Raw genomic sequence first — 54,797 nt, forward strand, 5'->3', positions numbered from 1 at the left:
ATGACCAGCGCCCAGCAGGCCTCCAGGCGAGCGAGATCGGCCTCGGCCCAGGCGATATAGCGGCCCGACAAATTGGCCAGGGCGGCTTCGGCGCGGGCCATGGCCTCGGGGTCAAGGTCAAGAAAATCGTCGGCGGCGGGCAAGGCCTTAAACCGCCAAGGCGGCTTCCCGCCCGGCGAGATGTCGGCGGGCCTGGGCGATCAGCGTCGTGGCGCGGTCCATCAGTTCCAGCGCGGATAGCGGCTTGGCCACCACCTCGTCGATGCCGGCTTCCAGTGCCTCTTCCAGCACGGCGTGATGGTGGTCCTTGGCCAGGGCCAGGACGGGCGTGTGGGAGGCGCCGATTTCGCCCCGGCGCAGGCGGTGGACGAACAGCATCCCCTCGGTGTGATCCGCCGACCAGTCCATCACCACCAGATGCGGGTTATGGACACCAATCAGCGGCGCGGCGGCGGTGGTGGAGCGGGCCTCGACAATGTCGGTCACCCTCAGGGCGCTCAGAATCGTGGTGATCAACCGCCGCATATGGGCGTTGGCATCGATCACCATGACGCAGATACGCCCGCCGTCCATTCTTCGCCCTCCCCCTTCCGGCGTTTATCCGGTGAATACCCTATCATTCCGGCCGTGAGAGTCGAAATGGGCCAATGGTATTACGCGCTAAACCCTCAGCCACAGCCCGCCCGGTCGGCGGGCCAGCTCCATCCCCGCCGCCCGGGCCAGGGCTTCGACCCGGCCGCCCAGGCGCAGCCCGAAGCGGCGGGCGAGATGGTCGCCCACTCCCGCCACCGGCGCCCAGCCGTCAGAGGCCAGTTCCTCGGCCACCAGCCGCAGCAATTGCGGGTGGGAGGGATCGCCCTGGCGCTCGGCCGCCACCCCCTCCGCCCGGGCCAGGGCGATGTCGGCATCGAAGCCCTTGTCGTTGGAAGCGATGACGATGAAGCCGGGCCTTGGCGCCCGCTCCGTCAATTGGCGAATCCGTGCCGCCATGATCTGGTCGGCGGCCTGGGGCGGGGCGTCGTCAGGGACCAGGACCTCCGCATTCGCCGTCAGCCCCGCCTTGACCAGCGCTCGCCGCCAGGGCTCCACCAGCAGGTCACGACCGAACAGCTCGATGCGGCCGAAATCCCGCCAGCGGCGCACGGTCTGGCGCTGGGCCGGTGATGACAGGTTCTCGCAGTCGATCAGGACAACACTCGTCATGGGTGTGACGCCTTATTCATGCATTCTTTTACGCGTCTTTTTGCAAGCTATAGTATATTGATGGATGCCGCTTGTCTCCTTATCTTGACCGCCATTCGGATCAGCGTCCATCAGGAGAGCCAGGCATGACGAGGACCCTTCGCGATGTGGTGGGCAGCAGGGACCTGATCAGCGTGCGGCCCGGCGATTCGGTCCGCCAGGCGGCGCGGGTCATGTTCGAGAACGATGTGGGCGCCGTGGTGGTGATGGAGGGCGACACCCTGCTGGGCATCTTCACCGAGCGCGACGCGCTGCGCTTCTTCGCCGCCACCCGACGCAATCCCTATATCGTCGACGTCGACGCGGTGATGACGCCGGTGCCGGTCACCATGGCGGCCGACATGTCCGCCGATGAAGCCCGCGCCGTGATGCTGGCCCGGGGCTTCCGCCATCTGCCGGTGGTGGATGGGGAAAGGGTGGTGGGGGTGGTGTCGCTCCGTGGCCTGGATTTCCACGGCTCGTGGCCGGAATGAGGGAAAATACGGCAATGACTCTGCTTCACCTTGGCGCCGCGCTCATATACCCTGTGTCCAACGGGGTGGCGGCGTCACGTCCGACGTGATATGCAGGCGTCCCAGGCATTGCCGGTGGAGTAGGAATGTTCAAGCGCAAATCCCTTGAAGCACAGGTCGGTGACGTCTTCGTCAAGACGCATGACACCAAGGGGAACTTCTGGGTGGTCGAGAAGCTGTTCGAACATGTGGACGGCATCATGCACGCCCGGCTGTTCAATCAGAAGCAGCCCAAGACCATGATCACCGTCTCCGCCTCGACCCTGACCGACGCCGATTTCTTCCAGCGCGCGCCGGCCGCTCCCCATCACGACTGATCCCGCCCGGGATCAGGACGGGACCAGGGCCCGGATCGGCGCGTCGGTAATCACCGTCGGCGGCTGGAACGGATTGCCTTGCACCAGCACGATGGCGGCGGTGGGCGCGGCGGCGGCTGCGAAGATGGCCACCGCCAGGATTTCCGCCCGCGCCTGATCCACATGTACCATGGCGATGGAAATCATGGTGAGAAAGCCCAGCCCCGCCATACCCAGCCATTTCAGCGGATTGACATGGGTGCGGCTGAGCGCGATGCGCATGCTCCGGGCGACCCGCACCTGGGTGACCTGGGTCAGCATCAGGGCATGGGTGGCCGGTTGGCTGGTCAGGGAAATCTCCTCGCCCGAGAGCAGGGCCAGCAGGGCGTCCAGCCTATCGGCCGCCTCCTGGCTGCTGAGCCTGCGGGCCAGCAGCGGCCATTCCTCCTCCACGGTGATGCGGGCGTAATCGGCCACCGCCGCTTCCACCGCCCGGCGCGAGGCTTGGGGCAGCGGTGCCGCCAGGGCCTTGATGCTGCGCAGCGCGTCGCCTTCCTGATGCACCGCGTTCAACGCGCGGTCATGGGCGTTCCAGGTATCATTGGCGAGAAAGGCGAGGGTGAGGGCGAACAACACGCCGACCACGCCGAGGAAGGGCGGCGACATGCCGCGATAGGTCCTGATCTCCTCGGCCCAGGGCGAGCGCAGCGTCACCCATAGCAGGAACCACGCCGCCGCCACCGTGCCCAGCAGCGCCACGACGGCATAGAAATAATGGTCGTAGGCGCCGAAATCCATGACCCGCCCTTCCCGTGAAGCAAGGGCCGCATTTCAGCCTATCTGACCGCCTTGCGCCAGCGCCACTTTGGAACCGCTGGACTTTTCCAACTGGCCGCAGATGAACTTCCCCGCCGCCACCAGCCTGTCCAGGTCGACGCCGGTCCTGATGCCCAGACCGTTGAGCATGTAGAGCACGTCCTCGGAGGCGACATTGCCTGACGCCCCCTTGGCATAGGGGCAGCCGCCGAGGCCCGCCACCGAGGCATCCACCACGGCGACGCCCAGGTCCAGCACCGCCAGGATATTGGCCAGGGCTTGGCCGTAGGTGTCGTGGAAATGGGCGGCCAGCATGGAAACCGGCAGGCGGGCGGTCACCGCCTCGACCATGGCGCGGGCCTTGGCGGGGGTGCCGGTGCCGATGGTGTCGCCCAGCGAGACTTCATAGCAGCCCATGGCGGCAAGACGGGCCGCCACCTCGGCCACCGCCGCCGGGGCGATCTCGCCTTCATAGGGGCAGCCCAGCACGCAGGAGACATAGCCCCGCACCCGGATTCCGGCCGCCTTGGCCCGCTCCATGACGGGGGCGAAGCGGTCCAGGCTTTCGGCGATGGAGCAGTTGATGTTCTTGCGCGAGAAGCTTTCCGAGGCGGCGGCGAACACCGCCACCTCTTCGGCGCGGGCGGCGATGGCGGATTCCAGTCCCTGGAGGTTGGGGGTCAGCACCGGATAGGACGTGCCGGGCCGCCGGGTGATGCCCGCCATCACCTCGGGCGTGGTCGCCATTTGCGGCACCCATTTGGGGCTGACGAAGCTGCCCGATTCGATGACGGACAGCCCGCTCTCCGACAGCATGTCGATCAAGGCGATCTTGACCTCGGCCGGAACCAGTCGTGCCTCGTTCTGCAAGCCGTCGCGGGGGCCGACCTCCACCAGCTTGACCGATTGGGGGAACTTCATGCTCGTCTCCGTCATCGCGGGGGTCGCCCCCACATCGCGGGGTTCGCCCCCACCCCGACCCTCCCCCAGCCGAGCTGGGGGGAGGTCGGGAGGGGGGCTACGGGGCGCTGGCCTCGAAGTCCAGCAGATCGGCGCCCTCGGCCACCGCGTCGCCGACGCCGTAATGCACCGCCGTGACGGCGCCGTCGCCCGGCGCCTTGATGGTGTGCTCCATCTTCATGGCCTCCACCACGATCAGCGGCTGGCCGCCGGTCACCACGTCGCCGGGCTTCACCAGAACCTGCACCACCGTGCCCGGCATGGGCGCCGCCAGCCGTCCGTCGCCCGCGTCGCGGTCGGCGGCCTTGGCCGAGGGGTCGTCCAGCTTGATGCGCCAGGTCTGGCCGTCATGCAGCACGGTGATGTCGAAGCCGGCGCGCACCACCGTGGCCGAGCGTCGCTCGCCGCCGATCTCGGCGGTCAGGGTACGGCCCGCCAGGGTGGCGCGCCGCGCCGACAGCGATCCGCCGGGCAGGTCCAACTGCCAGCCGGCCTTGGCGAAATGCACCGTGACCGGGCAGGACTCGTCGCCGTCCAGGAAGCGGAAGTCGTGGTGGTTATCGTCGTTGAGCCGCCAGCCATTGGTCTGGTGCCAGGGCGAGAAGGGATCGCCCGAGCGCCGGGCCGCCTCGCGGCCTTCCTCGTCACGCCACAGCAGCAGGGCCAGGGCGGCGAAGGCGAGGCCGAGATCGGGCACCCTGGCGGCGGCGGGCAGCAGGTCGGCGCGATAGCGCTCGATGAAGCCGGTGTCGATCTCCTGGGCGGCGAAGGCGGGATGGGCGGCGATGGCGCCCAGGAAGCCCACATTGGTAGTGACCCCGGCCACGTGATAGTCGGCCAGGGCACGGCGCAGGCGGCGCAGCGCAGCGTCGCGGTCCACGTCCCACACGATCAGCTTGGCGATCATGGGGTCGTAGAACATGGTGACCTCGTCGCCGGAGCGCACGCCGGTATCCACCCGCACATGGCGGTTTTCGGCGGGCGGCTCCAGATGGACCAGCCGCCCGATGGCGGGCAGGAAATCCTTGGCCGGGTCCTCGGCATACAACCGGGCCTCGAAGGCGTGGCCGTGGCGGGTGATCTGGTCCTGGGCCAGGGGCAGCGGACGGCCCGAGGCCACCAGCAATTGCCACTCCACCAGATCAAGGCCAGTGATCATCTCGGTAACCGGATGCTCCACCTGGAGGCGGGTGTTCATCTCGATGAAGAAGAAGCGGCCGTCCTGGTAGAGGAATTCCACCGTGCCCGCGCCCACATAATCGACCGCCCGGGCGGCGGCCACCGCCGCCTCGCCCATGGCGCGGCGGATATGCTCGTCCAGAGCCGGGGCGGGGGCCTCCTCGATCACCTTCTGGTGGCGGCGCTGGATGGAGCAGTCGCGCTCGAACAGATAGACGGCGTTGCCCTGGGTGTCGGCGAAGACCTGGATTTCCACATGGCGCGGACGGCCGAGATAGCGTTCCAGCAGCAGGGAATCGTCGCCGAACGCCGCCTTGGCCTCGCGCTTGGCCGAACTGATGGCGTCGGCCAGCCCGGCTTCCTCGGCCACCACCCGCATGCCCTTCCCGCCGCCCCCGGCGCTGGCCTTGACCAGCACGGGATAGCCGATGCGGGCGGCCTCAAGGGTCAGCTCGGCCACGCCCTGGCCGGTGCCGTGATAGCCGGGTACCAGCGGCACGCCTGCCGCCTCCATCAGCCGCTTGGACTCCGATTTCGAGCCCATGGCACGGATGGCGCCCACCGGCGGGCCGATAAAGGTGATGCCCGCTTTCGCGCAGGCTTCGGCGAAACCGGCATTCTCGGACAGGAAGCCATAGCCGGGATGCACCGCTTGCGCACCCGAGCGGATGGCGGCGTCCAGGATGGCGTCGGGGCGCAGATAGCTCTCGGCCGCCGGGGGCGGGCCGATCAGGAAGGCCTCGTCGGCCATGGCCACATGCCTGGACTCGGCGTCGGCCTCGGAATAGACCGCCACGGTGCGGATACCCAGGCGCTTGGCGGTGCGGATCACGCGGCAGGCGATTTCGCCCCGGTTGGCGATCAGGATCTTGTCGAACATGCGTCCCTCTGTTCCTTTCCCCTCTCCCGCTGGCGGGAGAGGGTGGCGAGCGATAGCGAGACGGGTGAGGGCTTTTTCGCCACCGCCACCCCCTCACCCCGACCCTCTCCCCCCCACGGGGGGAGAGGGAGACGTAACAACGTCACGATGACCACCCCGGCTTTCTTTTCTCCAGGAAGGCGGAGACACCCTCCCGTCCCTCGTCGCTGGCGCGGATATCGGCGATCTGGGCGGCGGTCCAGTCACGCAAGGCGTCGGTCAGCGGCTCGTCGGCGGCGCGGCGGATCAGCCGCTTGGCGGCGCCCATGGCCTTGGGGCCGTTGGCGGCCAGCTTGCCCAGCCACAGGTCGCGCACCTTTTCCAGCCCGTCGGCGGGCACCACTTCATGCACCAGGCCGCTGGCCTGGGCCACGGCGGCGGTGAAGATTTCGGCACTGACGGCATAGCGCCGCGCCTGACGCCCGCCCAAGGCGCGGACCACATAGGGGCTGATGGCGGCCGGGATCAGGCCCAGCTTGACCTCGGACAGGCAGAAGCTGGCGCTCTCCGCCGCCACCACCAGATCGCAACAGGCCACCAGTCCGACGCCGCCGCCATAGGCGGCGCCCTGGACCACGCCGATCACTGGCCGGGGGCAGGTGTCGATGGCCTCCATCAGGCCCGACAGCGCCTTGGCGTCGCGAAGATTGTCCTCGGGTGAATTGCCCGCCATGCGCTTCATCCAGGCGAGGTCGCCGCCGGCGGAAAAGCTCTTGCCGGTGCTTTGCAGCACCACGGCGCGGGCTTCGCCCAGATGGGAGAAGGCCTCGGTCAGTTCCTTGATCAGGGCGTCGTCGAAGGCGTTGTGGCGGTCGGGCCGGTTCAGGGTGACGAAGCGGACCCCGTCCCGGGACTCGACGAGAAGATTGCCGGTCATGGCCATTACATCCGGAACACGCCGAACCGGGTGGGCTCGGCGGGGGCGTTGAAGGCGGCGGACAGGCCGAGCGCGAGGACCATGCGGGTCTCGGCCGGGTCGATCAGCCCGTCGTCCCACAGCCTGGCCCCGGCGTAATAGGGATGGCCCTGGGTCTCGTACTGGTCGCGGATGGGGGCCTTGAACGCCTCTTCCTCCTCGGGCGGCCAGCTTTGGCCCTTGGCCTCCATGGCGTCCCGCTTGATCTGGGCCATGACATTGGCGGCCTGGTCGCCGCCCATGACCGAGACGCGGCCATTGGGCCACATGAACAGCATGCGCGGCTGATAGGCGCGGCCGCACATGCCGTAATTGCCCGCCCCGAAGCTTCCCCCCAGGATGACGGTGAAGCGCGGCACCTTGGCGCAGGCCACGGCGGTGACCATCTTGGCGCCGTCCTTGGCGATGCCGCCCGCCTCGTATTTCTTGCCCACCATGAAGCCGGTGATGTTTTGCAGGAAGATCAGCGGAATGCCACGCTGGCTGCACAGCTCGACGAAATGGGCGCCCTTCTGGGCGCTTTCCGAGAACAGGATGCCGTTATTGGCGACGATGCCCACCGGATAGCCCCAGATATGGGCGAAGCCGGTCACCAGGGTGGTGCCGTAGGTCTGCTTGAACTCGTCCAGGCGTGAGCCGTCGACGATGCGGGCGATGACCTCGCGGATGTCATAGGGCTTGCGCCGGTCGGCAGGGATGATGCCGTAGATTTCGCGGGGATCGTAGAGCGGCTCCTCCGGGGCGGCGATGTCCACCGAGACCGGCTTGACCCGGTTGAGATTGCCGACGATGCGCCGGGCGATGGCCAGGGCGTGGCCGTCATCCATGGCATAGTGGTCGGTGACGCCCGAGGTGCGGCAATGCACGTCGGCGCCGCCCAGTTCCTCGGCGGTGACCACCTCGCCGGTGGCGGCCTTCACCAGCGGCGGCCCTCCCAGGAAGATGGTGCCCTGGTTCTTGACGATGACGCTTTCGTCGCTCATGGCCGGGATATAGGCGCCGCCCGCCGTGCACGAGCCGTGCACCACCGAGATCTGGGGAATGCCCAGGGCCGACATCTGGGCCTGATTGTAGAAAATCCGGCCGAAATGCTCCTTGTCGGGAAAGACCTCGTCCTGGTTGGGCAGGTTGGCGCCGCCGGATTCCACCAGATAGACGCAGGGCAGGTTGTTTTCCTTGGCGATTTCCTGGGCGCGCAGGTGCTTCTTGACGGTCATGGGGTAGTAGCTGCCACCCTTCACCGTGCCGTCATTGGCGATGATCATGCATTCCTGGCCCTGGATCGAGCCGATGCCGGTGATGATGCCCGCCCCCATGACGTCCTTGGAATACATGTCCCAGGCGGCCAGCTGCGAGAATTCCAGGAAGGGCGATCCCACATCCAGCAGGCGGCGGATGCGCTCCCTCGGCAGCAGCTTGCCGCGCGCGATATGGCGTTCGCGCATGGCGGGGCCGCCGCCCTGCTTCACCTGGGCCACCACCCGTTTCAGGTCGTCCACCACCGCTTCCATGGCCGTGGCATTGGCCTTGAACTCGTCCGAGCGGGGATTGACGGAGGTTTTGATGACGCTCATGGCCGGGCTTTCCGATTTTTCTTCGTCACCCCCGGATCAAGTCCGGGGGGCCAGGGATGCCCGGGACAAGCCCGGGCATGACGGATAGGGAACGGGCGACGCAGGGCGCTACGCCGTTTCGCCGAACAGCTCACGGCCGATCAGCATGCGGCGGATTTCGCTGGTTCCGGCGCCGATCTCGTAGAGCTTGGCGTCCCTGAGCAGCCGCCCGGTGGCGTAGTCGTTGATATAGCCGTTGCCGCCCAGGGTCTGGATCGCCTCCAGCGCCATCCAGGTGGCACGCTCGGCGCAATACAGGATGACCCCGGCGGCGTCCTTGCGGTTGGTCTCGCCCCGGACGCAGGCCTTGGCCACCGCATAGGTATAAGCGCGGCAGGCGTTGAAGGTGGTGTACATGTCGGCCAGCTTGGCTTGCATCAGCTGGAAGGTGCCGATGGGCTGGCCGAACTGCTCGCGCTCGTGGACATAGGGAACCACGATGTCCATGCAGGCCGCCATGATGCCCAGCGGCCCGCCGGTCAGCACCACCCGCTCGTAGTCCAGGCCGCTCATCAGCACGTTGACGCCCTTGCCCACCGCGTTCAGCACGTTCTCCTCCGGGACCTCGCAATCCTGGAACACCAGCTCGCCGGTGTTGGAGCCGCGCATGCCCAGCTTGTCCAGCTTCTGGGCGACGGAGAACCCCTTGAAGGTCTTTTCCACCAGGAAGGTGGTGATGCCGCGCGGCCCGGCCGCCGGATCGGTCTTGGCATAGACCACGATCACGTCGGCGTCGGGGCCGTTGGTGATCCACATCTTGGTGCCGTTGAGGATGTAGCGGTCGCCCTTCTTCTCGGCTTTCAGCTTCATGGACACCACGTCCGAGCCCGCATTGGGCTCGCTCATGGCCAGGGCGCCGATATATTCGCCGCTGATCAGCTTGGGCAGATACTTCTTCTTCTGGGCCTCGTTGCCGTTGCGGCGGATCTGGTTGACGCACAGATTGGAATGCGCGCCATAGGACAGGCCCACCGAGGCCGAGGCCCGGCTGATCTCCTCCATGGCGATGACATGTTCCAGATAGCCCATGCCGGCGCCGCCGTATTCCTCTTCCACCGTGATTCCCAGCAGCCCCATCTCGCCCAGCTTGCGCCAGAGATGGTTGGGAAATTCGTTGCTGCGGTCGATCTCGGCCGCCAGCGGCGCGATGGTGTCGGCGGCGAAGGCCGCCACCGAATCCCGCAGCATGTCGGCGGTCTCGCCCAGATCGAAGTTGAGCGCGGAATTGAAACCCGGCATGGAACGCTCCCGTTCATTGGTGTTTAAACGAGCATACGTTTTTTTAATTCCGCCGCAAGGGGATTCAAGGGCGCAGAATGATCCACGGCGTCAAGGGGAGTCCGGGCCGGACTGACGATCCGCGGGATCAGCTTTCGATCCCGTTCTCCTGCAGCATGGCCTTGGCGTCGGCCAGTTCCTTGCCCATGGAGCGCATGGAACTGAGCAGGCTCATCAGCAGGTTGTTCAGGCCCGGCGGCGCCTGTTCCATCATGGCGCGGATGGAGGCCTTTTCCAGCACCAGGCAGACCACGTCGTCATCGGCGGTGGCGCCCGCCATGCGCGGCGAATCGTCCATCATGGACAACTCGCCGAAGACCTGGAACGGCAACACCCGGCCGATGGTGACTTTCTTGCCCGCCACGGTCTTGAAGATGCGGACGCTGCCTTGCTGCAGCAAATAGGCGCGGTCGCCGATCTCGCCCTCGCGGAAGATGACGCTGCCCTTGGGAAAGGTGCGCCGCTCGGGAGTGAGGCTCTTCTTCTCGGTCATGTCCATCCCCTGCCTTGACCTGGAAGGCGCCAGCATAGCGTGACGGAGGGCGGAAGTCAGGTGTCGCGACACGATGGCTGACAGACCGGGCGCCAGGGGCTACCCTGCGACCATGACCAAGCCGCCTCACAAAGCTCCCAAGCACGTCCCCATTCCCTCCAAGCAGGAAGTGCTGGACTTCATCAAATCCTCGCCCGGCCGGGTGGGTAAGCGCGAACTGGCCCGTGCCTTCGGCCTGCGCGGGTCTGACAAGATCGACCTCAAGGCCATCTTGCGGGAACTGGAGCGGGAAGGCGCGGTGGAGCGCGGCCAGAAGAAGCGCTTTGCCCGTCCCGGCGCCCTGCCCGATGTGGGGGTGGTGGAAATCATCGGCACCGATGCCGATGGCGAATTGCTGGCCCGACCGCTGGCCTGGGAGCATGACGGACGGCCACCGCGCATCTTCATGGCGCCCTTCCGCCAGGGTGAGCCCGCGCTGGGCGTCGGCGACCGGGCGCTGTGCAAGCTGCGGCGCCTGCGCGACGACACCTACGAGGCCCGCGCCATCCGGGTGGTGGGCGAGGCGAGAGCCCGGGTGCTGGGGGTGTTCGAGTCCAATCCCGACGGGTCGGGGCGGCTGCGGCCCACCTCGCGCAAGGAAAAGGCCGAGTATCTGGTGCCCAAGGGCGAAAGCAACGGTGCCGAGGCGGGCGAGCTGGTGCTGGCCGACATCATGCCCGGCCGCCTTTACGGCTTGCGCCAGGTCAGCGTCAAGGAACGCCTGGGCCTGATGGGGGCGCCGCGCTCGGTCAGCCTGGTCGCCATCCATGCCAACGACATTCCGTTCGAATTCCCCGAAGCCGCCTTGAAGCAGGCCGCCGCCGAGGGAGCGGCCCCCATGGGGCACCGCACCGATCTGCGCGCCATGCCGCTGGTGACCATCGACGGCGAGGACGCCCGCGACTTCGACGACGCGGTCTGGGCCGAGCCCGACCCCGATCCCAATAATGCGGGCGGCTGGCATTGCCTGGTCGCCATCGCCGATGTGTCCTGGTATGTGCGCCCCGGCGACGCCCTGGACAAGGAAGCCTTCAAGCGCGGCAACTCGGTCTATTTCCCCGACCGGGTGGTGCCCATGCTGCCCGAGGAGCTGTCCAACGGCTGGTGCTCGCTGAAGCCCGACGAGGACCGGCCCTGTCTCGCGGTGCATTTCTGGCTGGACAAGCTGGGCAACAAGCTGCGCCATCGTTTCGTCCGGGGAATGATGCGCTCGGTGGCGCGCCTGACCTATGCCCGGGTCCAGGCGGCCAAGGACGGCAATCCCGACGAACAGACGGCACCGCTGCTGGCGCCGGTGATCGAGCCGCTGTATGGCGCCTGGAACGCCCTGTTCCTGGCCCGCAAGCAACGCGGCGTGCTGGAGCTCGACCTGCCCGAGCGCAAGGTGGTGCTGGACGAGTCGGGCAAGATCGCCAAGATCGAGGAACGCGAGCGCTTCGACAGCCACCGGCTGATCGAGGACTTCATGATCAGCGCCAATGTCTGCGCCGCCGAGACCCTGGAGCAGATTCGCCAGCCCTGCATGTACCGGGTCCACGATCTGCCCTCGGCCGAGAAGCTGGACAGTTTGCGCGAATTCCTCGGCAGCATGGAGCTGAAACTGGCCAAGGGCCAGGTGCTGCGCCCCGAGCATTTCAACCGCATCCTGGAAGCGGTGGCCGATACCCCCAACGCCCATCTGGTCAATGAGGTGATCCTGCGCAGCCAGGCCCAGGCGGTCTACCAGCCCGAGAATATCGGCCATTTCGGCCTGGGGCTGGCCAAATACGCCCATTTCACCTCGCCCATCCGCCGCTATGCCGACCTGCTGGTGCATCGCGCCCTGGTGACCGGACTGAAATTCGGCGATGGCGGACTGCCTGCGGATGCGGTTGTCGACTTCCCGGACTGGGGCGAACACATTTCGATGACGGAACGGCGTGCCGCCACCGCCGAGCGCGAAGCGGTGGACCGCTACGTCACCGCCTATCTGGCCGATCGGGTGGGCGCCGTCTTCAATGCCAAGGTCTCGGGCGTCACCCGTTTCGGCCTGTTCGTCACCCTGGAAGGGACCGGCGCCGATGGGCTGGTGCCCATCTCGTCATTGCCCGAGGACTTCTATGTCCACGACGAGACCCATCACTGCCTGGTGGGCAAGCGCACCCGCAAGACCTTCCAACTGGGCCAGCGCCTGGATGTGGTGCTGCGCGAGGCCAATACCCTGACCGGCTCCATGGTGTTCAACCTGGACGGCGCCCCCGAGCGTGGCGCCCGGCCGCCCCGTCGCGGTCCGGCACCGTTCCGCCCGCCTAAGCGCAAGGGGCGGTGACGCCTATTCCTGCTTGATCTTGACCAGATCGCCGATGGAGACCATGCCGACCACCTTGCCCTCGCGCACCACCGGGACATGGCGGCAGCGGGTTTCGGTCATCACGGTCAGCAGGTAGTCGATATCGTCGTCGAGACGGCAGGTGATGACGTCCCTGGTCATGGTTTCCGCCACCGACATGTCGATGGCGTCCCAGCCGGACCTGGCGACGCAACGGGCGATGTCGCGCTCGGAGAAGATGCCGACCACGCCGCCGGTGGGGTCGGTGCAGACCAGGGCGCCGATCCCCCTGTCTTGCAGTTGGACCGCCGCCTCGTGCAGCGATGAACCGGGGCTGATGGTGTGAACCAGATCGCCTTTCTTGGCGAGAACCTCTTCGACCCGCATGGCCTTCCCCTTGCCGATATGTCCCACGGGGGAACGGTATCAAAAAATTATGAACCGATTATATAGCGATCCAATTCCAGCCCGTGGAATGGGCAAGTGGAGAATGGCTGTCGCGACTTGCGGAAGCTAATTAAATTGTAAATAATTAAAATATAGTGTAAATTATAATTTGATGAGCGTGAACCCGCTCCTTAGGATTCATAAAATGGAAAAGCACGAACCGCAAGCAGTTGGACTGCTGAGTGACTGGCTCGTTCCGCCGGTAATTGTCCCTCTTTTCCTGGTCATCTGCCTGATCACCTGGATCATGATCCGCCCATACGTGGGCTAGTGAAAGTCGTGGTGACTCAAATGCCAAGCAACAACCTGACATTTCCCATCTCGCGCGGCATCGAAGGAATGAATCATCTGGCAAAGTTCCTCAATGACGCTTCCCTTGTCGGCGACTGGCACTTTACCAAGGGGTCTCGGTTCGACCAGTCCCAGGTTTCCATCGACTTCGACAATCCCGCCGACTTGGCGCCAGCCTGGCGGAACTACCGTGCCAGCGCGCTGGCGAGGCCCGACCCGGGCTGATCCTCCGGCGGCTTCAGGCCGGTTACCGGCAGGGTGAAGAAGAAGGTGCAGCCCTGCCCCGGTTCGGATTCCACCCAGATACGGCCCTTGTGGCGCTGGACGATGCATTTGCAGATGGCCAGTCCCACGCCGGTGCCGGGATATTCCGATGGATTGTGCAGGCGCCGGAAGATTTCAAAGATATCCTGGCTGGTGGCGCTAAGGCCGATGCCGTTGTCGGACACCGAAATCCGCCATTCCGCGTCGTCGCGTTTGGTCTCCACCACCACCGTCGGCGTCACGCCGGGCTTGCGGAACTTGACGGCGTTGCCGATCAGGTTCTGGAACAGTTGCATCAGCTGGATTTCATCGCCCATGACCTGGGGCAGTTCGCCGATGGTGACCAGGGCTCCGGCGTCGTCGATGCTGCTTTTCAGGTTGCGGATGGCGGCGGCGCAGGCTTCGTGCATGGAGACCGGGACAAACCCCTTCTCCTCGGTGGCGATGCGTGAATAGGCCAGCAGGTCGTTGATCAGCGTATGCATGCGCCGGGCGGCATCGATGATGAAGGTCATGTATTCCTGCGCCTCGGCATCCATATCTCCGCCCAGGCGTCGTTCCAGCAATTGGGTGAACGAGGTCAGGGTGCGCAACGGCTCCTGCAGGTCATGGGACGCCACATAGGCGAAGCGTTCCAGTTCGGTGTTCACCCGGGTCAGGTGCTCGACCGCCTGGCGCAGTTCCTGGTCGCGGGCCATGCGTTCGGTGACGTCGCGCAGGATGCCCACATAGTGCGAGACGCGGCCATCCAGGTCACGCACCGGCGACACCGCCGCCTCCTCCCAATAGCTGGAGCCGTCCTTGCGGCAGTTATGCAGGGTCCCGCGCCAGACCTGCCCCGCCTGGATGGTGTGCCAGATGTCGTCATAGGTCTCGCCGCTGGCGGCATCGGCCCGCAGGATGCTGGGCGGCTGGCCCAGCACCTCGGCGGGGCCATAGCCCGATGTGTCGCGGAAGCAGGGATTGACATAGGTCATCAGCCCTTCGGTATTGGTCACCACCACCGACACCGGGCTTTGTTCCACCACCATGGACAGGACGCGCACCTGTTCCTCGGCCGCCCGGCGTCGGGCGCGCTCGCCCGCGTCGCGCAACTCGCGCTCGATGGCGGGAACCAGCCGGGCCAGGGCGGCCTTGTCGATGAAGTCGTGGGCGCCCCGCTTCATCAGCTTGACCGCTTCCTCGGCCCGCACCATGCCCGACATGATGATGAACGGCAGGTCGAGCCCGCTGGCCTGGAGAGTCTCGAGGGCGCCGGCGGCGCTGAAGGCGGGGAGGTTGAAATCGCTGAGGACCAGATCCCAGGGGCCGCGCTGCAGGCCGGTGCGCATGTCCTCGGCCGTCTCCACCCTGAGCAGGGTAGGGGAGAAACCGCCGCGGATCAGCTCCAGTTCCACCAGTTCGGCATCGTCGGGCGAATCTTCCACCAGGATCACCCTGAGCGGCCTGGCATCCATCTTTCGCGCTCTCCCCCTCCTTGAGCCATCCCGTCCCCATGCAAGCGAGAAATATAGCAATCAAACCGCGATTTGTCCTGGGACTATCTCCGCCGGGGGCGTTCAGTGTTTATTCGACATTCACACCCCCCCGAAACTCCGTTCATTCCTTCCGGATATAACCTGTGGCCTGAGTTCAAGCATGAGAGGCGGAAACATGTTCCCCCATAAGGATAGGCGCCGGTTGCCGCGCAAGGTCGGGCAGGGGCTGGTCGTCCTGATCAACGGCAAGGTCCATCCGGTGATCGATATCTCCACGGCGGGAGTCTCGTATCAGGCCGCCAACCACAAAATCGGCGCCACGGTTGCGCTGACCATCGCCCGGCTCAGCGATATTAGTGACTGCATAGATGCCAAGATCACGGTAATATCGAAGGATGAAACCGTGACCCGAGCCGAGTTCAAGCCGACCATGCCACTGCTGCGCTATATCATCAGTCATATCGGCGAGGCGACGAGAGCGGTGCCCGCCTATTTCAGATAATTGCGACCATGGCCATGCACGGACAAGTCGCCCTCATCGCCGTCATCGATTCCCATGATGCGTCGCGCCAGCAGGTGACGCAGGCGCTGATGTCGCTTTACCGGGTCAATGCCTATGCCGACAGCGAGCGGGCGATCCATGGTTTGCGGGCGGCGCCTCCGGCGGTGATCCTGGTGGACGAGCAGGTTCCGCCCAAGGGCGGTAGCGCCTTCATTTCCCATCTGAAGCACGAGCCCGCCCTGGCCGCCATCCCCACGGTGATCACGGGCAAGCGGGACGAGGCCGTCCTGGCCGAGATGGCCAAGCAGTGCGGGGCGGTGGGTTCTCTGCCCAAGCCGTTCCGGCGCAGCGCCCTGATCAAGACCGTCACCGCCCTGATCAACCGGAATGTGGAGGCCGACTGGGACAACCTGCCCGAGATCCAGCGCCAGGCGCTGAAGGGGACGGTGGAGGTGTTCAACAACATCTCCGACTTCATCGCGGCGGGCGAGCCGGTACCGTTCGGCTCGGTCAAGGAGGCCTGCGCGCCGCTGATCGACGCGGTGGCCAAGAATGACTTCAAGGGCATCCTCAACGGCGTCAGGGAGCACGACAACTACTCCTACGCCCACAGCATGCGGGTGGCGACCCTGCTGTCACTGTTCGGCCATACCCTGGGCCTGCCCAAGGAGGATCAACTGGTGCTGGCCAGCGGCGGGCTTCTCCATGACGCGGGCAAGATTTCCATTCCCCACGAGGTGCTGAACAAGCCCGGCCGCCTGACCGAGGAGGAATTCACGGTGATGAAAAGCCACGTCACCGAGACCATCAAATTCCTCGACGTGGCCCACGACATCCCCAAGCCGGTGATGATCATCGCCGCCCAGCATCACGAGAAACTGGACGGCACCGGCTATCCCAATGGCCTCAAGGGAGGGGCGCTGAACGATCTGGCCCGCATGGCCTCCATCGTCGACGTGTTCAGCGCGCTCACCGATCGCCGCGTCTACAAGCCGCCCATGCCGGCGGAAAAGGCGCTCGATATCATGACCCACGAGATGGACCACCACCTGGACCAGCATTTCCTGGCCCTGTTCAAGACCATGCTGCTGGACGCGGTGGTGGACTGAGGGATCTGAAGCCCCACCCCGGCCCCCCTCCCGACCTCCCCCCGCGCGGATCGCGTGGGGGGAGGTCGGGAGGGGGGCGAACGCTACCGCTTCAGCGGCTTGTACTTGATGCGGTGGGGCTGGTCGGCCTCGGCGCCCAGGCGGCGCTTGCGGTCGGCCTCGTAGTCCTGGTAGTTGCCCTCGAACCACACCACCTGGGAATCGCCCTCGAAGGCCAGGATGTGGGTGGCGACGCGATCCAGGAAGAAACGATCGTGGCTGATGACCACGGCGCAGCCGGGGAATTCGGCCAGCGCGTCTTCCAGGGCCGACAGGGTTTCCACGTCCAGGTCGTTGGTGGGTTCGTCCAGCAGGATGACGTTGGCAGGACGGCTCAGCATCTTGGCGAGGTGGACGCGGTTACGCTCGCCGCCCGACAGGATGCCCACCTTCTTCTGCTGGTCGGCGCCCTTGAAGTTGAACAGGCCGGCATAGGCGCGGGAATTGATCTTGCGCCGTCCCAGGTCGATTTCCTCCTGGCCATCGGAGATTTCCTGGAAGACGGTCTTGTCCGGGTCCAGCGAATCGCGGCTTTGGTCCACATAGCCCAGAACCACGGTCTCGCCCACGGTGAAGGTGCCGGTGGTGGGCGTCTCGGCGCCGGTGATCATGCGGAACAAGGTGGTCTTGCCCGCGCCATTGGGGCCGATGATGCCGACGATACCGCCGGGCGGCAGGCGGAAGTTCAGGTTCTCGTAAAGCAGATTGTCGCCGAAGGCCTTGGAGACGTTCTCGGCCTCGATCACCTTGCCGCCCAGACGGGGGCCGGGCGGGATGGAGATGACGGCGGGGCCGGTGGCCTTTTCCTGGGACTTGTTGACCAGATCCTCGAAGGCGGAAATACGGGCCTTGCTCTTGGTCTGGCGGGCCTTGGGGGAAGAGCGCACCCATTCCAGCTCGTCGCGGATGGCGCGCATGCGGGCGGTCTCTTCCCGCTCTTCCTGCTCCAGGCGCTTGCCCTTCTGCTCCAGCCAGCTGGTGTAGTTGCCCTCGTAGGGGATGCCGTGGCCGCGCTCCAGTTCCAGGATCCAGCCGGTGACATTGTCCAGGAAGTAGCGGTCGTGGGTGACCATCACCACCGTGCCGGAATAATCCTCCAGGAAGCGTTCCAGCCAGGCCACCGATTCGGCGTCGAGATGGTTGGTGGGCTCGTCCAGCAGCAGCATGTCGGGATGCGACAGCAGCAGGCGGCACAGGGCGACGCGGCGCCGTTCACCGCCCGAGAGCGTGGCGACCTCGGCGTCGCCGGGCGGGCAGCGCAGGGCGTCCATGGCGATTTCCAGGGTGCGGGTCAGGTCCCAGGCGTTGAGATGGTCGATCTTTTCCTGCAACTCGCCCTGTTCGGCGATCAGGTCATTCATCTCGTCGTCGGAGAGCTCCTCGGCGAATCTGGCCGAGACTTCCTCGAAGCGGTCCAGCAGCGCCTTGGTGTCGGCCACCGCCTCCATGACATTGCCCAGCACGTCCTTGGTGGGGTCGAGATGGGGTTCCTGCGACAGATAGCCGATCTTGACGCCCTCGGCCGCCCAGGCCTCACCACCATATTCCTTGTCGATGCCCGCCATGATCTTGAGCAGGGTGGACTTGCCCGCGCCGTTGACGCCCAGGACGCCGATCTTGGCGCCAGGCAGGAAGCTGAGGGTCAGCCCCTTCATGATCTCCTTCCCACCGGGATAGGCCTTGGTGAGATTCTTCATGACATAGACGTATTGGTACGAGGCCATCGGGCTTCTCCGCTTCGGGCTGGGCATGCTTGGGCAATGGAGTAGACGCAAGCCCCGCCCAGGTCAAGCGTGGGGAGGGTGACACATTCAGTGCGGTTGCTCCCCGGCCCGCCATGGGAGTACCCTTTAAAGAAAACAGGGAAAATCGCCGAGGGGAGAACACGGCCATGGCTAAAACGCACAAGATCGCGCTGGCCCTGCAAGGGGGTGGTGTGCATGGGGCCTTTACCTGGGGGGTGCTGGATGCCCTGCTGGACGAAGCAGCCCAGGGACATCTGGACATCGTCGGTGTCAGTGGTTCGTCGTCAGGAGCCCTGAGCGCCACCGCCCTGGTCTACGGCTTCCACGAAGGGGCCGCCCTGCCGGGTCCGGCCACGGCGCGGACCAAGCGCATGGCCGAGGCGGCGCGGGCCAAGATTCGCGAGCTGTGGGAAACCGTGGCGCGCACCGCCTTCTGGGGCGGCAACCCCTTCGTCGCCGCCATCGGACTCGCGCCGGACTGGAATATCGACGAAACCGCCGCCGCCCGCTGGGCCGATGTGTCGCTGGCGTCGGGCCATCCCACCGAAACCGGGTTGGGGGCAACCCTGAACACGGTGTTGCGCGAGGTGCTGCCCGAGATTCCCGCCATCTTCGCCCTGCCGCAGCCCGGAACCCCCATGCTGGTGGTGGCCGCCACCGATGTGGTCGATTGTCGCCGCCAGTTGTTCGTGGACGGCGCCGTCGCCCCCGATGTCATCCGCGCCACCAGCGCCCTGCCCACCAGCTTCCAGATGGGGGCGGCGGGGGGACGGGCCTATTGGGATGGCGGTTATATGGGCAATCCGCCGCTCACCCCCTTGATCGAGTGCCTGCACGAGAACGACGCGCACGATCTGCTGGTGGTGACCATGAATCCGCTGCGGCGTGAAACCGTGCCCCATGGGCCGCGCCAGATTCTCGACCGGATGAACGAAGTCACCTTCAATTCATCGCTGATCCACGAGGTCAACGCCATCGAGACCATCAACCGGCTGATCGATGCCGGGCTGGTCAAGGAATCCCCTGGCCGCGAGCGTCCCTACCACCGCATCAACCTGCATCGCATCCATTCGGACGAAGAGATCGCCAAGCTGGGCATCTATTCCAAGGATGCCCCATCGTGGGATTTCCTGGTGCATCTGCATGGGCTGGGGCGCGCCGCCTTCCAGGCCTCCTGGCCGACCATCAAGCCGACACTGGGCAAGTCGTCGTCGTGGGACACCACCGCCATGTGCGACAGCATCCTGGCGCGCAAGGCCATCACCACCCGCGAGCGGGGATAGAAAAAAGGGGGCGCTTTGGCGCCCCCTCCACCCCATGGTGAACCGGTCCGTCTGGTCCTATTCCGCCGCCAGGGCGAAACGGGTCGGCCGGTTGTCCTGGTCCTGGTCGTGCTCCTGATGGATGGCCACCAGGAAGCTTTCCACCTCGCGGCGCAGGTCATCGGCCTGGCGCCCCAGTTCGGTGGCGGCGGCCAGCACCTCGTCGGCGGTCATGCCCGCCAGATGGGCGGCTTCGCTGACATCGGAAATATTGCTGGACACCTCGGTGGTGCCGACCGAGGCCTGCTCGATGCTCCGCGCGATTTCGGTGGTGGCGGCGGCCTGCTGTTCCACCGCCTCGGCCACCGTCCCGGAAATGCTGTCGATGTCGCTGATGGTGCGCACGATGGCGGCAATGGCGGCGGCGGCATTTTCCGCCGCCGACTGGACTTCGAGAATCTGCGAGGAAATCTCGTCGGTGGCGCGCGAGGTCTGGTTGGCCAGGGTCTTGACCTCGTTGGCGACCACGGCGAAGCCCTTGCCGGCCTCGCCGGCGCGGGCGGCCTCGATGGTGGCGTTCAGCGCCAGCAGATTGGTCTGGGACGCGATGTCGTTGATGAGTTGCACCACCTCGCCGATACGTCCGGCCGCGGCGGTCAGTCCGCCGACGATCTCGGTTCCGCGCTCGGCTTCGTTCACCGCCGTCTTGGCGAAGTTGGTGGAGACTTCCACCTGGCGGGCGATCTCGGCCTCGGAGGCGTGCAGCTCTTCCGTGGCGGCGGCCACGGTCTGGACGCTCATGGCGGCCTGGTTGGCCGCCTCGGCAACGGTGGAAGACTGCTGACTGGTCTGGCTCGCCACCGCCGACATGGTCTGGCTGGTGGTCTGAAGCTGGGTGGCGGCGGCGCCCACCGACTTCACCACGCCGGACACCTTGGCGTCGAACTCGGCCGCCAACTGCACCAGACGGCGCTGACGGGCCAGGTCGGCTTCCTGGCGGCGGTTCTTTTCCTCGGCGGTCTTGGCGGCGGCCTCGATATGGGAGCGGAACACCAGCAGGCCACGGGCCAGGGCGCCGATCTCGTCCTTGCGGTCGATATAGTGAACCTCGGCGGTGGCGTCATCCAGGGCGAGGCGGTCCAGGGTATTGGTCACGTCGCGCAAGGGGCGGGTGATGCCGCGTCCCACCCAGGCGGCGATGCTCCAGACCACCGCCAGGATGACCAGGGCGGCGGCGGCGAAGCTGATGGCGCGGCCCTGGAAGGCGGCGCTGACATCATCGATATAGATGCCGCTGCCGATCACCCAGCCCCAGGGCGCGAAGGATTGAACGAAGGACAGTTTGCCGACCGGTTGGGTGGCGCCCGGCTTGGGCCACTGGTAGTAGACGAAGCCCGCGCCCTTCTCCTTGGCGACGCGGTTGAATTCCTGGAAGATCAGCTTTCCGTCGGGATCCTTCATTTCGCCGACCGAAGTGCCCACCAGCTTGCGGTTGGGGTGGGCCAGCATCACCGAATCACTGACGCGATGGACCCAGAAATACTCGGTGCCCTCGTAGCGCAGGCGATCCACCGCCGACAGCGCCGCCGCCTGCGCCTCGTCGCGGGTCATCTTGCCCGAGCGTTCCTGTTCCTCGAACCAGGCCAGCAGGGAATTGCCGGTTTCAACCAGATGACGAGTCTTGACCTCGCGGTCGTCCATCAGGTCATGGCGGGTCTGCACCAGACTGGCGGCCACCACCGCCAGGACGCCACAGAGCGCGGTCAATACGATAAGCCGCAACCGAATGCCGATTCGCATGACTGATTTCCCCTGCCTCAAGCCCGGTATTCCGGACGATTCCGCTTCGCGCCAGCGCGCGTCGGTTGATTCTTGAGCTTGGCTTGTAGGGGTGAATAAATCAGCAGTCAATTGCCGATTTGGATTATTTACAATTCAAATACACGCCGCTATTATACAGACGTATCGCCATCTACTCCGTATGGATCGGGCAGGGTGAAGCGGAAGCAGCTTCCCTGGCCTGGGACCGACTCAACCCAGATACGACCGCCATACCGTCCGACCACGCGCTTGCACACCGCCAGGCCGATGCCGGTTCCTTCCGTCTCGTTCCGGCCCTGCAGGCGCTGGAAGATCTGGAAGATGCGCTCGCTGAACTGGGGCTCGATCCCCATGCCGTTATCCTGGATCGTGAATTCCCACTGCCCCTTGCTGCGCATGGCCGACAGGGTGATGCGGGGGGCCCGGTCCGGGTGGCGGTATTTGATGGCATTGGCCACCAGATTCTGGAACAGGCGCACGAATTCTCCCCCGTCGACCCGCAGCGACGGCATGGTTGTGTCGCGGATGATCTCGGCGCCGCTTTCCTCGATGGCCACGGTCAGATTGCCGAGCGCGCTCTCCAGGGGATTTTCCAGGGAAATGGGGGTGTCGGGCAGGGCCGTGCGGCCGATGCGGGAATAGTCCAGCAGATCGCGGATCAGGCGGTCCATGCGCTGGGCGCCGTCCTTGGCGAAGGCGATGTATTCGCGGGATTCCTCGTCCAGGCGATCGGCGATGCGGCGCTCCAGCAGGCCGAGGAAGCTGCTGACCATGCGCAGCGGCTCGCGCAGATCGTGGCTGGCCACATAGGCGAACTGTTCCAGGTCGGCATTGGAGCGCTCCAGCTCCGCGGTCTTCTGGGCAAGCTGGGCGCGGACCTTCTTGCGGGTGGTGATGTCGCGAGTAATGCCGCGATGGCCAACCACCGAGCCGGCACCGTCCATGATGGGGGACAGGCTGATCTCGGTCTCAATCTCCTCCGCTCCCGGCAGGCGCAGGGTCAGTTCTAGGCGCTGGACGCCCTCGGCCATGGCGGCCTTGACCCTGTCGGCGTCATTGGGGCGGCACAGATCGGCGAGGTAGCGGCCCTTCAGGCTGTCGGGCGTGCATTTCAGCAGGTCGAGGCAGCGGGGACTGACATAGGTAAAGCAGCCATTGCCATCGGTTTCCCAGATCAGGTCCGAGATGTTTTCCACCAGATTGCGGAATTTCTGCTCGCCAGCCCGCAATCGGGCCTCGTTCTCGCGCAGGATGCTCGCCATGGCCTCGGACCGGGCTAGTTCCAGTTCCAGGCTGCGGCGGCTGAGATAGAGGTCGAGGAAGATATTGACCTTGGATCGCAGGATGAAGTCGTCCACCGGCTTTTGGATGTACTCCACCGCGCCGACGCTATAGCCGCGCTTGCGGTGCAATTCGTCGGAATAGGAGGCGGTGACGAAAATCAGCGGCACCTGGGCGGTCTTGGGCTCGCCGCGCAGCAGCTCCGCCAGTTCGTAGCCGTCCATGCCCGGCATGTCCACATCCAGCAGGATCACCGCGAAATCGTGTTCCAGGCAAAGCGCCAGGGCATCGTTGCCACCAACGGCGGTCAGGACGTCGGCATCGGTCTTGGCCAGAATGGTCCGCATGGCCAGCAGATTGGCGGGCCGATCGTCCACGGCGAGAATCTTGGGTTTGGCGGTGGTATGGGTCATTCCGGGAATCCTCCGCCACGGCCCCGGCACAGGGATATCATCAGGAAGGCGATGCGGTCGGGCTGGGCGATCCAATGGGCGGCGCCGAGCGCGATGGCGGCGTCAGGCATTTCGGGAGCGGTGGCGCCGTCGGGGTCCTGGACGATGCACAATCCCCCATTGGCCTTGACGGCCGCCATTCCGGCGGCGCCATCGGCATTGGCGCCGGTCAGCAGGATGGCGGCCAGGGAGCGGCCCCAGGCCTCGGCGGCGGACTCCATGAAGACGTCGATGGAGGGGCGGGCATTAAGCACCTTGGCATCGGCGGACAGCGAGAAGGTGTGGTCCGCTTCCATGAGCAGATGATAGTCGGGTGGCGCGATATAGACGGTTCCCGCCTGGGCCGGGAGCCGCTCTTCCGCCTCGACCACCGGCAATCGGCAGTCGCGTCGCAACGCCGCCGCCATGTTGCCGCCGTCATTGGCGCCCAGATGGGCGACCACCACCACCGGGGCGGGGAAACCTTCGGGCAGTTCCGGCAAGATGGCGTGCAGCGCATTCAGTCCCCCGGCCGAGCAGCCGATGGCGAAGGCGTGGATAGGGCCTTGGGCGGGGTCGGCGGCGGTCACGGCGGCGGCACTCCTTGCCGCTTGCGGTAAAGGCGCAAGCTGGCGTCCACCGGCTGGAAGGCATTGGCGGCGGCGCTGAACGCCAGGTTCTCCTTGGTGCCAAGGCACAAGAAACCGCCGCGCGACAGGCTGGTATCGAACAGGCCCAGCACCCGGTCCTGAAGCTGGCGATCGAAATAGATCAGCACATTGCGGCAGACCACCAGATTGACTTCGCAGAACACACCGTCCGAAACCAGATTGTGATGGGCGAAGGAGATGCGTTGCTTGATGGCGGCATCGATCTTGGCGAAGCCGTAGCCCAGGCTGAAATAGGCGACCAGAGCCTTGGTTCCCCCGGCCTTCAGGTAGTTCTCGGTGTATTTTTCGATCAGCTTGGCGGGGAAGATGCCCTCTTCCGCCTTGGCCAGGGCCTGGTCGTTGATGTCGGTGGCGTAGATCTGGGTCTTGTGCAGCAGGCCGACCTCTTCCAGCAGGATGGCCAGGGAATAGACCTCCTCGCCGGTGGCGCAGCCCGCCTGCCAAATGTTGATGCGGGGATAGGTGGCCAGCACCGGTACCAGCTGCTCGCGGATGGCCTTGAACACCGATGGGTCGCGGAACATCTCGGTCACCGGCACCGACAGGCCGGAGAGGACTTCCGGCAGCAGGCTGTCGTCGTAGAGCAGGCGCGGAATCAGCTCGGCGACGGTGGCGCAGCCCAGCTTGATGGCCAGTCCCGCCGCCCGGCGCCGCAGCGAGGCACGGGCATAGCCGCGAAAGTCATAGCCGTGGCGTCGGGCCAGGGCTTCCAGGAACAGGTCCAGCTCGATGGCGTGAAGATTACTCGCGCGGCCTGGCATCAGCGGCCTCCTTCAGGCGCGCCGCCATCATCACCAGCAGCCGGTCCACGTCCACCGGCTTGGCCATATAGTCGTTGGCGCCGGCGTCCAGGCAATTGGCGCGGTCACCCGCCATGGCCTTGGCGGTCAGCGCGATGATGGGCAGGTGGGCAAAGCGCGGGCGCTTGCGGATTTCGTGCATGGTCTGGTAGCCGTCCATACCGGGCATCATGATATCCATCAGCACCACATCGATGCGTTCCTGGCTGTCGAGATGGGCCAGGGCCTTGGCGCCGTCCTGGGCGATCAACGCCTTCAGCCCCTTGGCACGCAGAACCTTGGACAGGGCGAAGGCGTTGCGCATGTCGTCATCCACCACCAGCACCGTGGTCCCCGGCAGCAGGTCCATTCTGGCGGGGGCGCAGGGAGGAGCGGCCGCGATGGTCTTATCCCGGCCCAGACGGGCTTCGACACTGTGCAGGAACAAGCTGACCTCGTCCAGCAGCCGGTCGGGCGAGCGGGCGCCCTGGATGACGATGCTGTCGGTGAACTCGCGGATGCGCATAGTGTCTTCCGCCGACAGGTCCGAAGCGGAATGGACGATCACGGCGGGCAGCTCGATCCTGTCGCGGGCGGCCTGCTCCAGCAATTCCGCCCCGCTCATGTCGGGCAGCGAAGGGTCGAGGATCAGGCAGTCGAACCGGTGATTCCGCAACAGGGCCAGGGCGGCGGCACCGTTGCCGCAGGCCAGGATGTCGAGGCCGAGCCCGCCCAGGATGCGCATCACGGCATCGGCGGCCTCGCTGTCGGCATCCGCCAGCAGGACGCGGCGCTGTCCGGAGGGGCGGGCCCGCAGCAACTGATCGAAGGCGGCTTCGATCCGTTCCTTGGGGGCGGGCTTGGCCAGGAATCCGATGGCCCCCGCCTGACTGGCCCGCAACTTCTCGTCGGCGGCGGAGATCACATGCACCGGTATCGCGGCGGTTTCCGGTGACTGGCGGAGCGTTTCGATCACCCCCCAGCCATCCAGGTCCGGAAGTCCGATATCGAGGATGATGCCCGAGGGAAGGTGCTGGCGGGCCAGGGCGACGCCCTCACCGCCATTGGCGGCCGCCAGGGTACGGAAACCGCGCTTTTGCGCCAGATCGCAGACGATGTTGCGGAAGGTGGCGTCATCCTCGACCACCAGCAGCAGCGGTGTCCCTCCCGTCGCCGCCGCGCTTGCCGGGGGCTCGATGGGGCGGGGCGTCGGCTCGGGCTCGGCCGCGGAAGCTGCCGTGGCGCCTTCCAGCGGAATCACCAGGGTGAACGTGCTGCCCAGACCGGGAGTGCTGGCCGCCAGCACGTCGCCGCCCATCAGCCGCGCCAGTTGCCGCGAAATGGTCAGGCCCAGCCCGGTGCCGCCGAACTGGCGGGAACTGCTGCCGTCCACCTGCTCGAAGGCACGGAACACCCGGGCGAGGTCGGCCTCGGTGATGCCGATGCCACTGTCCTTGACCGTCAGCGCCAGGGCGCCCTGGCCACCGCCCGCGCATCCGGCGGCGGTCCGCTCGGCGGTGGTGGCGGAGGAGAGACGGACCGTCACGCCCCCCTTGGTGGTGAATTTGAGGGCATTGCCCACCAGATTGTTGACCACCTGCTCGATCTTGCCGCGATCGCCGCGCCAGATGGCGGGCAGTCCGGCTTCCTCCTCGATGGTCAGGGACAGGCCCTTGTCCTGGGCGACTGGCAGGAAACGGCGGCGGATCATGCCGATCAGGCTGTCGCTGGGAATGTCGCCCAGGTTCAGCGACATCTTGCCCGCCTCGATCTTGGACAGGTCGAGGATCTCGTTGATCAGCGACAGCAGGGTCGAGCCGCTTTCGTGGACCACGCGGGCCGATTCCACCTGATCCTCGGTCAGATTGCCCTGATCGTTGTCGGCCAGGCTCTTGGACAGGATCAGCAGGCTGTTGAGCGGCGTGCGCAGTTCGTGGCTCATATTGGCCAGGAATTCGGACTTGTAGCGGCTGGCCTGGTCCAATTCCACCGCGCGGCGGTCAGCCTCGGCCCGGGCGGTCTCCAGCGCCTCGCCACGCTCTTCCAGGGCCTCGCCCTTCAGGCGCAGTTCCTCGTTGGCGGCCTGCAGCGCTTCTTGCTGCATCCGCAACTCCTCTTCCGACGCCCGCAATTCCTCATTGGCCGATTGCAGGGCTTCGCTCTGGCTGCGCAACTCCTCTTCCGAGCTTCGCAATTCCTCGGCCTGGACCTGGGTCTGGGCCAGCAGGTCGCGGGTCCTCCGGTTGCGTTCGAGGATTTCCAGATTCAGTCCCAATATGGGCAGGGATTCGTCCAGCAGACCGCGCTGACCCTCATCCAAGGGCGCCAGGGTCGCGAGTTCAATGACCGCCAGAACATGGCCACGCATGATCACCGGGACCGCCAGCACCAGTCGCGGCAGTGCCTCGCCCAATCCCGAACGCACCCGCAGATAGTCACTGGGCAGGCCGTCGCGGCTGATCAGCGACTTGGAGAGGACCGCCTGACCCGCCAGGCCGTCGCCCGCCCGGAACGGCGGCACTTGCCCGGAGTGCCCCCAGGCGGCGACGGCGTCGAACACCGGTTCGTTCTCGCGTCTCAGATGGAACAGGGCCTGGACGGCGCCAAGGGCGGGGGCCAGGCGTTCAAGGGCGGCTTGACCGAATTGGAGCGGGCTTTCAGCGGGCTGGAGGTCCGCCGAAAGCTGGGCAATTTCGGCTTTGATCCAGCGTTGGCGATACAGCCTTTGGGCCGCGCCCTTGAAGACCTCCACCGCACGGGCCATGGCGGCCAGTTCACCTCGGCCGGTCTGGTTGGAGATGGTCACGTCCAGATTGCCATCGGCCAGTTCCGCCATGCATTCGCGCAGATGCTGCAGCGGCCCGACGATGGAGCGGGTGATCACCCGGGCGGTGATGAAACCCAGCGCCAGCAGACCGGCCAGGGTCAGCAGGATTTGCCGGATGGCCGCCTGGCGTTCCTGCTCGATGCGGGTGTTGAACTCGGCCGCCTTGTTCAGGGCGAACAGATAGATGGTGTCGAGATTGTCGCGCAGACCCAGATAAAGCGGGCGGCTGACCTCGCCGAGGCCGGCGGTGGCCAGGTCGATGCGGCCTTGGCGAACCAGCGAGATGACATGGTTGCGTGACTCGCGCCAGCGGGCCATTTCCTCGCCCAGTTGCCGGACATCTTCGGGCCTGCCCAGATACTGACGCCGTATCACGTCGATATTGGTTTCGATGTCGAAATCGGCGGCTGCCACCATCCCGACGATCTGCTCGATCTCGGCCGGGCTTTGTGCCCGCAGCAGGCCCAGCATGTCGGCACGGATGCCGTTGACGCTGGCGCGCAGCTGGACCAGTGCGTTGGTGACGGTGAAGGGATGGGCATACATATCCGATGCCAGCTCGGCCATGGTCCCCATGGTCCGAACCGCCAGGGCGGCCATGACGACAGTCAGCATCAGGACCACGGCAAATCCCGCGATCAGGCGAGTAACGATCTTGGTCTGGCGTGCTTGCAAGATAAGGGGGAACCCCTGAAACAAAATGTGTCGGCGCGAATTCATATCAAACAAATGTGGCTTGGGGCTATATCGCTCATGTCACTTAATCGTCCCTTAACCTGGACGATGATAGGGTTCCCGGGACCGAGGGAACCGGGTTCATGCCGTCCATGTCCGTTCATTTCTCCGATGGCTTGCTGGATCGGCGTCGCAGACGCCGGATCGGCGATATTGTCGTGACCATTGCCTGCCTGGCCTGGATCGCCCTGTCCGGATGGGCCTTCTTTGGCGATGTGCCGGACGAGATCACCGACAACCACACATCCAAGGCCATGCAGGACCGCATGAAGGCCTGCGAGGGCAGCTTCCAGAAGCGCTATGAATGCAAGCAGCGTCTGTTGCTGGATGGCGAGCGCTGGGGCTTCGCCGTGGCGGTCAACCGCATCATGCTGATCTGCGCGCCGCCCATCACCGCCTGGATCGTCTGGTCGGCCATCAAGCGGCGCGGCGAATAGGCTTTCAGAGAATGACGCCGACCACAGCGGCGGTCAGGCACGAGGCCAGGGTTCCCGAGACGATGGAGCGCCCGCCCAGAGCCACGATCTCCGAGCGGCGCTCGGGCGCCATCACCGACAGCCCGGCAATCAGGATGCCCAGCGATCCCAGATTGGCGAAGCCGCACAGGCCATAGGTCATCAGCAACCGCGAGCGCTCGCTGAGCGCGTCCGGCGGCAGGCGGGCCAGTTCCAGATAGGCCAGCAGCTCGTTCAGCACGATCTTGGTGCCCATCAAGGCCCCGGCCGTCACCATCTCGGCGGCGGGAACGCCCATCAGCCAGGCCACGGGGGCCATGGCCCAGCCCAGCAGCCGTTGCAGGGTCACGGGCGCGTCCATCAGGCTCGGCCCCAGCGCCAGGGCGGCGTTGGCCAGGCTGACCAGGGCCACCAGCACGATCAGCATGGCGACGATGCCCACCAGCAGCCGCACCCCGTCCAGGGTGCCCTTGACCACCGCGTCCATGGAGCTTTCGTAGGAATGGGCCTCGGCGAGATGGGCGGCGCCGGTCCGCGCCGCGTCGGGAATCATGATCTTGCCGACCATGATGGCGGCGGGCACCGAGATCAGCGAGGCGGTCAGCAGATGGCCGATGGGATCGGGCACCACCCCGGCCAGGAAGGTGGCATAAAGCACCATCACGGTTCCGGCGATGGTGGACATGCCGGTGGTCATCACCAGGAACAGCTCGCCCCGCGACAGTTGGGCGAGATAGGGCCGCACCAGCAGCGGCGCCTCGATCATGCCCATGAAGGCGGTGGCCGAGGCCGAGATGCCCACCGCGCCGCCGACGCCCATGCTGCGTTCCAGCAGGCGCGACGCCATGCGCACCACCCAGGGCAGGATGCGCCAGTGATAGAGCAGGGCGGACAGGGCGCTGATCAGCAGCACCATGGGCAGCGCCTGGAAGGCCAGCACGAATCCGGCCGCCGGGTCGGTGATGGACCAGGGCGCCGGGCCGCCGCCCACATAGCCGAACACGAAGCTGGTCCCCGCCCGCGTCGCGGTCTGCAGCGAGTCCACCGCGTGGTTGAGGGCGAGGAACAGGCCTTGCGCCGCCGGGACCTTGAGCAGCAGCAGCGCCATCAGCATTTGCAGGCCGATACCCGCCACCACCACCCGCCAGGAGACCGCCCGGCGGTTCTCGGACAGGGCGACGGCGACCCCGGTCAACACCAGGATACCCAACAGGCTTTGGATCATGTTGGGGTCCCCCACCCCAGCCCTCCCCGCAAGGGGGGAGGGCGATACGCCCAGGCGGTTATTCCGCCGCCGCGGGCTTGTCGGTGTGATAGATCTCGGCGCCGTCCTTGACGAACTTCTCGCTCATCTCGGCCATCCCCGCCTCGGCATTGGCGAAGTCGCGCACTTCCTGGCTGATCTTCATGGAGCAGAATTTCGGGCCGCACATGGAGCAGAAATGGGCCAGCTTGGCGCCCTCGGCGGGCAAATGCTGGTCATGGAACTGCAAGGCCTTTTCCGGGTCCAGCGACAGGTTGAACTGGTCCTTCCAGCGGAACTCGAAGCGGGCGCGGGACAGAGCGTTGTCGCGCAGTTGCGCCCCGGGATGGCCCTTGGCCAGATCGGCGGCATGGGCGGCCAGCTTGTAGGTGACCACGCCTTCGCGCACATCCTGCTTGTCGGGCAGGCCCAGATGCTCCTTGGGGGTGACGTAGCACAGCATGGCGGTGCCGAACCAACCGATCATGGCGGCGCCGATGGCGCTGGTGATGTGGTCGTAGCCCGGCGCGATATCTGTGACCAGCGGCCCGAGGGTGTAGAACGGCGCCTCGCCGCACAGCTCGATCTGCTTTTCCACGTTCTTCTTGATCTTGTGCATGGGCACATGACCGGGGCCTTCGATGATCACCTGGCAGTCATGGGCCCAGGCCTTGTGGGTCAGCTCGCCCAGGGTCTCCAGCTCGCCGAACTGGGCCGCGTCATTGGCGTCGGCGATGGAGCCGGGACGCAGGCCGTCGCCCAGCGAAAATCCCACGTCATAGGACTTCAGCAGCTCGCAGATATCCTCGAAATGGGTATAGAGGAAGTTTTCCTTGTGATGCGCCAGGCACCACTTGGCCATGATCGAGCCACCCCGGCTGACGATGCCGGTGGTGCGCTTGGCGGTCAGCGGGATATAGCGCAGCAGCACGCCGGCATGGATGGTGAAGTAATCGACGCCCTGTTCCGCCTGCTCGATCAGGGTGTCGCGGAAGATTTCCCAGGTCAGTTCCTCGGCCTTGCCGCCCACCTTCTCCAGCGCCTGATAGATCGGCACGGTGCCGATGGGGACGGGGCTGTTGCGGATGATCCATTCGCGGGTGGCGTGGATATGCCGCCCGGTGGACAGGTCCATCACCGTGTCGGCGCCCCAGCGGGTGGCCCACACCATCTTCTCCACCTCTTCCTCCACCGAGGAGGCGACGGCGGAATTGCCGATATTGGCGTTGATCTTGGTCAGGAAGTTGCGGCCGATGATCATCGGCTCGGCTTCGGGGTGGTTGACATTGGCGGGCAGCACGGCGCGGCCGCGGGCGATCTCGGCGCGGACGAATTCCGGCGTCACCTCGTCGGGGATGTCGGCGCCGAAATCCTCGCCGTCGCGGGCGATGGCGGCGGCCTTCAACTCGGCGAGCTTCATATTCTCGCGGATGGCGACATATTCCATCTCGGGAGTGATCAGTCCGGCGCGGGCATAGGCCAGTTGGGTCGGCGCCTTGCCTGCCTTGGCGCGGAGCGGCCGCAGCCCGGCGCGGTCGAACACCGGCACGCCGATGGTCTCGCCCGGCTTCAGGCCGTCATCCTCGGGCTTGTGGGCGCGGCCCTCGTAATGCTCGACATCGCCGCGTTCCAAAATCCACTGGGCGCGCAGACGCTCCAGGCCCTTGGCGATGTCGATCTTCGCCGTGGGATCGGTATAGGGGCCGGAACAGTCATAGACCCGCACCGGTTCCTCGCCGCAGCCGGGCGTCAGGTCGATCTCGCGCATGGCGACCCGGATATCGGGGCGCGAGCCCTCCACATGGATCTTGCGCGACCCCGGCAGCGGGCCGGTGGTGATCTTCAGGGCGGCGTCGAGGGATGCGGTATCGGGCATGGTCGTGTTCTTTCCACCAGGGCGAGGGGGAAATTCCGACGACGGAAGGCGGAAGAGCGAGGTTCCGATCCCTTCGCCGGAATGACCCGGATCAGGTTCCAAGGGTCGCCGGCATGGTTTCCGGCCTCTCAGCCCCAGTCATGGGGCTCCCCTTCGGAATGCCGACAGTGGGCCGCGCGGGCGGCCAAAGTCAAGCCTCACAAACCCCTAAAATTCAGTCATCTTCATAGATGCCCTTTTCCGCCGTCTTATGGCAGGCGACGCAATTGGACTTGGTCACCACATCGGGCCGCTTCCATTCCGATTCGGGCAGGCGATGCTTGCGCAGGAAGGCTGCGGTCTCGGTGATGCGCAGGGGCGTCTCGTCGGCCCGCAGCCGACTCAGGATCTTGTGGCCCATACGGCCGCCTTGGGGGCCGTCGGCGGCGCTCTCGGCCAGGACCTTGCGGATATGGGCGGCCTTGTCGGGGGCCAGGGTGGCGTTGTCGCCGAAATGGTCGGCCAGATTGGCCATCATCTTGTCCCAGGACCGGGCGGGCAGGAAGGCGGGCTGGAACGCCATGTGGCATTCGCCGCAGGCCGCCTTGGTCAGGGGATCGGTGATGGGCGGCGCGAAATCGGCCAGGGCGGGGGAGGCGACGAGGCAGAGGAGAAGGGCGAGCTTTTTCATCATGCGGGTCCTGTTGAACGTGTCATCCCGAGCATATGCGAGGGATCTTCGCCTGGATTGGCCATGCCATGTCGGAACCAGTGGTTCAGGCCGGGATTCCTCCGGCCAGGGGCCGTCGGAATGACAGGAAAGATTGGTCACTTCATCATCAGGAAGGTGAGGTAGTCGCCCTTTTCCCGGGCGGTGCAGGCGCGGCCCAGCACGGTCTGGCAGTCACGGGTGAAGCGTTCCTCCACCTTGGCGGCATCGGTGAAGCGCTTGGCATTGGCCGAGGCCGCCATGGGCTCGATCACCCGGCCGGTCTTGGCGTGGCGGCCCGCTGCCCTGGGATCGGGGGTGTGGCAGGTGGAGCAGGACGCGAAATCGGCCGAGGCGGTGTTCTTCGACAGATACAGCGCCTCGCCGCGCGCCGCCGACAGGGTCTCGCCCGCTTCCTTGCCATAGGCGGCGGCGATGGCGGGATCGGCGGCCCAGGCGGGAAGGCTGATCAGTCCGACCGCCAGCAGGGCGGCAGCGCCGGTCAGGAACTCGCGGATGCGCCGTCCCTGGAAGATCCAGGCGATGATGAGGCCATGGGCGATCACCAGCCACAACCCGGCTTCGGCGATGGCTTCATGCAGGTCCTCGGCCACCGGGACACCGTCGGCGATGACGCCGGTCAGCGCGCCCAGCGCCAGGGCGGGCAGCAGCAGCGCCGCCATCCAGGCGAACAGGGGATTGCGGCCGGGCTTGGCCCAGGTGAATTTCGGACGCGGCAACCGCAGCGGGCCGGAGCTTGACCCGATCAGGGCCAGCGCCAGCCTGAGCGTCAGGGCGCACAGCACCCAGTAGCCGGAAAAGACATGCATGGCATAGGTGTCCTCGTCGGCGGTGACATAGGCCACCACGAATCCCCCGGCCAGGGCGGCATGCCAGAGGCGCAGCAGGGTGAACTCGACGCGCGGGCTCATTGGTGATGCTCCCATTCCGCCGCCTTGATGGGGCCGTGGGCCGAGGCGGAATAACCGAAGGCCAGCACCGCGACGAAGACGGTGGCGGCCAGTCCCTGTAAGATCATCTTGGCCAGCATGGCGAAACTCCTGGTGGCGTGGGTCAACTGTCGCCACCATAGCCAGCGCCACCTGAACTCCCCATGACCCACCGGTTCATGGACGGTTCATGCAACCCGGATCATTGTGAGTGAACCGCGTCATGGCCGGGCTTGACCCGGCCATCCCCGCGAGACGACTCTGGACCCTCGGGTCGAGCCCGAGGGTGACGGCAAATCGGGATGGTTGGGATGAGGCGCTTCCTGTCAGGCATGGTGCTCGCTCTATTGCTGCTCGCCTCCCCGGCCCGGGCGGGCGATCACGACGACGCGCGCCGTGCCGTTCTGGCGGGGGAAATCCTGCCGCTGACCACCATCCTGGACCGCGTGAACGCCGACTATCCCGGCGAGTTGATCGAGGCCGAGCTGGAACGCAAGCACGGCCGCATGGTCTATGAAATCAAGCAGATGACCCGGGACGGCAAGCTGATGAAGCTGTACTACGATGCCCGTGATGGCTCGCGGATATCGGCCAAGGAAAAGCCATGAGGGTGCTGGTGGTGGAAGACGAGCCGCAACTGACGCTGCGGCTGCAACACGCCCTGGAAGCCGCCGGTTTCGCGGTGGATACCGCCTATGATGGCGAGGAGGGCCTGTATCTGGGCGAAACCGAGTCCTATGACGCGGCGGTGCTCGATCTCGGCCTGCCCAAGCTGGACGGCGTCAGCGTTCTGGGCCGCTGGCGCGAGGCGGGCCGCGCCCTGCCGGTGCTGGTGCTGACGGCGCGCAACCGCTGGGCCGACAAATCGGCCGCCTTCGCCGCCGGGGCCGATGATTACGTCACCAAGCCCTTCGAGATGGAGGAGGTGGTGACGCGGCTGCGCGCCCTGATCCGTCGTGCCGCCGGTCATGCCTCGCCCGAGATCACTTGCGGCCCGTTGCGCATCGACACCATCGGCGGCCGGGCCAGCCTGGACGGCATGCCGGTGGCGCTTACCGCCCAGGAATTCCGCATTCTCTCCTATCTCGCCCATCATCAGGGCCGGGTGGTGGGACGCGGCGAACTGGTGGAACACGTCTATGACCGCAATGCCGACCCCGATTCCAACGTGCTGGACGTGTTGGTCGCGCGCATCCGCCGCAAGCTGGGGATCGAGGTCATCCACACCCTGCGCGGCCAGGGCTGGCGCATGGACCCGCCATCGTGACTCCGCCCCCCCTTCCGATTGCCGAAGGCAGCCCTCTCCCCATCCCTTCCCCACCCAAGGCGGGGGAGGGGGCGATATCGCTGCGCGTCCGCCTGATCCTGGCGGCGGTGCTGTGGCTGGCGCTGGCGCTCGGCGTGGGCGGGGTGGTGCTGGGCCATGCCTTCCGCGACGCCGCCGACCACGGCTTCAACGAGCGGCTCGGCGCCCATCTGCGCGCCCTGTCGGCGGTGGTGGAAGTAGCCGAGGGCGGCGCCGTCACCGTCGGCCGCCCGGTGGGCGAACCCCGCTTCGAGCAGGCCTATTCCGGCTGGTACTGGCAGGTGTCGGACGGCACCAAGGTGCTGGCGCGTTCGCGCTCGCTGTGGGATTTCGCCTTGCCGGTGGTGACGGCCTCCCAGCCCGGCGCCGTCCATGTCCGGCGCGAATCCGGGCCGCGCGGCGAGGTGCTGGCCCTGGTGGAGCGCGATCTGGTGTTTCCCGGCGCGTCGACGCCGCTGCATCTGGCGGTGGCGGCCGAGCGCCGCGAGGTGGAGGCCGAAATCGCCCGCTTCGATCTGCTGCTGGCCCTGTCGGCGGGCGGCCTGGGCCTGGGGCTGGTGGCGGCGGTGGCGCTACAGATCGGCTTCGGGCTGCGGCCGTTGGGCCGCCTGGCCGCCGAGTTGAAGACCTTGCGGGCCACCGGCGGACGTCTGGATGGCCCGGTTCCGGCCGAGGTGGCGCCGCTGGTGGCCGCCGTCAACCAGGTGCTGGACCACGACGCCGCCCTGATCGCGCGGGCCAGGACCCATATGGGCAATCTGGCCCATGGGCTGAAGACGCCGTTGGCGGTGCTGGAGGCCGAACTGGCCGCCCCCAATCCCGATCGCGCCGTCATGGCGGCCCAGGCCGAGCGGCTGGCCCGGCTGGTGGACGTGCATCTGGGCCGCGCCCGCGCCGAGGCGGTGGCCTCGGCTCCGGCCATGGGCGAGGCGCTGGTGGCGCCGCTGGCGGCGGATATCGCCGCCGCCCTGGGCAAGATTCACGCCGGACGCGGGCTTGGCCTGGACCTGGATTGCGATCCCGCCGCCCGCCTGCCCGGCTCGGCCGACGACGTGGCGGAAATCCTCGGCAACCTGATGGATAATGCCTGCAAATGGTCGAAAGTCCGGGTGCGGGTCATTGCCGATGCCCACGGCGTGACGGTGGAGGATGACGGCCCCGGCCTGTCCCCCGAGCAGGTGGTGGCGGCGACACGGCGCGGTATCCGCCTGGACGAGGCGGCGCCCGGTTCGGGCCTGGGCCTCGCCATCGTCGCCGATCTCGCCGATGCCCTTGGCCTCGACCTGGAGTTCGGCCGCTCCGATCTGGGCGGTCTCAAGGTGCGCGTCGGGCCATCCGCTGCTAGACTGCGGCCGGATTGAGCATAAGGAGTCCCCATGGCGCCTAGGACGGTGACGCTGATCCTTGACGCGGACTTGGCCCGGCGTTTCGACGCCTATGTCGCCGAGCGCGGCGGCGACGAGGCGGCGGCGCTGGAACATGCCCTGGTCGCCTTCCTCGATGCCGAGGACAAGGCCCGCGGCCTGGCCGAGGCGGTGGCGGCCGCCGCGCGCGAAGGCGACGAGTCCCCGGCCCCCGCCCGTTCCCACGATGATATTCGCCGCTGGCTGCTGAGTTGGGGCAGCGAGTCCGAGAAGAAGCAGGGCGGCACGTGCTGACGCCGTGGTGGTCGGACGCAGCGCTGGACGATCTTTACCGCATCCGCGCCGGGTTGGATTCCGGGGCCGCCGCCCGGGTGGGCCGCATCATCGCCGAAGCCGTCGACGCCCTGGCCGAATTCCCCGAACGTGGCCGTCCGGGCACGGCACCGGGCACCCGCGAACTGCCGCTGCCGGGTCTGCCCTGGCGGCTGGTTCATCGGGTGATGGAAGACCGGATCAGGCTGCTACGACTTCTCGGCTGAGTCCTTGACCGCCGGAAGCTGCTTTTCGCTCGCATCCTTCCTGGCCTTGCGCAACGCGCGCGGCACAGCCATGCCCGCCGCCATGACCGGCGACAGATAGGGGCTGCGGCCTTCGGGCAGGCGCACGGGCTGCAGGCCCGCCTGATTCAGCGCGTCGATGATTTCCCGAAATTCTGCCGGTCCCAGCATCCTTGGCCTCGGTTCATTGAACTATGACGCCAGTCTGCACCATCAGGGGCAGGGGTGGCGAGTGGATTTTGTGCGGTGCAGCATTTTCATGAGGACATGGCTGCCATCCACTGATGACTCTACCACGAATCCGGGCTAACTTCCCGCTCTTCCCTTCAACAGAAAGCATGCGTGCCATGTCCGATCTTTCCGATTTCGCCCGTTCCGCCACCGCCTGGCCGTTCCAGGAGGCTCGTTCCCTGTTGGACGACCGGCTGAAGGGCGCGAAACCGGAAAAAGGCTATGTGCTGTTCGAGACCGGCTACGGCCCGTCGGGGCTGCCCCATATCGGCACCTTCGGCGAGGTGGCGCGCACCACCATGGTACGCCGCGCCTTCGCCTTGCTGGCGCCCGAGATACCCACCCGCCTGTTCGCCTTTTCCGACGACATGGACGGGCTGCGCAAGGTGCCCGACAACATCCCCAACCAGGAGATGGTGCGCCAACACCTGGGCAAGCCGCTGACCCGCATTCCCGATCCCTTCGGGACCCATGAGAGCTTCGGCCATCACAACAATGCCCGCCTGCGCTCGTTCCTCGACGCCTTCGGCTTCGAATACGAGTTCCAGTCCGCCACCGACTGGTATCTGTCGGGCCGGTTCGACCAGGCCCTGCTGGGCGTGCTGCGCCACTATGACGAGGTCATCAACGTGGTGCTGCCCACATTGGGTGACGAGCGCCGCGCCACCTATTCGCCCTTCCTGCCGGTCTGCCCCGAGACCGGCGTGGTGCTGCAGGTGCCGGTGGTGGAGCGCAACCTGGACGCGGGCACCATCGTCTACAAGCGCGACGACGGCAAGCTGATCGAGACCCCGGTCACCGGCGGCGCCTGCAAGCTGCAATGGAAGGCCGATTGGGGCATGCGCTGGGTGGCGCTGGGCGTCGACTACGAGATGAGCGGCAAGGACCTGATTCCCTCGGTGGAGCTGTCCACCCGCATCGCGAAAATCCTGGGTGGCCGCCCGCCCATGAACCTGACCTACGAGCTGTTCCTGGACGATCGGGGCCAGAAGATCTCCAAGTCCAAGGGCAATGGTTTGGCGGTGGAGGACTGGCTGAAATACGCGCCGCAGGAGAGCCTGGCCCTGTTCATGTACCAGAAGCCCAAGACCGCCAAGCGGCTGTTCTTCGACGTGATTCCGCGCGCCGTCGACGACTATCTGACCTTCCTCGGCAAATTCCCCGCCGAGGACGCCGCCAAGCGGCTGGACAATCCGGTGTGGCACATCCATGGCGGCAAGCCCCCGGCCGAGGACGCCCATCTGTCCTTCAACATCCTGACCAATCTGGTGGGCGTCTGCCGTTCGGAGGAGCCCGCGGTGATCTGGGGCTTCATCAAGCGCTACGCCCCCGAAGCCACGCCCGACAATGCCCCCATCCTCAACGGGCTGGTGGGCTATGCCCTGGCCTATTACCGCGATTTCGTGAAGCCCAGCCTCAAATACCGCAAGGCGACGCCCGACGAGGCCGCCGCCTTCGCCGACCTCAAGGCCGGGCTGGAAAAGCTGGGTCCCGCCGCCTCGGCAGAGGATATCCAGAATCTGGTCTACGAGATCGGCAAGCGCGAGTGCTTCGCCGACCTCAAATCCTGGTTCAAGACCTGCTACGAGGTGCTGCTGGGCAATGACCAGGGGCCGCGCATGGGCAGCTTCATCAAGCTGTACGGCGTCGCCGAGACCGTCGCCCTGCTGGACAAGGCGGTCAAGGGCGAGGACATGGCGTAGCGATTGCCGCCGGTTCGCTGACGAACCGGCGGTTGCCTTGCGGCCCGCCTTGGGGCACTCTCACGGCTCCTTAGACATCCGCCAAGCAAGAGGTTCACACCCATGGCCGCCATCACCCTCAAGGGCAATCCCATCAACACCAACGGCAATCTGCCCGCCGTCGGCGCCGCCGCTCCCGCTTTCTCGCTGACCGGCGTCGATCTGGCCGATGTCACCCTGGACGCGGTTGCCGGGCAGACCGTGGTGCTGAACATCTTCCCCAGCATCGACACCCCCACCTGTGCCGCCTCGGTACGCCGCTTCAACGCCGAGCTGGACAAGCTGGGCAGTGTCGCCGTGCTGTGCGTTTCCGCCGATCTGCCCTTCGCCCATAAGCGCTTCTGCGGCGCCGAGGGGCTGGAACGGGTCAAGTCCCTGTCCGACATGCGCGACAAGGGCTTCGGCGAGCGCTATGGCGTCAAGATCGTCGACGGCCCGCTGGCCGGTCTGCTGGCCCGCGCCGTGGTGGTGATCAAGGGCGGCAAGGTCGCTTATACCCAACTGGTGCCGGAAATCGCCGAAGAGCCCAATTACGAGGCCGCCATCGCCGTGGCCAAGCAGTAAAGTCGGAAACGAGAACGCCCCCTGGCCTTTGGGCCAGGGGGCTTTTTCATGCATTGGCTACAGCGCCACGGTGGCCGAGACCGCCGCCAGCCCTTCCAGGGTGGATTTGTTGCCCTGGATGGCGGTGCGCTGCATGTAGAAGCGCAATCCGCGCAGGCCGCCCAATTCCTCGCCGCCGCCCGCCCGGCCCGGCCCGCCATGGACGCAATGGGGCATCACCACGCCGTGGCCGGTCTGGCTGGCCGCCACGGTGGCGTCCACCACCAGCACCCGGCCATGGGCGGTGGCGATGGCGGGAACGAAGGTGGAGGTGAAGGCGCTGTCGCCGGAAAACACCGAGGCGGCGAGACTGCCGCCGCCTTTGCGGGCCAGGGCGATGGCCTGTTCCATGGAATCATAGGGCATCAGGGTGGCGACGGGGCCGAACACTTCCACCTCGTGCACCGCATGGGCCTCGGTGGGCAGGTCGCATAGCAGCAGGGTGGGGGGCAGGAAATTTCCCTTGGCCTCGCCGCCGCCCGCCACCACCCTTGCTTCGGCGGCCAGCCTGACCAGCCCGTCCAGGGCGGCCCGGGTCTGGCTGGCATTGACCAGCGGCCCCATGCGGATATCGGGATCGCGGGGGTCACCCTGCTTGATCTTGGCGAAGGCGGCGCCCATGGCCGCCGTCACCGCCTCGACCCGGTTGCGTGGCACCAGGATACGGCGGATGGCGGTGCATTTCTGGCCCGACTTGACGGTGAGTTCGCGTACCACCTCCTTGATGAAGGCGGTGAATTCCGGTGAGTCGGGGGTGACGTCGGGGCCCAGGGCGCAGAGGTTGAGGCTGTCGGCCTCCACCGCGAAACGGATGTTGGAGGTGGTCACGTTGGGGTGGGAGCGCAACATCAGGGCGGTGTCGGCCGAGCCGGTGAAGGCGACCACGTCGCCGGGCTTCAGGTGGTCCATCAGATCGCGGCCGCCGCCGCACAGCAGCGACAGGGCGCCCTCGGGCAGCACATTGGCCGCGATCACGTCCTTGACCATCTCATAGGCCAGCAGGGCGGTGGCGGTGGCGGGCTTGGCCAGGAAGGGCACCCCGGCGAGAAGGGAGACCGCCGCCTTCTCCCACAATCCCCAGGACGGGAAGTTGAAGGCGTTGATGTGGACGGCGGCGCCGTGCACCGTGGTCCACAGATGGATGGAGCGGAAATTCTCGTCCTTGGACAACTGGTCGGAGCCCGCTTCCACCAGGGTGTGGACCTCGCCCAGCTTGCGCCCCAGCGAGGCGTAGTATTTGAGGGTGCCGATGCCGCCATCCACGTCCAGCATGGCGTCCATGGCGGTATTGCCGGAATTGGCCAGGGCGATGGCGTTGTAGCGCTCGCGGTTCTCGGCCAGCACGCCCGCCACGGCGTTGATCAGACCGGCCCGGGCGGCGAAGGTCAGCGCCCTGAGCGCCGGGCCGCCCTTGGCGCGGGCGAAATCCAGCGCCTCGGCCAGATCGAGTCCGTCGCCCGAGGCGGTGGCCAATTCCTCGCCGGTGACCGGGTCGGTCAGTTGGGCGCCGGGGCCGCTTCCGTCCTGCCAACGCCCGGCGAGATAGCTTTGCAGTCTGATCATGGGGTGAGTCCTTCAACGAAACGCGCGATGGCGGCCAGGGTGGTGTCGGGCTGGTCCTTGTGGGGGGAGTGGCGGCACTTGTCCAGCAGCACCACCTCCACCGAACCGCCGCATTTGGCCTGGATGGAGTCGTATTGCACGGCGGAGCCGTATTCGTCGTCCCTGCCCTGGATCACCATCACCGGCACGCGGATGCCGGGCAGGAATTCCTCCAGGTTCCAGGCCATGAAGTCGGGGTCGAGCCAGGCGCCGTTCCAGCCCCAGAAGGCGCAATCCACGTTGTCGTGGTGCAGCCCGATCAGGCGGGCGCGCAGATCGCCGCTCTCATAGGCGGTCTTGGCGAGGCGGATGGAAGCGACGCAGACCTCTTCGTTCATCACATGGGGCGCCATGGCCACCACGCCAAGGACGGTGGGGGCGGGGGTGCCGCCCGCATGGATCAGGCTGATGGAGGCGCCGTCGGAATGACCCACCAGCACCACCGGCCCCAGGTCCAGGGTCTCCAGCAGCCGGGGCAGCACGTCGAGTCCCTCGTGATGCATATAGGTGAGCGGGCGCGGCAGCGGCACCGGCGAGGATTTGCCGTAACCCCGGCGGGAATAGACGAAGATCCCGCAGCCGGTGGCCTCGGCCAGCTTTTCCGGGAAGCCCTTCCAGATGGCGACGCAGCCCAGCCCTTCGTGCAACAGCACCAGACTCGGCCGCCCGGCGACGCGCGGATGCAGCCATTTGTATTCCAGCACCTGATCGCCGAGATCGATGGTGCCGTGGGTGTGCTCGCGCCACATTTATTTATTCCGGGTGAAGTCGATCTTGCCGCCAGGCAGCAGATAGAGCACCAGGGATTCCCCCTCGCTCACCGTGGGGCGGTGGGCGCTGTCGGGGCCATAGACCACCCAGCCCTTGGGCGAACCGTCAAATCTGGCGGTGGGCGTGATGGGCATCACCATGTCGATCTCGCCCTCGGGATGGCGGTGATGGGGTCCTGCCAGGTCCTTCATCAGCACCACATCGACGGAATAGCCCGCCAGATCTGGGGTGGCCTCGATGACGCGGCCGTAGCGGATGCCGCCATGTTCCTTGTCGCACATCCAGCCCTCGGCCACGCCCTGGTGGCAGGCGGCCTCGATGGCCTTGAAGGTCTCGCCCTCGGGGGGAAACTGGGCGGCGAGGAAGGCTTTCAGGTCGTCGTCGACGGCGCGGCCCGCGATGGAGGAGGTGATGGTGGACACCAGCGCCTGGAATTGGGTCTTGGACACGTCAAAGCCTCCGCCTGCTGAACTTGCTGCACTATAGCACCTACATCGCCGCCTTAGAAGCATTATAATGCATAGAGACGGGCGTTGGGGTGAAGGAAACAGATCCGCTTTCCCCCTCTCCCGCCTGCGGGAGAGGGTCGGGGTGAGGGCTTGGTGGCTGCGAATACAAAGTCGGATGGCGCGCCGACGCGCGCGCCCTCACCCGTCTCGGCTTCGCCTCGTCACCCTCTCCCGCTCGCGGGAGAGGGAATCATCGACTTCACCCAGTGCAAGAAGGCGGACGGCGGAGACCTTCAGTTCCGGAATCTTGGCCATGGGGTCCAGCACCGGATTGGTCAGCATATTGGCTGCCGCCTCGCCATAGCAGAAGGCCATGAACACCAGCCCGCGCGGCAATCGGGGATCGGGCTTTGCGGCGGCCTCCACGGCGCCACGTCGGCTTTCCATGCGCAGGCGGCCGCCCTCGGCCACGCCCAGGGCGGCGAGATCATCGGGATTGACGGTGATCTCGGCCTGGGGGCGCAACTGGTCCAGCACCTCGGAGCGGCGGGTCATGGAGCCGGTATGCCAGTGCTCCAGCACCCGGCCGGTGGTCAGGATGAAGGGGTAGTCGCCATCCACCGTCTCGGCCGGAGCGATGCCCGAGGCCGGGACCAGCCGCGCCTTGCCGTCTTGGGTGGGAAAGGCGTCGTCGAAGAGGATGGCCTTGCCCTGGGGCGTGGTGATGCCGCCTTCGCGCTCCAGCCGCTCCCAGGTGATGCCGCCCAGCGAGGGCATGACGGTCGTCATCTCGGCGAAGACCTCGGCCGGGCCGCTGTACCGCCAGTCCAGGCCGAGGCGCCGCGCCAGTTCCTGGATGATCCACAGGTCCTGGCGGGCGTCGCCGGGCAGGGGCACGGCGGCGCGGCCCATCTGGATATGGCGGTCGGTATTGGTGAAGCTGCCGGTCTTCTCGGCGAAGGCGGAGGCGGGCAGCACCACATCGGCCAGCATGGCGGTCTCGGTCAGGAAGATGTCCTGGACCACCAGATGGTCGAGACCGGCCAGCGCCGCCCGGGCATGGGACAGGTCGGGGTCCGACATGGCGGGATTCTCGCCCATGACATACATGGCGCGCAGCCGCCCGGCCAGGGCGGCGTCCATCATCTCCACCACCGTCAGGCCGGGGGTGGGGTCGAGGTCCATGCCCCAGGCGGCCTCGAACCGGGCGCGGCGCCCCTCCTCGCCTACCCGTTGGTAGTCGGGCAGCATCATGGGGATCAGCCCGGCATCCGAGGCGCCTTGCACGTTGTTCTGGCCACGCAGGGGGTGCAGCCCGCTGCCCTTGCGCCCCACATGGCCGCAGATCAGCGCCAGCGCGATCAGGGCCCGCGAATTGTCGGTGCCGTGGGCGTGCTGCGAGATGCCCATGCCCCACAGGATCATGGCGGAACGGGCGGTGGCGAACAGTCGCGCCACCGCGCGGATGGTGTCGGCCTCGATGCCGCAGACCGGAGCCATCACCTCGGGGGCATAGGCCATGACATGCTCGGCCAGGGCCTCGAACCCGGTGACGCGCGCCGCCACGAAGTCGGCATCGTAAAGCTTCTCGCAGACGATCACATGCAATATGGCGTTGAGCAGGGCCACGTCGGTGCCGGACCTGAAGCGCAGGCTGTGCTCGGCGAAACGGTCCAGCGCCTGGCCGCGCGGATCGGCCACCACCAGCTTCGCCCCCTTGCGCACTGCGTTCTTGATGAAGCTGGCCGCCACCGGATGGTTGGCGGTGGGGTTGGCGCCGATCACGACGATGACCTCGGCATTGGCGACCTCGGCCACCGGGGCGGTGACGGCGCCCGAACCGATGCCTTCCAGCAGCGCCGTCACCGAGGACGCATGGCACAGCCGGGTGCAGTGATCCACATTATTGGTCTGGAAGCCGGTGCGCACCAGCTTCTGGAACAGATAGGCCTCCTCGTTGGAGCCCTTGGCCGAGCCCAGGCCCGCTAACGCGGAAGGAGGCCGTTTCAATCCGGCGGCGGCGAAGTCGAGCGCCTCGTCCCAGCTCGCCTCGCGGAAATGGGTGAAGGGATCGGCCGGGTCCAGCGGCTCCTTGGGCGCGCCGGGTTTGCGGATCAGCGGCATGGTCAGGCGGTGGCGGTGGCGGGGATAGTCGAAGCCGAAGCGACCCTTGACGCAGAGCCGCTGCTCGTTGGCCAACCCGTCGCGGCCTTCCGTGCGCACGATGGCGCCATCGGCCACATGATAGGTGACCTGGCAGCCGACGCCGCAATAGGGGCAGAGCGAGTCAATCTGGGTGGTTGCCTCGGGTTGGGGCCGGGCGGGGGCCAGGGCGCCAGTGGGGCAGGCCTGGACACACTCGCCGCAGCCGACGCACGAGCTTTGGCCCAGGGGAAGGCCCTGGTCGAACACGATACGGCTGGCGGCGCCCCGGCCCTTGATGGCGATGACGTCGTTGCCCTGGACCTGGCGGCAGGCCTGGACGCACAGCCCGCACAGGATGCAGGCCTCCAGCCGCACCGCCATGGCGGGGTGGCTGAGGTCGGCGGGCGGGGCGGTGACGGGCTCGCCCAACAGATCGAACACCATGCGCCGCGCCCGCTCCACCCGCTCGCCGGCGGTGACCACCACTATGCCGGGGCTGGGCGGGCGGCGGCACGAGGCGGCCAGGGTCCGCTCGCCCTTGATCTCCACCACGCAGGCGCGGCAATTGGCCTCGGCCGCAAAACCCTTGCGGTCGGCATGGCAGAGATGGGGAATGGTCCGGCCCAGGCGCTTGGCCACCTGCCAGAGGGTCTCTCCGGCCTTGGCCTCGACCTCGACGCCATCCAGGACGAAGCGGGTCATGACGCGAACTCCGGGAAATGGCGGATCAGGCTTTGCCAGACATTGGGCGCCGCCTGGCCCAGGCCGCAGATGGAGGCCTCGCGCATCACATGGGCAAGGTCGTCGAGCCGGGCAAGGTCCCAGGCGGGCCGCTCCATTATGTCGGCCGCCCGCACGGTGCCCAGGCGACAGGGCGTGCACTGGCCGCAGCTTTCATGGGCGAAGAAACGGGCCAGATCACGGGCGATCTGGCGCAGGTCGTCGGCCTGGGAGAACACCACCACCGCCGCCGAGCCGATGAAGCCGCCATGCTCCTCGATGGCGCCGAAGGCCAGCGGCGGCCGGATATGGGCGGGCAGGAACCCGCCCGAGGCGCCGCCGGGCAGATAGGCGACCAGATGATGGCCGTCCTCCATGCCGTCGCAATACTCGTCGATCAGTTCGGCGATGGTCAGGCCGTTGGGGGCGATCTTGACGCCGGGTGATCTGACCCGGCCCGAGACGGAATAGCTGCGCAGGCCGGAATGACCATTGCGGCCCCGGCTGGTGAACAGCCCGGCACCCTCGTCCAGCAGGCGCGACACCCAGTACAGCGTCTCCACATTGTTGACCAGGGTGGGCCGGCCGAACAGCCCGGCCTCGGCCACATAGGGCGGCCGCTGCCGGGGCAGGCCACGCTTGCCCTCCAGGCTCTCGATCAGGGCGGATTCCTCGCCGCAGACATAGGCCCCGGCGCCCCGGCGCAAATGAATGGGGGGCGCGCCTTCGGGCAGCGCCTTGATCCGCTCGGACAGCAGGGCGTGAAGGTCAGGATATTCGTCGCGCAGATAGAGGTAGATCGCCTCGGCGTCGGTGACCCAGGCGGCCACCAGGGCGCCTTCCAGTACCCGGTCGGGGGCGGTCTCGATGAAATGGCGGTCCTTGAAGGTGCCGGGCTCGCCCTCGTCGGCATTGACCACCACCAGCCGGGGGCCGGGCAGGGCCGCCACCATCCGCCATTTGCGGGCGGCGGGGAACCCGGCGCCGCCCATGCCGCGCAGGCCCGAGGCCTCCAACCCGGCCAGGGCCGCCTCGCGGCTCAGGATGCCGTCGACACAGCGGCGCCAGACCCGGAAATCATGGGGGATGGGCTGGGGACGGTTGGGAGGCGGCCCGGTCAGGGCGGATCGCACCGCGTCCAGGCTGGCGCCTCTTACCGGCACCCGTCCCGCCAGCGCCGCCGGGGCGTGGTCGCACAGGCCGATGCAGGGCGCCTCCTCCACCCGCAGCGACGACTCGCCCATTCCGGTCAGGGCAGAGTGCAACTGGTCGGCGCCGCGCATACGGCAGGCGGGGCCGCCACAGACCCGCAGGGTGGCCTTGGGGGCGGCCTCGCCCTCCTCCAGCAAGCGGAAATGGGCGTAGAAGCTGGCGGTCTCCACCACTTCCGACACGGCCAGCCGGAACTCCGCCGCCAGTTCGGCCAAGTCGCGGTGATATAGGCCGCCATGGCGGTCCTGCAGCCGGTGCAGATGTTCGATCAGGAGGTGGCGGGGCGGCATGACGTCTCCGATAGGCTTTCATGCATTATAATGCATGACTGGATCGGGAGCGGTAGGAAAATCACAAGCCCAGATGGGGGGCGGTCAGGCGCGACAGTTCTTCCAGGCTTTGTTCCACCGTCTTGCCCGAGGTGTTGAGGACCGCGTCGGCGCGGCCATAGAGATGGCGTCGCGCCTCCAGGATGGATTTGAGGTCTTCCATGGCGGCCTGGCCTTGGCCCTCGATGGGGCGCAGGTCGCCCTGGCCCATGACCCGGTGCATGTGCTCCTCGGGGGTGGCCTGGACCCAGACGGTGAAGCAGGATTGCAGCAGCAGGTCATAGGTCTGGGACTCTGACACCAGCGAGCCGCCCGATTCCAGCACCAAGCTGGCATGGCTTTCGATGGTGGCGTCCAGGGCGCTGTATTCCAGCTTGCGATAGCCCTTCTGGCCCATGGACAGCAGGATTTCTGTCATGTCCATGCCCGCGATCTGCTCGATCACCGAGGTGACGCGGACGAAGGGCACGCCGTAGCGCTCCGCCAGCTTTTCGCCCAGCGTGGTCTTGCCGGCGCCGCGCAGGCCCACCAGGGCGACCCGGCGCGACAGCTTGATGCCGCGCTTGAAGCTTTGGCGCAGCAAGACATAGGCCTCGGACTGCTGGTCCGGCGTCAATGTGTCGAGGAATTTGCGGGCCAGGATCAGATCGGGGTTCTGGTCCTCGGCCTCGGCTTCGATCAGTTCGGTGATGGGCAGGTCCATGGCCTGGGCCAACAGCCACAGGATATTATAGCTGACATTGGCCTGGCCGCCTTCCAACTGGGCGAGATAGCGCTCGGAAATACCCGCATGCTGGGACAAATCCTTGCGCGACATGCCGCGCCGGGCGCGAAACCGCCGGACCCGGTCCCCCAGCCGCCTGGCCATGGCCACGAATTCCGCCTGATCTCCCATGCCCCGATTCTCTGGCCCTTGATGCTGGGAATAATGAAGCATGGTTCTGGCTGTCTGACCAGTGTCGTGCATAATAGATCATGAGAGTAGGGGAGCGGACGTGACGCGGGACAGCACCGATTTTTCCACCTGCTGCGCTTTGCTGGTGGAAGACAGCATCATCAACCAGCAACTGATCCGCGCCATGCTGGACGCCATGGGAATCGGCCGCGTCGAGGTCGCCACCAACGGACTGGAGGGGCTGGACATGGCCGCCAGCCTGCGTCCCGACATCATCATCCTGGATATCATGATGCCCAAATTGGATGGGTTCGGCTTTCTGGAGCGCTTCCGCGCCGACCCGGCCAATGACGATACGCCGGTGATCGTGACCACCGCCTTGGGCGAACAGCCGGAACGGGTGCGGGCCTTTGACCTTGGCGCCGCCGACTATGTGGTCAAACCCATCGACCGGCGCGAATTCACCGCCCGGGTATCGGTCCATCTGCGCTCCCGCTTGTTGGTGGGGCGCCTGAGCCGCTATCGCGACCGGCTGGGGCGCGACTTGTCGGCGGCGCGGGACATGCAACTGGCCCTGCTGCCGGGGCCCGAGCGGGTCAAGGCGGTGGAAGCGGCCTATGGCGTGCGGCTGGCCTCGGTGTTTCGCAGCTCGGATGAACTTGGGGGCGACCTGTGGGACGTCATCGCCCTCGGTCCCCAGGCCTTCGCCGTCTATCTGGTGGATTTCACCGGCCATGGCGTGGCGGCCGCCATCAATACCTTTCGCCTGCATGTGATGATGGCGCGCAAGCAGGACCTCTTGACCGACCCGGCTGCCTTGCTGGAACGGGTCAACCAGACCCTGCTGGGCGTGCTGCGCCGTGGGCAGTTCGCCGCCATGGTCCATGCGGTGTTCCACATGGAGCGCGGCGTGGTCGAGGTCGCCATGGCCGCGGCGCCGGGGCCGATCCACCGCGACCCGACCGGCTTGGTCCGGCTGATCAGCGAGTCCTCCCATCCCCTGGGGCTGGTGCCCGAGGCCCGCTATCGCTCGCTCGAGCTGCCGTTTGCTCCCGGCCACGGCCTGTTGCTGCACAGTGACGGATTGATCGAGGCGGCGGATGCCGATGGCAACCTGTTCGGCGACGAGGGGGCACGGCGGCTGGCGGCGGGATATTCCGGCGACCTGGAGGCCGAGATCGAGGCGTTGATGCGCGCCGGTTGGCGCTTCGACGATGACCTGTCCATGGTCTGGGTGGAGAGGGTCGGAGACCCTCCCCCATAAGTCAGGGCACCAGCACCCGGTCGGCCACCCATTTGATGCCGTCCATATCGGCGGCGAAGGCCATGGCCCGGACCACGTCGTCGCGAGAGGTGGAGCTGCCCATCAATGTGGCGGCGCCGTTGATCACGCGGACCACATAGGCGCCGGTGATGTCGGATTGGCCCAGCAGCCCGGCATAGATTTTCTGTTCGCGCGCCACATCGGGCACGAAGGCGGGCGAGGCCGGATTCTCGTCCAGCACCAGATCGTTGAACACGGTGGCGACACCGGGAATGCCCTTGGCCAGTTGCTCGGCCCGGCGCAGCTGTTCCGGCTTGGCGACTGCGCCCGCCAGCAGCACGCGGCCGTCCCAGGCCAGGGCCGACACGCCCTTGAATGCCGTGGCGTCGTTCTGGCGCAGCGCGCTCAGCACGGCGCGGCCCACCGAGTCATCCTGGTTGCGTTCGGCCCGTGGCCGCGCCACCCGGCCGGAGGAATCGGTCTTCAGCGTGACGGCCGTGGTCGGCGATGGCCGCCCGGGATCGGAGGCGCCGCAGCCGCCCAGCATCAGGGCGGCCACGAGGACGGCCAGGGGGGCGGTCAGTCTAGCGGGCTTGCTCGGGGTCATCGTCGCCAGTCTCGTCCAGGGCTGCTTCGGTTGCCGAATCCAGGTGCCGACCGTGGCGATAGCGCCGAAACAGCCAGACGCCGATCACCCCGGAGGCCACGAACAATACCACGCTGGCGCCGATGCGAAAGACCGGATCCACCGAGATGCCGCTGCCCAGCAGGGCGAAGACCACGGTCTGGGGCAGGTATCCCAACAGCGAGCCGACAAAGAAGGGCAGGGCCAGCACGCCCGAGACTCCCGCGGCCAGATTGGTCAGCAGGTTGCTGCCCACCGGCAACAGCCGCATCAACAGGGTCATGGACAGGGTATTGCCCGCCAGGAAGGCGTCGATGCGACGGATGCGGTCGGGAAAGCGGGCGGTGACGAAATCGCGGCCCATGAACCGGGCGTAGAAGAAGGCGGTGACGCAGCCCGCCAGCGAGGCCAGGCTGGCCCAGACCAGACCTTCCGCGAAGCCGAAGGCATAGCCCGCCAGAAAGCACACCGCCTGGCGCGGCAGGCCGATGGCAATGAAGACGCCGCCCACCAGCACGAACAGGGCGTCGCCGCGCACCCCCTGGCCGCGAATTTCGGCATCGACCCAGTGGGTGTCCAGGGCTTCCTTGAAGCCCATGGCGTCGATCAGGAAGCCGATGGCGGCAAAGGTGACGATCAGCACCATGCCGCGCGCCAGGGCGCGGGGATTGAGCAGCGGGTGGGACGGCCGGGACGGGGTCACTCCCGGATCTCGACCACCGGATTGCTGGCGCGGCGGATCAGCCACATCACCCCGAACAGGTCGACGATGCCGACCCACAGGCGGTTCCAGACACCGTATTTCGAGGTGCCGCGCTCGCGCGGGCGGTGGTTGACCTTGACCGTGCGCACCGATCCGCCCGCCCGGATCACCAGGGCGGCCATGAAGCGGTGCATGTGGTTGAAGCGGGGCAGGTCCAGGAACAGGGCGCGCGGCAGCAGCTTGATGCCGCTGCCGGAATCGGGAATGCCGTCGCGCAGCAGCCTGGAGCGCACGGTATTGGCCACCTTGGACGACAGGCGGCGCAGGCCGTTGTCGCGGCGGGCGGCGCGCCAGCCGGTGATCATCAGGCCGGGGCGGATCGCATCGGGGGCGGCGCGCCAGCTTTCCAGCATGGCGGGCAGATCGGCGGGATCGTTCTGGCCGTCGCCGTCCAGGGTGGCGATGAGATGGCCGCGGGAATGGCGGACGCCCGTGGCCACCGCCTGGCTCTGGCCGCAACTGACATGGTGGCGGACCACCCGCAGGCGGGGATGGATCAGGCGGGCCTGATCCAGCACGGCGGCGGTGGCGTCGTCGGAGCCGTCATCCACATAGACGACCTCGAACAGCACCTTGCCCTGCAGCGCCACATGGATTTCCTCCAGCAGCGGCAGGATGTTCTCGGCCTCGTTCTTGACCGGCACCACCACCGAAAGCTCGGGGGCCATGTCGGTGGTGGCAAGGCCGGTCACGACAGCCCCGCCCGCCCCATGTCCAGGAACTTCTCGCGCCGCCGGGCCCGCAGGATGCCGCCTTCCATGTTGGAAAGATCGCGCAGCGCCGAATCCAGCGACATGGACAGGGTCTGGACCATCAGGTCGATATTGCGGTGCGCACCGCCCATGGGCTCGGGCACCACCGAATCGATGATGCCCAGCTTCAGCAGGTCCTGGGCGGTCAGGCGCAGTTGTTCCGCCGCGTCCTTGGCGTTCTCGCCCGAGCGCCACAGGATCGAGGCGCAGCCCTCGGGGCTGATCACCGAATAGATGGCGTGTTCCAGCATCAGCACGGTATTGGCGGTGGCGAGCGCGATGGCCCCGCCCGAACCGCCCTCGCCGATGATGGCCGAAACCACCGGCACCCGGACATTGAGGCAGGTCTCGATGGAGCGCGCGATGGCCTCGGCCTGGCCGCGTTCCTCGGCATCGACGCCGGGATAGGCGCCCGCCGTATCAACCAGGGTGATCACCGGGACCTGGAAATGGTCGGCCATTTCCATCAGGCGCACCGCCTTGCGGTAGCCCTCGGGCTTGGCCATGCCGAAATTGTGCCGGATGCGGCTTTCGGTGTCGTGGCCCTTCTCGTGGCCGATCACCATGACCGAGCGGCCCCGGAAGCGGCCCAGCCCGCCGACCACGGCCCGATCCTCGCCAAAGGCGCGATCACCGGCCAGCGGCGTGAAGTCCTCGATCAGCGCCTGGATATAGGCCAGGGCGTGCGGACGCTCGGGGTGGCGCGCCACCTGCGTCTTCTGCCAGGGCGTGAGCTTGGCATAGGTCGAGCGCAACAGCTTGTCGACCTTGGCCTGGAGCTTGCCCACCTCGTCGGCGATGTTGACGTCGCCACCATCGGACAGGTGTCGCAGCTCCTCGATCTTGCCCTCGAGCTCGGCGATGGGCTTTTCAAATTCAAGGATATGCATGGGGGAAGTCATACAAGCACACGCGGTCCGGAGCAAGCGGAGAGACGCGTCGCCCAGACCATCAGGTCCCGGCCGGGGCCATGGCCAGCAGGCTGACGAACAGGGGGCCGAACACCTTTTCCGGCTCCGAGCCCCAACGCTCCATGAAGGCGGCTTTCCGCTCGGGCGTGAACGTCTCCAGCCGGAATTCCGAGAACAGGGTCAGCAGCAGGCGGCTCATCTGGGGTTCGCCGAATTCGCGGGTCAGCTTGTCCTCGGACTTCTTGGGAATGAAGGCGTTGGATGCGGTCGAGATGGAGGACGGGTTGGAATTCATGATGATCAGGAACCAGTCCTTGCGCGGCTCGAAGCGGCGGAAGCTCCGCGCGATGGCCACCGCCATGGTCTCGAAGATCAAAAGCACGTCGAAATCGCGATAGAAATCGTCCCAGGCCACCATGCTCTCATTGGTGCGGTGGCGCTCGGCGGCCTCGTTGGCCCGGGTGCGCAGCTTCTCGAACGGCTCCTCGCCGATGATCATGCGGACGGCGGCAAAGAACTGGGGCAGGTTCTTGCGCTCGATGCCGCTGTCGGGATCGTTGAGCAGCAGATGAAACGGCTGGGTGATGATGCGGCCGATGAAATCGGTGCGCTGTTGCTCGATGCGGCGAAGGGCGAAGGCCGAATCACAGCCCATTTCCCAGTTGGCGTAATAGTCGGACAGTGGTCCCTTGGCCGACAGCACCGCATTGGCGATGCGCCGCACCACATCCATGGTGACGGCGCCGTCATGGGCGGACTCGTCCAGCAGGTCGATCATGGCGCGTACCGCCACCCCGGCGACGCCCCGGCAGCGTTTGCCCCCAGGCTCGCGCAGAAGCATGGCCGTCTCCGGTTCGGCCACCGACGGCGTTTCCTGCGATCCCATGCCGGCCCACCTTTGTTAACAAAATAAAAACATAAGCCTAATACAGAAGTATCTTACATCAAACGCATGATTGATTGAAGCTTGCCATGGGTACGCCAACCTTTGTCTAGGACTGAATCGGGGAGGCTTCTTGCTGCATTGCGGCATTAGTTCGTTACCTTGCCGGGATTGGCAACCCTGGGGTGAGTTTGAATCGGCGGAAACGGGGCTATCACCGTCGAAGGTCATGCACTACCTTTCTAAGGAGGCAAGCAAGCGACACCACAGGCGGAATGACCCCATGACCGATGACTGCGCCATTACCGGGCCAGCAGCGCCACAGCGGTTGGATGCCCTTCGCGCCGAACTGGCGCGTCGCGGCCTGACCGGCTTCATGGTGCCCCGTTCCGATGAACATCAGGGCGAATACGTGCCGCCCTCGGCCCAGCGGCTGGCCTGGCTGACCGGCTTTTCCGGTTCGGCGGGGGCGGCGGTGGTGCTGGTGGATCGCGCCGCCATCTTCGTGGACGGCCGTTATACCCTGCAGGTGCGGGCCGAGGTGGATACCACCCGCTTTCAGCCGCTGCATCTGGTGGAACAGCCCCCGACCCGCTGGCTGGGCGAGGTTTTGGCCAAGGGTGACCGGCTGGGCTTCGATCCCTGGCTGCACACCGCCGATCAGGTGGAGGCGTTGCGGCTGGCCTGCGAGCGGGTGGGTGCCGAACTGGTGGCCTGTCCCGACAATCCGCTGGATGCGGTATGGCTTGACCGGCCGTTGCCCCCCATGGCGCCGGTGGAGGTCCAGGACGAGGCCCTGGCCGGTCTCGGCTCCATCGACAAGCGCCGTGATATCGCCGCCGCCCTGGCGGCCGAACAACTGTCCGCCCTGGTCTTGAGCGCGCCCGATTCCATCGCCTGGCTGCTCAATGTGCGGGGCGGTGACGTGGCCTATACGCCGTTGCCGCTGTCCTTCGCCGTCCTGCATGACGATGCGTCCGTGGATTGGTTCATCCATGCGGCCAAGCTTCCCGATGGGCTGGCGGCCCATCTCGGCCCCGATATCCGGGTGCGGCCTCCGACGGATCTGGAGGCTGAACTGGAGCGGCTGGGCCGCCTCGGTGCCCGGGTGCGGGTCGATGCCGCCACCGCGCCCGCCCGGATTTCCGAGCTGCTGGCGGCGGCGGGCGCCAGGCTGGAGCGTGGGGCCGATCCCTGCCAATTGCCCAAGGCCTGCAAAAATCCGGTGGAATTGGCCGGGCTGCGCGCCGCCCATCGTCGCGACGGTGCCGCCATGGCCCGTTTCCTGTGCTGGCTGGACCGGCAGGCGCCCGGCGGTCAGGTGGACGAACTGATGGCGGCGGCGGCGTTGGAGGGGTTTCGTCGGCCGGGCGAGAATTTCAGGGGCCTGTCCTTTCCCACCATCTCCGGTGCCGGTCCCAATGGCGCCATTGTTCACTACCGTTCGAGTCCGGCGACCAACCGCCATCTGATGCCGGGCGAGCTGTATCTGGTGGATTCGGGGGCGCAGTACCGCGACGGCACCACCGACGTCACCCGGACCGTGGCGGTGGGCAAGCCCCGGCCCCGCCAGCGCCGCCATTTCACCTTGGTGCTGAGGGGGCATGTCGCCCTGGCCCGGTCCCTGTTCCCGGTGGGCACCACCGGCAGCCAGTTGGACGTGCTGGCGCGGCAACCGCTCTGGGGCGAGGGATTAGATTACGACCACGGCACCGGCCACGGGGTGGGCAGTTATCTGTCGGTGCACGAAGGGCCGCAGCGGATTTCCAAGCTGGGCAATTCGGTGGCGCTGAAGCCGGGCATGGTGCTGTCCATCGAGCCCGGCTACTACAAGGCCGGGGCCTATGGCATCCGCATCGAGAATCTGGTGGCGGTGGTGCCGGTCAAGACACCCGCGGGGGGAGAGCGGGCGCTGTTGGGCTTCGAGACCCTGACCCTGGCGCCCATCGATCGCGCCCTGATCGACACAAGGCTGCTGACCTCCGAGGAGATTGGCTGGCTGGACGCCTATCACGCCCGGGTGCGGGACGAGATTTCGCCGTTGGTGGAGCCCCAGGTGGCGCAGTGGCTGGAGCAGGCGACCCGGCCGCTCAGCCCGGCCCGGTCCATCCCCGCTCGCGAGCGAAATCGGCGGTGACGAAATCCATGGTCGCCCGGTGTTCCAGGAACCACTGGGGCAAGGCTTCGGTGAAATAGTCGCGGCAGTCT

The 54,797-nt window shown here is 66.6% G+C and carries 53 protein-coding genes and 1 riboswitch (2 of these 54 only partly in view); of the genes, 17 read left to right on the plus strand and 36 right to left on the minus strand.

All coding sequences use genetic code 11. From position 1 onward, the window contains the following. From A6A04_RS06335 to A6A04_RS06345, 3 genes are all read right to left on the minus strand, one after another. Nucleotides 1-143, minus strand: partial view of an Hpt domain-containing protein gene (locus A6A04_RS06335; protein WP_245651098.1) — the beginning only. The gene continues 250 nt to the left of window position 1, outside the view; only the first 143 of its 393 coding nucleotides appear in the window; it begins with the start codon at nt 141-143; the stop codon falls past the left edge of the window. A gap of 4 nt (nt 144-147) precedes the next feature. Beyond that, on the minus strand, nt 148-573 hold the full coding sequence (locus tag A6A04_RS06340) for a response regulator (protein WP_082914746.1): 426 nt from the start codon (nt 571-573) through the stop codon (nt 148-150). Between the two features lie 87 nt (nt 574-660). Next, a complete protein-coding gene (locus tag A6A04_RS06345) occupies nt 661-1,203 on the minus strand; it encodes a hypothetical protein (RefSeq protein WP_068491028.1) in 543 nt (180 codons plus the stop codon). A 125-nt stretch (nt 1,204-1,328) separates the two neighbouring features. Here A6A04_RS06345 and A6A04_RS06350 point away from each other — a divergent pair, with 125 nt between their 5' ends. Both A6A04_RS06350 and A6A04_RS06355 read left to right on the plus strand, forming a co-directional pair. Then, nucleotides 1,329-1,715 (plus strand): CBS domain-containing protein, encoded by a 387-nt coding sequence (locus A6A04_RS06350; RefSeq protein ID WP_068491031.1) that lies wholly within the window; start codon nt 1,329-1,331, stop codon nt 1,713-1,715. 125 nt (nt 1,716-1,840) lie between these two features. After that, nucleotides 1,841-2,071: a hypothetical protein gene (locus tag A6A04_RS06355; RefSeq protein WP_068491032.1), complete on the plus strand. Its 231-nt coding sequence runs from the start codon at nt 1,841-1,843 to the stop codon at nt 2,069-2,071. Nucleotides 2,072-2,083: 12 nt separating this feature from the next. Here the strand turns inward: A6A04_RS06355 and A6A04_RS06360 are convergent, their stop codons facing one another. The 7 genes from A6A04_RS06360 to A6A04_RS06390 all read right to left on the minus strand — a co-directional run bounded on the left by A6A04_RS06360 (nt 2,084) and on the right by A6A04_RS06390 (nt 10,224). Next, nucleotides 2,084-2,848 (minus strand): bestrophin-like domain, encoded by a 765-nt coding sequence (locus A6A04_RS06360; protein ID WP_068491035.1) that lies wholly within the window; start codon nt 2,846-2,848, stop codon nt 2,084-2,086. A gap of 33 nt (nt 2,849-2,881) precedes the next feature. Continuing rightward, the gene (locus A6A04_RS06365) at nt 2,882-3,787 is read right to left on the minus strand and encodes a hydroxymethylglutaryl-CoA lyase (RefSeq protein ID WP_068491036.1); all 906 of its coding nucleotides are present in this window, start codon (nt 3,785-3,787) and stop codon (nt 2,882-2,884) included. Between the two features lie 97 nt (nt 3,788-3,884). Further along, nucleotides 3,885-5,885 carry an acetyl-CoA carboxylase biotin carboxylase subunit gene (locus A6A04_RS06370; protein WP_068491038.1) on the minus strand — a complete coding sequence of 667 codons (2,001 nt, stop codon included), beginning with the start codon at nt 5,883-5,885 and terminating at the stop codon, nt 3,885-3,887. Nucleotides 5,886-6,027: 142 nt separating this feature from the next. Continuing rightward, a complete protein-coding gene (locus A6A04_RS06375; protein WP_068491397.1) occupies nt 6,028-6,801 on the minus strand; it encodes an enoyl-CoA hydratase/isomerase family protein in 774 nt (257 codons plus the stop codon). A gap of 5 nt (nt 6,802-6,806) precedes the next feature. After that, the gene (locus A6A04_RS06380; RefSeq protein ID WP_068491040.1) at nt 6,807-8,414 is read right to left on the minus strand and encodes a carboxyl transferase domain-containing protein; all 1,608 of its coding nucleotides are present in this window, start codon (nt 8,412-8,414) and stop codon (nt 6,807-6,809) included. A gap of 108 nt (nt 8,415-8,522) precedes the next feature. After that, nucleotides 8,523-9,692 carry an isovaleryl-CoA dehydrogenase gene (locus tag A6A04_RS06385; protein WP_068491042.1) on the minus strand — a complete coding sequence of 390 codons (1,170 nt, stop codon included), beginning with the start codon at nt 9,690-9,692 and terminating at the stop codon, nt 8,523-8,525. A gap of 127 nt (nt 9,693-9,819) precedes the next feature. Continuing rightward, nucleotides 9,820-10,224, minus strand: a complete 405-nt coding sequence (locus tag A6A04_RS06390) for a cyclic nucleotide-binding domain-containing protein (protein ID WP_068491398.1) — start codon at nt 10,222-10,224, stop codon at nt 9,820-9,822. A 112-nt stretch (nt 10,225-10,336) separates the two neighbouring features. Between A6A04_RS06390 and rnr the strand changes: the two genes are divergently transcribed. Beyond that, the gene (gene rnr / locus A6A04_RS06395) at nt 10,337-12,571 is read left to right on the plus strand and encodes a ribonuclease R (protein ID WP_068491044.1); all 2,235 of its coding nucleotides are present in this window, start codon (nt 10,337-10,339) and stop codon (nt 12,569-12,571) included. A gap of 3 nt (nt 12,572-12,574) precedes the next feature. Here the strand turns inward: rnr and A6A04_RS06400 are convergent, their stop codons facing one another. Beyond that, entirely contained in the window at nt 12,575-12,958 is a 384-nt protein-coding gene (locus A6A04_RS06400) for a CBS domain-containing protein (RefSeq protein ID WP_068491400.1), read from the minus strand. Between the two features lie 351 nt (nt 12,959-13,309). On the opposite strand from A6A04_RS06400, the gene A6A04_RS06405 reads away from it, so the two are divergent. Then, on the plus strand, nt 13,310-13,534 hold the full coding sequence (locus tag A6A04_RS06405; RefSeq protein ID WP_068491046.1) for a hypothetical protein: 225 nt from the start codon (nt 13,310-13,312) through the stop codon (nt 13,532-13,534). On the opposite strand, the gene A6A04_RS06410 is transcribed toward A6A04_RS06405, so the two are convergent. Next, nucleotides 13,495-15,030, minus strand: a complete 1,536-nt coding sequence (locus A6A04_RS06410) for a sensor histidine kinase (protein WP_068491048.1) — start codon at nt 15,028-15,030, stop codon at nt 13,495-13,497. The genes A6A04_RS06405 and A6A04_RS06410 overlap by 40 nt on opposite strands. 223 nt (nt 15,031-15,253) lie before the next feature. On the opposite strand from A6A04_RS06410, the gene A6A04_RS06415 reads away from it, so the two are divergent. After that, nucleotides 15,254-15,553 (plus strand): PilZ domain-containing protein, encoded by a 300-nt coding sequence (locus A6A04_RS06415; RefSeq protein WP_245651099.1) that lies wholly within the window; start codon nt 15,254-15,256, stop codon nt 15,551-15,553. A gap of 14 nt (nt 15,554-15,567) precedes the next feature. Further along, nucleotides 15,568-16,662, plus strand: coding sequence for a response regulator (locus tag A6A04_RS06420; RefSeq protein ID WP_068491402.1), 1,095 nt, complete (start codon nt 15,568-15,570; stop codon nt 16,660-16,662). Nucleotides 16,663-16,745: 83 nt separating this feature from the next. Here A6A04_RS06420 and ettA read toward each other — a convergent pair whose 3' ends face one another. Then, a complete protein-coding gene (gene ettA, locus A6A04_RS06425; protein WP_068491051.1) occupies nt 16,746-18,425 on the minus strand; it encodes an energy-dependent translational throttle protein EttA in 1,680 nt (559 codons plus the stop codon). A gap of 167 nt (nt 18,426-18,592) precedes the next feature. Here ettA and A6A04_RS06430 point away from each other — a divergent pair, with 167 nt between their 5' ends. Then, nucleotides 18,593-19,729, plus strand: coding sequence for a patatin-like phospholipase family protein (locus A6A04_RS06430; RefSeq protein WP_068491055.1), 1,137 nt, complete (start codon nt 18,593-18,595; stop codon nt 19,727-19,729). A gap of 57 nt (nt 19,730-19,786) precedes the next feature. On the opposite strand, the gene A6A04_RS06435 is transcribed toward A6A04_RS06430, so the two are convergent. From A6A04_RS06435 to A6A04_RS06455, 5 genes are all read right to left on the minus strand, one after another. Next, nucleotides 19,787-21,508, minus strand: a complete 1,722-nt coding sequence (locus tag A6A04_RS06435) for a methyl-accepting chemotaxis protein (RefSeq protein ID WP_068491057.1) — start codon at nt 21,506-21,508, stop codon at nt 19,787-19,789. Between the two features lie 152 nt (nt 21,509-21,660). Next, entirely contained in the window at nt 21,661-23,223 is a 1,563-nt protein-coding gene (locus A6A04_RS06440; protein WP_068491058.1) for a sensor histidine kinase, read from the minus strand. Continuing rightward, complete coding sequence (locus tag A6A04_RS06445; RefSeq protein ID WP_245651100.1) at nt 23,220-23,831, minus strand: chemotaxis protein CheB; 612 nt, start codon at nt 23,829-23,831, stop codon at nt 23,220-23,222. Before A6A04_RS06445 ends, A6A04_RS06440 begins: the two co-directional genes overlap by 4 nt. After that, on the minus strand, nt 23,828-24,673 hold the full coding sequence (locus A6A04_RS06450) for a CheR family methyltransferase (protein ID WP_068491060.1): 846 nt from the start codon (nt 24,671-24,673) through the stop codon (nt 23,828-23,830). Before A6A04_RS06450 ends, A6A04_RS06445 begins: the two co-directional genes overlap by 4 nt. Further along, entirely contained in the window at nt 24,654-28,193 is a 3,540-nt protein-coding gene (locus tag A6A04_RS06455; protein ID WP_172822737.1) for a response regulator, read from the minus strand. Before A6A04_RS06455 ends, A6A04_RS06450 begins: the two co-directional genes overlap by 20 nt. A 143-nt stretch (nt 28,194-28,336) precedes the next feature. On the opposite strand from A6A04_RS06455, the gene A6A04_RS06460 reads away from it, so the two are divergent. Continuing rightward, a complete protein-coding gene (locus tag A6A04_RS06460) occupies nt 28,337-28,690 on the plus strand; it encodes a hypothetical protein (protein ID WP_068491061.1) in 354 nt (117 codons plus the stop codon). A 4-nt stretch (nt 28,691-28,694) separates the two neighbouring features. Here the strand turns inward: A6A04_RS06460 and A6A04_RS06465 are convergent, their stop codons facing one another. The 5 genes from A6A04_RS06465 to A6A04_RS22235 all read right to left on the minus strand — a co-directional run bounded on the left by A6A04_RS06465 (nt 28,695) and on the right by A6A04_RS22235 (nt 33,593). Beyond that, the gene (locus tag A6A04_RS06465; protein WP_068491063.1) at nt 28,695-29,933 is read right to left on the minus strand and encodes a NupC/NupG family nucleoside CNT transporter; all 1,239 of its coding nucleotides are present in this window, start codon (nt 29,931-29,933) and stop codon (nt 28,695-28,697) included. A gap of 58 nt (nt 29,934-29,991) precedes the next feature. After that, on the minus strand, nt 29,992-31,827 hold the full coding sequence (thiC, locus tag A6A04_RS06470) for a phosphomethylpyrimidine synthase ThiC (RefSeq protein WP_068491065.1): 1,836 nt from the start codon (nt 31,825-31,827) through the stop codon (nt 29,992-29,994). A 51-nt stretch (nt 31,828-31,878) separates the two neighbouring features. Continuing rightward, nucleotides 31,879-31,990: riboswitch (TPP riboswitch) on the minus strand. A 51-nt stretch (nt 31,991-32,041) separates the two neighbouring features. Then, nucleotides 32,042-32,500 carry a diheme cytochrome c gene (locus tag A6A04_RS06475; protein ID WP_245651101.1) on the minus strand — a complete coding sequence of 153 codons (459 nt, stop codon included), beginning with the start codon at nt 32,498-32,500 and terminating at the stop codon, nt 32,042-32,044. Between the two features lie 134 nt (nt 32,501-32,634). After that, the gene (locus A6A04_RS06480; RefSeq protein ID WP_068491069.1) at nt 32,635-33,447 is read right to left on the minus strand and encodes a DUF1924 domain-containing protein; all 813 of its coding nucleotides are present in this window, start codon (nt 33,445-33,447) and stop codon (nt 32,635-32,637) included. Next, nucleotides 33,444-33,593, minus strand: a complete 150-nt coding sequence (locus A6A04_RS22235; RefSeq protein ID WP_156612497.1) for a hypothetical protein — start codon at nt 33,591-33,593, stop codon at nt 33,444-33,446. Before A6A04_RS22235 ends, A6A04_RS06480 begins: the two co-directional genes overlap by 4 nt. Nucleotides 33,594-33,776: 183 nt before the next feature. Here A6A04_RS22235 and A6A04_RS06485 point away from each other — a divergent pair, with 183 nt between their 5' ends. From A6A04_RS06485 to A6A04_RS06505, 5 genes are read left to right on the plus strand one after another with little or no spacing between them, the layout of a single operon-like run. Continuing rightward, nucleotides 33,777-34,073: a PepSY domain-containing protein gene (locus tag A6A04_RS06485; protein ID WP_082914749.1), complete on the plus strand. Its 297-nt coding sequence runs from the start codon at nt 33,777-33,779 to the stop codon at nt 34,071-34,073. Then, nucleotides 34,070-34,732: a response regulator transcription factor gene (locus A6A04_RS06490; RefSeq protein ID WP_068491071.1), complete on the plus strand. Its 663-nt coding sequence runs from the start codon at nt 34,070-34,072 to the stop codon at nt 34,730-34,732. Before A6A04_RS06485 ends, A6A04_RS06490 begins: the two co-directional genes overlap by 4 nt. After that, the gene (locus tag A6A04_RS06495) at nt 34,729-36,132 is read left to right on the plus strand and encodes an ATP-binding protein (RefSeq protein ID WP_245651102.1); all 1,404 of its coding nucleotides are present in this window, start codon (nt 34,729-34,731) and stop codon (nt 36,130-36,132) included. The genes A6A04_RS06490 and A6A04_RS06495 overlap by 4 nt, the downstream gene beginning before the upstream one ends. A 15-nt stretch (nt 36,133-36,147) precedes the next feature. Continuing rightward, nucleotides 36,148-36,429 (plus strand): hypothetical protein, encoded by a 282-nt coding sequence (locus A6A04_RS06500; RefSeq protein WP_068491072.1) that lies wholly within the window; start codon nt 36,148-36,150, stop codon nt 36,427-36,429. Then, nucleotides 36,423-36,674 (plus strand): type II toxin-antitoxin system RelE/ParE family toxin, encoded by a 252-nt coding sequence (locus tag A6A04_RS06505; protein WP_156612498.1) that lies wholly within the window; start codon nt 36,423-36,425, stop codon nt 36,672-36,674. Before A6A04_RS06500 ends, A6A04_RS06505 begins: the two co-directional genes overlap by 7 nt. Here A6A04_RS06505 and A6A04_RS06510 read toward each other — a convergent pair. Then, the gene (locus A6A04_RS06510; protein WP_068491074.1) at nt 36,657-36,863 is read right to left on the minus strand and encodes a hypothetical protein; all 207 of its coding nucleotides are present in this window, start codon (nt 36,861-36,863) and stop codon (nt 36,657-36,659) included. The genes A6A04_RS06505 and A6A04_RS06510 overlap by 18 nt on opposite strands. 176 nt (nt 36,864-37,039) lie before the next feature. On the opposite strand from A6A04_RS06510, the gene A6A04_RS06515 reads away from it, so the two are divergent. Together A6A04_RS06515 and tpx are read left to right on the plus strand one after the other, a co-directional pair. Further along, nucleotides 37,040-38,626 (plus strand): lysine--tRNA ligase, encoded by a 1,587-nt coding sequence (locus A6A04_RS06515; RefSeq protein WP_068491076.1) that lies wholly within the window; start codon nt 37,040-37,042, stop codon nt 38,624-38,626. A 102-nt stretch (nt 38,627-38,728) separates the two neighbouring features. After that, on the plus strand, nt 38,729-39,229 hold the full coding sequence (gene tpx, locus A6A04_RS06520; protein ID WP_068491077.1) for a thiol peroxidase: 501 nt from the start codon (nt 38,729-38,731) through the stop codon (nt 39,227-39,229). Nucleotides 39,230-39,286: 57 nt separating this feature from the next. Here the strand turns inward: tpx and A6A04_RS06525 are convergent, their stop codons facing one another. From A6A04_RS06525 to A6A04_RS06550, 6 genes are all read right to left on the minus strand, one after another. Then, a complete protein-coding gene (locus tag A6A04_RS06525; protein ID WP_068491079.1) occupies nt 39,287-40,831 on the minus strand; it encodes a 3,4-dehydroadipyl-CoA semialdehyde dehydrogenase in 1,545 nt (514 codons plus the stop codon). Further along, nucleotides 40,828-41,619, minus strand: a complete 792-nt coding sequence (locus tag A6A04_RS06530; RefSeq protein WP_068491081.1) for an alpha/beta fold hydrolase — start codon at nt 41,617-41,619, stop codon at nt 40,828-40,830. The genes A6A04_RS06525 and A6A04_RS06530 overlap by 4 nt, the downstream gene beginning before the upstream one ends. Then, the gene (locus A6A04_RS06535) at nt 41,620-42,090 is read right to left on the minus strand and encodes a 4-hydroxylaminobenzoate lyase (RefSeq protein ID WP_068491083.1); all 471 of its coding nucleotides are present in this window, start codon (nt 42,088-42,090) and stop codon (nt 41,620-41,622) included. A gap of 198 nt (nt 42,091-42,288) precedes the next feature. Next, on the minus strand, nt 42,289-44,937 hold the full coding sequence (fdhF, locus tag A6A04_RS06540; RefSeq protein ID WP_068491084.1) for a formate dehydrogenase subunit alpha: 2,649 nt from the start codon (nt 44,935-44,937) through the stop codon (nt 42,289-42,291). Beyond that, nucleotides 44,934-46,457: an NADH-ubiquinone oxidoreductase-F iron-sulfur binding region domain-containing protein gene (locus tag A6A04_RS06545; protein WP_082914751.1), complete on the minus strand. Its 1,524-nt coding sequence runs from the start codon at nt 46,455-46,457 to the stop codon at nt 44,934-44,936. The genes fdhF and A6A04_RS06545 overlap by 4 nt, the downstream gene beginning before the upstream one ends. A 61-nt stretch (nt 46,458-46,518) precedes the next feature. Further along, a complete protein-coding gene (locus tag A6A04_RS06550) occupies nt 46,519-47,463 on the minus strand; it encodes a helix-turn-helix transcriptional regulator (RefSeq protein WP_322096805.1) in 945 nt (314 codons plus the stop codon). Between the two features lie 28 nt (nt 47,464-47,491). Here A6A04_RS06550 and A6A04_RS23400 point away from each other — a divergent pair, with 28 nt between their 5' ends. Beyond that, on the plus strand, nt 47,492-48,655 hold the full coding sequence (locus tag A6A04_RS23400) for a PP2C family protein-serine/threonine phosphatase (protein ID WP_068491088.1): 1,164 nt from the start codon (nt 47,492-47,494) through the stop codon (nt 48,653-48,655). Nucleotide 48,656: 1 nt separating this feature from the next. On the opposite strand, the gene A6A04_RS06560 is transcribed toward A6A04_RS23400, so the two are convergent. From A6A04_RS06560 to A6A04_RS06580, 5 genes are all read right to left on the minus strand, one after another. After that, nucleotides 48,657-49,262, minus strand: a complete 606-nt coding sequence (locus A6A04_RS06560) for a BON domain-containing protein (protein ID WP_068491090.1) — start codon at nt 49,260-49,262, stop codon at nt 48,657-48,659. Next, on the minus strand, nt 49,240-49,983 hold the full coding sequence (locus A6A04_RS06565; RefSeq protein WP_245651103.1) for a TVP38/TMEM64 family protein: 744 nt from the start codon (nt 49,981-49,983) through the stop codon (nt 49,240-49,242). Before A6A04_RS06565 ends, A6A04_RS06560 begins: the two co-directional genes overlap by 23 nt. Next, a complete protein-coding gene (locus A6A04_RS06570; protein WP_068491416.1) occupies nt 49,980-50,711 on the minus strand; it encodes a glycosyltransferase family 2 protein in 732 nt (243 codons plus the stop codon). The genes A6A04_RS06565 and A6A04_RS06570 overlap by 4 nt, the downstream gene beginning before the upstream one ends. Nucleotides 50,712-50,731: 20 nt before the next feature. Next, a complete protein-coding gene (locus A6A04_RS06575; RefSeq protein WP_068491092.1) occupies nt 50,732-51,685 on the minus strand; it encodes an acetyl-CoA carboxylase carboxyltransferase subunit alpha in 954 nt (317 codons plus the stop codon). A 61-nt stretch (nt 51,686-51,746) separates the two neighbouring features. After that, nucleotides 51,747-52,592 (minus strand): hypothetical protein, encoded by an 846-nt coding sequence (locus A6A04_RS06580; RefSeq protein ID WP_068491093.1) that lies wholly within the window; start codon nt 52,590-52,592, stop codon nt 51,747-51,749. A 280-nt stretch (nt 52,593-52,872) separates the two neighbouring features. Between A6A04_RS06580 and A6A04_RS06585 the strand changes: the two genes are divergently transcribed. Next, on the plus strand, nt 52,873-54,726 hold the full coding sequence (locus tag A6A04_RS06585; protein ID WP_068491095.1) for an aminopeptidase P family protein: 1,854 nt from the start codon (nt 52,873-52,875) through the stop codon (nt 54,724-54,726). On the opposite strand, the gene A6A04_RS06590 is transcribed toward A6A04_RS06585, so the two are convergent. Continuing rightward, a protein-coding gene (locus A6A04_RS06590) for a bacteriohemerythrin (RefSeq protein WP_068491097.1) crosses the window boundary here: on the minus strand, nt 54,680-54,797 show its 3' portion. Its footprint extends 299 nt past the window's final position; the window shows 118 of its 417 coding nt (coding positions 300-417); its start codon lies beyond the right edge, outside the window; its stop codon occupies nt 54,680-54,682. The two genes, A6A04_RS06585 and A6A04_RS06590, sit on opposite strands and share 47 nt — an antisense overlap.

Origin of the sequence: Paramagnetospirillum marisnigri (genome assembly GCF_001650715.1) — a bacterium.
GTDB lineage: Bacteria > Pseudomonadota > Alphaproteobacteria > Rhodospirillales > Magnetospirillaceae > Phaeospirillum > Phaeospirillum marisnigri.

What these genes read in the sequence shown, in the direction of transcription:
- A6A04_RS06365 (WP_068491036.1), bottom strand. Translation starts at nt 3,787, where the DNA reads ATGAAGTTCCCCCAATCGGTCAAGCTGGTGGAGGTCGGCCCCCGCGAC.
- A6A04_RS06430 (WP_068491055.1), top strand. Translation starts at nt 18,593, where the DNA reads ATGGCTAAAACGCACAAGATCGCGCTGGCCCTGCAAGGGGGTGGTGTG.
- A6A04_RS06460 (WP_068491061.1), top strand. Translation starts at nt 28,337, where the DNA reads ATGCCGTCCATGTCCGTTCATTTCTCCGATGGCTTGCTGGATCGGCGT.
- A6A04_RS06355 (WP_068491032.1), top strand. Translation starts at nt 1,841, where the DNA reads ATGTTCAAGCGCAAATCCCTTGAAGCACAGGTCGGTGACGTCTTCGTC.
- A6A04_RS06370 (WP_068491038.1), bottom strand. Translation starts at nt 5,885, where the DNA reads ATGTTCGACAAGATCCTGATCGCCAACCGGGGCGAAATCGCCTGCCGC.
- A6A04_RS06400 (WP_068491400.1), bottom strand. Translation starts at nt 12,958, where the DNA reads ATGCGGGTCGAAGAGGTTCTCGCCAAGAAAGGCGATCTGGTTCACACC.
- A6A04_RS06510 (WP_068491074.1), bottom strand. Translation starts at nt 36,863, where the DNA reads ATGCTGGGACCGGCAGAATTTCGGGAAATCATCGACGCGCTGAATCAG.
- A6A04_RS06485 (WP_082914749.1), top strand. Translation starts at nt 33,777, where the DNA reads ATGAGGCGCTTCCTGTCAGGCATGGTGCTCGCTCTATTGCTGCTCGCC.
- A6A04_RS06380 (WP_068491040.1), bottom strand. Translation starts at nt 8,414, where the DNA reads ATGAGCGTCATCAAAACCTCCGTCAATCCCCGCTCGGACGAGTTCAAG.
- A6A04_RS06440 (WP_068491058.1), bottom strand. Translation starts at nt 23,223, where the DNA reads ATGACCCATACCACCGCCAAACCCAAGATTCTCGCCGTGGACGATCGG.
- A6A04_RS06480 (WP_068491069.1), bottom strand. Translation starts at nt 33,447, where the DNA reads ATGAGCCCGCGCGTCGAGTTCACCCTGCTGCGCCTCTGGCATGCCGCC.
- A6A04_RS06340 (WP_082914746.1), bottom strand. Translation starts at nt 573, where the DNA reads ATGGACGGCGGGCGTATCTGCGTCATGGTGATCGATGCCAACGCCCAT.
- A6A04_RS06560 (WP_068491090.1), bottom strand. Translation starts at nt 49,262, where the DNA reads ATGACCCCGAGCAAGCCCGCTAGACTGACCGCCCCCCTGGCCGTCCTC.
- A6A04_RS06575 (WP_068491092.1), bottom strand. Translation starts at nt 51,685, where the DNA reads ATGCATATCCTTGAATTTGAAAAGCCCATCGCCGAGCTCGAGGGCAAG.
- A6A04_RS06550 (WP_322096805.1), bottom strand. Translation starts at nt 47,463, where the DNA reads ATGCACGACACTGGTCAGACAGCCAGAACCATGCTTCATTATTCCCAG.
- A6A04_RS06530 (WP_068491081.1), bottom strand. Translation starts at nt 41,619, where the DNA reads ATGTGGCGCGAGCACACCCACGGCACCATCGATCTCGGCGATCAGGTG.
- A6A04_RS06390 (WP_068491398.1), bottom strand. Translation starts at nt 10,224, where the DNA reads ATGACCGAGAAGAAGAGCCTCACTCCCGAGCGGCGCACCTTTCCCAAG.
- A6A04_RS06360 (WP_068491035.1), bottom strand. Translation starts at nt 2,848, where the DNA reads ATGGATTTCGGCGCCTACGACCATTATTTCTATGCCGTCGTGGCGCTG.
- fdhF (WP_068491084.1), bottom strand. Translation starts at nt 44,937, where the DNA reads ATGACCCGCTTCGTCCTGGATGGCGTCGAGGTCGAGGCCAAGGCCGGA.
- A6A04_RS06580 (WP_068491093.1), bottom strand. Translation starts at nt 52,592, where the DNA reads ATGGGATCGCAGGAAACGCCGTCGGTGGCCGAACCGGAGACGGCCATG.
- A6A04_RS06345 (WP_068491028.1), bottom strand. Translation starts at nt 1,203, where the DNA reads ATGACGAGTGTTGTCCTGATCGACTGCGAGAACCTGTCATCACCGGCC.
- A6A04_RS06385 (WP_068491042.1), bottom strand. Translation starts at nt 9,692, where the DNA reads ATGCCGGGTTTCAATTCCGCGCTCAACTTCGATCTGGGCGAGACCGCC.
- A6A04_RS06420 (WP_068491402.1), top strand. Translation starts at nt 15,568, where the DNA reads ATGCACGGACAAGTCGCCCTCATCGCCGTCATCGATTCCCATGATGCG.
- A6A04_RS06410 (WP_068491048.1), bottom strand. Translation starts at nt 15,030, where the DNA reads ATGGATGCCAGGCCGCTCAGGGTGATCCTGGTGGAAGATTCGCCCGAC.
- thiC (WP_068491065.1), bottom strand. Translation starts at nt 31,827, where the DNA reads ATGCCCGATACCGCATCCCTCGACGCCGCCCTGAAGATCACCACCGGC.
- A6A04_RS06545 (WP_082914751.1), bottom strand. Translation starts at nt 46,457, where the DNA reads ATGCCGCCCCGCCACCTCCTGATCGAACATCTGCACCGGCTGCAGGAC.
- A6A04_RS06465 (WP_068491063.1), bottom strand. Translation starts at nt 29,933, where the DNA reads ATGATCCAAAGCCTGTTGGGTATCCTGGTGTTGACCGGGGTCGCCGTC.
- A6A04_RS06525 (WP_068491079.1), bottom strand. Translation starts at nt 40,831, where the DNA reads ATGATCAGACTGCAAAGCTATCTCGCCGGGCGTTGGCAGGACGGAAGC.
- A6A04_RS06500 (WP_068491072.1), top strand. Translation starts at nt 36,148, where the DNA reads ATGGCGCCTAGGACGGTGACGCTGATCCTTGACGCGGACTTGGCCCGG.
- ettA (WP_068491051.1), bottom strand. Translation starts at nt 18,425, where the DNA reads ATGGCCTCGTACCAATACGTCTATGTCATGAAGAATCTCACCAAGGCC.
- A6A04_RS06375 (WP_068491397.1), bottom strand. Translation starts at nt 6,801, where the DNA reads ATGACCGGCAATCTTCTCGTCGAGTCCCGGGACGGGGTCCGCTTCGTC.
- A6A04_RS06435 (WP_068491057.1), bottom strand. Translation starts at nt 21,508, where the DNA reads ATGCGAATCGGCATTCGGTTGCGGCTTATCGTATTGACCGCGCTCTGT.
- A6A04_RS06490 (WP_068491071.1), top strand. Translation starts at nt 34,070, where the DNA reads ATGAGGGTGCTGGTGGTGGAAGACGAGCCGCAACTGACGCTGCGGCTG.
- rnr (WP_068491044.1), top strand. Translation starts at nt 10,337, where the DNA reads ATGACCAAGCCGCCTCACAAAGCTCCCAAGCACGTCCCCATTCCCTCC.
- A6A04_RS06515 (WP_068491076.1), top strand. Translation starts at nt 37,040, where the DNA reads ATGTCCGATCTTTCCGATTTCGCCCGTTCCGCCACCGCCTGGCCGTTC.
- tpx (WP_068491077.1), top strand. Translation starts at nt 38,729, where the DNA reads ATGGCCGCCATCACCCTCAAGGGCAATCCCATCAACACCAACGGCAAT.
- A6A04_RS06475 (WP_245651101.1), bottom strand. Translation starts at nt 32,500, where the DNA reads ATGATGAAAAAGCTCGCCCTTCTCCTCTGCCTCGTCGCCTCCCCCGCC.
- A6A04_RS06405 (WP_068491046.1), top strand. Translation starts at nt 13,310, where the DNA reads ATGCCAAGCAACAACCTGACATTTCCCATCTCGCGCGGCATCGAAGGA.
- A6A04_RS06450 (WP_068491060.1), bottom strand. Translation starts at nt 24,673, where the DNA reads ATGCCAGGCCGCGCGAGTAATCTTCACGCCATCGAGCTGGACCTGTTC.
- A6A04_RS06570 (WP_068491416.1), bottom strand. Translation starts at nt 50,711, where the DNA reads ATGGCCCCCGAGCTTTCGGTGGTGGTGCCGGTCAAGAACGAGGCCGAG.
- A6A04_RS06350 (WP_068491031.1), top strand. Translation starts at nt 1,329, where the DNA reads ATGACGAGGACCCTTCGCGATGTGGTGGGCAGCAGGGACCTGATCAGC.
- A6A04_RS06585 (WP_068491095.1), top strand. Translation starts at nt 52,873, where the DNA reads ATGACCGATGACTGCGCCATTACCGGGCCAGCAGCGCCACAGCGGTTG.